General features: G+C 38.0%; 47 protein-coding genes and 2 pseudogenes (1 of these 49 only partly in view). 2 read left to right on the top strand and 47 right to left on the bottom strand.

Going from position 1 to position 57,671, the window contains the following annotated elements; translation table 11 throughout:
* On the bottom strand, nucleotides 1-166 hold the beginning of the coding sequence (gene fsa, locus EHLA_RS06345) for a fructose-6-phosphate aldolase (protein ID WP_021907023.1). 488 nt of this gene lie to the left of the window's left edge; 166 of the gene's 654 nt are visible here — the first part of the coding sequence; its start codon is at nucleotides 164-166; the stop codon falls past the left edge of the window.
* A gap of 334 nt (nucleotides 167-500) precedes the next feature.
* Between fsa and EHLA_RS06340 the strand changes: the two genes are divergently transcribed.
* Entirely contained in the window at nucleotides 501-1,292 is a 792-nt protein-coding gene (locus tag EHLA_RS06340) for a DeoR/GlpR family DNA-binding transcription regulator (RefSeq protein WP_021907022.1), read from the top strand.
* A gap of 187 nt (nucleotides 1,293-1,479) precedes the next feature.
* On the opposite strand, the gene EHLA_RS06335 is transcribed toward EHLA_RS06340, so the two are convergent.
* The 18 genes and pseudogenes from EHLA_RS06335 to EHLA_RS06255 all read right to left on the bottom strand — a co-directional run bounded on the left by EHLA_RS06335 (nucleotide 1,480) and on the right by EHLA_RS06255 (nucleotide 24,350).
* On the bottom strand, nucleotides 1,480-3,660 hold the full coding sequence (locus EHLA_RS06335; RefSeq protein ID WP_096239833.1) for a YhgE/Pip domain-containing protein: 2,181 nt from the start codon (nucleotides 3,658-3,660) through the stop codon (nucleotides 1,480-1,482).
* A complete protein-coding gene (locus EHLA_RS06330) occupies nucleotides 3,660-6,227 on the bottom strand; it encodes a YhgE/Pip domain-containing protein (protein WP_096239831.1) in 2,568 nt (855 codons plus the stop codon). The genes EHLA_RS06335 and EHLA_RS06330 overlap by 1 nt, the downstream gene beginning before the upstream one ends.
* Nucleotides 6,228-6,475: 248 nt before the next feature.
* The gene (locus EHLA_RS06325) at nucleotides 6,476-6,946 is read right to left on the bottom strand and encodes a transcriptional repressor (protein ID WP_021907019.1); all 471 of its coding nucleotides are present in this window, start codon (nucleotides 6,944-6,946) and stop codon (nucleotides 6,476-6,478) included.
* A 77-nt stretch (nucleotides 6,947-7,023) separates the two neighbouring features.
* A complete protein-coding gene (locus tag EHLA_RS06320; protein ID WP_021907018.1) occupies nucleotides 7,024-7,194 on the bottom strand; it encodes a FeoB-associated Cys-rich membrane protein in 171 nt (56 codons plus the stop codon).
* Nucleotides 7,195-7,329: 135 nt separating this feature from the next.
* A complete protein-coding gene (gene feoB, locus EHLA_RS06315) occupies nucleotides 7,330-9,522 on the bottom strand; it encodes a ferrous iron transport protein B (RefSeq protein WP_096239830.1) in 2,193 nt (730 codons plus the stop codon).
* A 156-nt stretch (nucleotides 9,523-9,678) separates the two neighbouring features.
* Nucleotides 9,679-9,900 (bottom strand): FeoA family protein, encoded by a 222-nt coding sequence (locus EHLA_RS06310; RefSeq protein ID WP_096239829.1) that lies wholly within the window; start codon nucleotides 9,898-9,900, stop codon nucleotides 9,679-9,681.
* 53 nt (nucleotides 9,901-9,953) lie between these two features.
* A complete protein-coding gene (locus tag EHLA_RS06305) occupies nucleotides 9,954-10,163 on the bottom strand; it encodes a FeoA family protein (protein WP_096239828.1) in 210 nt (69 codons plus the stop codon).
* A 605-nt stretch (nucleotides 10,164-10,768) separates the two neighbouring features.
* Nucleotides 10,769-12,247 carry a TrkH family potassium uptake protein gene (locus EHLA_RS06300; protein ID WP_096239826.1) on the bottom strand — a complete coding sequence of 493 codons (1,479 nt, stop codon included), beginning with the start codon at nucleotides 12,245-12,247 and terminating at the stop codon, nucleotides 10,769-10,771.
* A gap of 15 nt (nucleotides 12,248-12,262) precedes the next feature.
* Nucleotides 12,263-13,666, bottom strand: a complete 1,404-nt coding sequence (trkA, locus tag EHLA_RS06295; RefSeq protein ID WP_096239824.1) for a Trk system potassium transporter TrkA — start codon at nucleotides 13,664-13,666, stop codon at nucleotides 12,263-12,265.
* 83 nt (nucleotides 13,667-13,749) lie between these two features.
* Nucleotides 13,750-14,547: an SDR family NAD(P)-dependent oxidoreductase gene (locus EHLA_RS06290; RefSeq protein ID WP_154581214.1), complete on the bottom strand. Its 798-nt coding sequence runs from the start codon at nucleotides 14,545-14,547 to the stop codon at nucleotides 13,750-13,752.
* A gap of 15 nt (nucleotides 14,548-14,562) precedes the next feature.
* On the bottom strand, nucleotides 14,563-15,033 hold the full coding sequence (locus tag EHLA_RS06285) for an LURP-one-related/scramblase family protein (RefSeq protein WP_096239820.1): 471 nt from the start codon (nucleotides 15,031-15,033) through the stop codon (nucleotides 14,563-14,565).
* Between the two features lie 207 nt (nucleotides 15,034-15,240).
* Nucleotides 15,241-16,530 (bottom strand): phosphopyruvate hydratase, encoded by a 1,290-nt coding sequence (gene eno / locus EHLA_RS06280; RefSeq protein WP_096239818.1) that lies wholly within the window; start codon nucleotides 16,528-16,530, stop codon nucleotides 15,241-15,243.
* Nucleotides 16,531-16,702: 172 nt separating this feature from the next.
* Nucleotides 16,703-18,070 (bottom strand): MATE family efflux transporter, encoded by a 1,368-nt coding sequence (locus tag EHLA_RS06275; protein WP_096239816.1) that lies wholly within the window; start codon nucleotides 18,068-18,070, stop codon nucleotides 16,703-16,705.
* A 106-nt stretch (nucleotides 18,071-18,176) separates the two neighbouring features.
* Nucleotides 18,177-19,013 carry a Gfo/Idh/MocA family protein gene (locus tag EHLA_RS06270; protein ID WP_096239814.1) on the bottom strand — a complete coding sequence of 279 codons (837 nt, stop codon included), beginning with the start codon at nucleotides 19,011-19,013 and terminating at the stop codon, nucleotides 18,177-18,179.
* Between the two features lie 65 nt (nucleotides 19,014-19,078).
* Nucleotides 19,079-19,225, bottom strand: a pseudogene (locus tag EHLA_RS16070) (ribose-5-phosphate isomerase); the annotation flags it as partial.
* 210 nt (nucleotides 19,226-19,435) lie between these two features.
* Entirely contained in the window at nucleotides 19,436-20,590 is a 1,155-nt protein-coding gene (locus tag EHLA_RS06265; protein WP_096239812.1) for an FprA family A-type flavoprotein, read from the bottom strand.
* Nucleotides 20,591-20,864: 274 nt separating this feature from the next.
* Nucleotides 20,865-22,622 carry an ABC transporter ATP-binding protein gene (locus tag EHLA_RS06260; RefSeq protein ID WP_096239810.1) on the bottom strand — a complete coding sequence of 586 codons (1,758 nt, stop codon included), beginning with the start codon at nucleotides 22,620-22,622 and terminating at the stop codon, nucleotides 20,865-20,867.
* Entirely contained in the window at nucleotides 22,623-24,350 is a 1,728-nt protein-coding gene (locus tag EHLA_RS06255) for an ABC transporter ATP-binding protein (protein ID WP_096241571.1), read from the bottom strand. It abuts the gene before it with no gap.
* 177 nt (nucleotides 24,351-24,527) lie between these two features.
* Here EHLA_RS06255 and EHLA_RS06250 point away from each other — a divergent pair, with 177 nt between their 5' ends.
* The gene (locus EHLA_RS06250; RefSeq protein ID WP_021907574.1) at nucleotides 24,528-24,905 is read left to right on the top strand and encodes a metal-dependent transcriptional regulator; all 378 of its coding nucleotides are present in this window, start codon (nucleotides 24,528-24,530) and stop codon (nucleotides 24,903-24,905) included.
* Nucleotides 24,906-24,989: 84 nt separating this feature from the next.
* On the opposite strand, the gene EHLA_RS06245 is transcribed toward EHLA_RS06250, so the two are convergent.
* From EHLA_RS06245 to EHLA_RS06105, 28 genes and pseudogenes are all read right to left on the bottom strand, one after another.
* Nucleotides 24,990-26,732, bottom strand: a complete 1,743-nt coding sequence (locus tag EHLA_RS06245) for a putative bifunctional diguanylate cyclase/phosphodiesterase (protein WP_096239808.1) — start codon at nucleotides 26,730-26,732, stop codon at nucleotides 24,990-24,992.
* A 16-nt stretch (nucleotides 26,733-26,748) separates the two neighbouring features.
* A complete protein-coding gene (spoIVB, locus tag EHLA_RS06240; protein WP_157908556.1) occupies nucleotides 26,749-27,822 on the bottom strand; it encodes a SpoIVB peptidase in 1,074 nt (357 codons plus the stop codon).
* Between the two features lie 69 nt (nucleotides 27,823-27,891).
* Nucleotides 27,892-29,559, bottom strand: coding sequence for a DNA repair protein RecN (recN, locus tag EHLA_RS06235; protein WP_096239804.1), 1,668 nt, complete (start codon nucleotides 29,557-29,559; stop codon nucleotides 27,892-27,894).
* Between the two features lie 14 nt (nucleotides 29,560-29,573).
* Nucleotides 29,574-30,032: an arginine repressor gene (argR, locus tag EHLA_RS06230; protein ID WP_021907578.1), complete on the bottom strand. Its 459-nt coding sequence runs from the start codon at nucleotides 30,030-30,032 to the stop codon at nucleotides 29,574-29,576.
* An 18-nt stretch (nucleotides 30,033-30,050) separates the two neighbouring features.
* Entirely contained in the window at nucleotides 30,051-30,887 is an 837-nt protein-coding gene (locus EHLA_RS06225; protein ID WP_096239802.1) for an NAD(+)/NADH kinase, read from the bottom strand.
* Between the two features lie 5 nt (nucleotides 30,888-30,892).
* Nucleotides 30,893-31,717, bottom strand: coding sequence for a TlyA family RNA methyltransferase (locus EHLA_RS06220; protein WP_021907580.1), 825 nt, complete (start codon nucleotides 31,715-31,717; stop codon nucleotides 30,893-30,895).
* Between the two features lies 1 nt (nucleotide 31,718).
* Nucleotides 31,719-33,593 (bottom strand): 1-deoxy-D-xylulose-5-phosphate synthase, encoded by a 1,875-nt coding sequence (dxs, locus tag EHLA_RS06215; RefSeq protein WP_096239800.1) that lies wholly within the window; start codon nucleotides 33,591-33,593, stop codon nucleotides 31,719-31,721.
* A gap of 26 nt (nucleotides 33,594-33,619) precedes the next feature.
* Nucleotides 33,620-34,516, bottom strand: a complete 897-nt coding sequence (locus EHLA_RS06210; protein WP_096239798.1) for a polyprenyl synthetase family protein — start codon at nucleotides 34,514-34,516, stop codon at nucleotides 33,620-33,622.
* Complete coding sequence (gene xseB, locus EHLA_RS06205) at nucleotides 34,476-34,709, bottom strand: exodeoxyribonuclease VII small subunit (RefSeq protein WP_096239796.1); 234 nt, start codon at nucleotides 34,707-34,709, stop codon at nucleotides 34,476-34,478. The genes EHLA_RS06210 and xseB overlap by 41 nt, the downstream gene beginning before the upstream one ends.
* Before the next feature lie 12 nt (nucleotides 34,710-34,721).
* Nucleotides 34,722-35,930, bottom strand: a complete 1,209-nt coding sequence (gene xseA / locus EHLA_RS06200; protein WP_096239794.1) for an exodeoxyribonuclease VII large subunit — start codon at nucleotides 35,928-35,930, stop codon at nucleotides 34,722-34,724.
* Nucleotides 35,931-36,088: 158 nt separating this feature from the next.
* Complete coding sequence (gene nusB / locus EHLA_RS06195; RefSeq protein ID WP_096241570.1) at nucleotides 36,089-36,484, bottom strand: transcription antitermination factor NusB; 396 nt, start codon at nucleotides 36,482-36,484, stop codon at nucleotides 36,089-36,091.
* Between the two features lie 48 nt (nucleotides 36,485-36,532).
* Nucleotides 36,533-36,919: an Asp23/Gls24 family envelope stress response protein gene (locus EHLA_RS06190; protein WP_021907586.1), complete on the bottom strand. Its 387-nt coding sequence runs from the start codon at nucleotides 36,917-36,919 to the stop codon at nucleotides 36,533-36,535.
* Nucleotides 36,920-37,068: 149 nt separating this feature from the next.
* A complete protein-coding gene (locus EHLA_RS06185) occupies nucleotides 37,069-37,728 on the bottom strand; it encodes a SpoIIIAH-like family protein (protein WP_096239792.1) in 660 nt (219 codons plus the stop codon).
* The gene (locus tag EHLA_RS06180) at nucleotides 37,725-38,300 is read right to left on the bottom strand and encodes a stage III sporulation protein AG (RefSeq protein WP_096239790.1); all 576 of its coding nucleotides are present in this window, start codon (nucleotides 38,298-38,300) and stop codon (nucleotides 37,725-37,727) included. Before EHLA_RS06180 ends, EHLA_RS06185 begins: the two co-directional genes overlap by 4 nt.
* A 24-nt stretch (nucleotides 38,301-38,324) precedes the next feature.
* A complete protein-coding gene (locus tag EHLA_RS06175) occupies nucleotides 38,325-38,861 on the bottom strand; it encodes a stage III sporulation protein AF (protein WP_096239788.1) in 537 nt (178 codons plus the stop codon).
* 105 nt (nucleotides 38,862-38,966) lie between these two features.
* On the bottom strand, nucleotides 38,967-40,118 hold the full coding sequence (locus tag EHLA_RS06170; RefSeq protein ID WP_096239786.1) for a stage III sporulation protein AE: 1,152 nt from the start codon (nucleotides 40,116-40,118) through the stop codon (nucleotides 38,967-38,969).
* Between the two features lie 46 nt (nucleotides 40,119-40,164).
* Nucleotides 40,165-40,557, bottom strand: coding sequence for a SpoIIIAC/SpoIIIAD family protein (locus EHLA_RS06165; protein ID WP_096239784.1), 393 nt, complete (start codon nucleotides 40,555-40,557; stop codon nucleotides 40,165-40,167).
* 14 nt (nucleotides 40,558-40,571) lie between these two features.
* Nucleotides 40,572-40,766, bottom strand: a complete 195-nt coding sequence (gene spoIIIAC / locus EHLA_RS06160) for a stage III sporulation protein AC (RefSeq protein ID WP_021907592.1) — start codon at nucleotides 40,764-40,766, stop codon at nucleotides 40,572-40,574.
* A gap of 69 nt (nucleotides 40,767-40,835) precedes the next feature.
* Nucleotides 40,836-41,287: pseudogene (locus EHLA_RS16575) on the bottom strand (stage III sporulation protein AB).
* Nucleotides 41,288-41,334: 47 nt separating this feature from the next.
* A complete protein-coding gene (locus tag EHLA_RS06145) occupies nucleotides 41,335-42,285 on the bottom strand; it encodes a stage III sporulation protein AA (protein WP_096239782.1) in 951 nt (316 codons plus the stop codon).
* A gap of 101 nt (nucleotides 42,286-42,386) precedes the next feature.
* Nucleotides 42,387-43,613, bottom strand: coding sequence for a threonine ammonia-lyase (gene ilvA / locus EHLA_RS06140; RefSeq protein ID WP_096241569.1), 1,227 nt, complete (start codon nucleotides 43,611-43,613; stop codon nucleotides 42,387-42,389).
* 81 nt (nucleotides 43,614-43,694) lie between these two features.
* Nucleotides 43,695-44,633: a signal recognition particle-docking protein FtsY gene (gene ftsY, locus EHLA_RS06135; RefSeq protein WP_021907597.1), complete on the bottom strand. Its 939-nt coding sequence runs from the start codon at nucleotides 44,631-44,633 to the stop codon at nucleotides 43,695-43,697.
* A 37-nt stretch (nucleotides 44,634-44,670) separates the two neighbouring features.
* On the bottom strand, nucleotides 44,671-48,234 hold the full coding sequence (gene smc, locus EHLA_RS06130) for a chromosome segregation protein SMC (protein WP_096239779.1): 3,564 nt from the start codon (nucleotides 48,232-48,234) through the stop codon (nucleotides 44,671-44,673).
* Nucleotide 48,235: 1 nt separating this feature from the next.
* A complete protein-coding gene (rnc, locus tag EHLA_RS06125) occupies nucleotides 48,236-48,934 on the bottom strand; it encodes a ribonuclease III (RefSeq protein ID WP_021907599.1) in 699 nt (232 codons plus the stop codon).
* Nucleotides 48,931-49,977 carry a phosphate acyltransferase PlsX gene (plsX, locus tag EHLA_RS06120; RefSeq protein ID WP_096239777.1) on the bottom strand — a complete coding sequence of 349 codons (1,047 nt, stop codon included), beginning with the start codon at nucleotides 49,975-49,977 and terminating at the stop codon, nucleotides 48,931-48,933. Before plsX ends, rnc begins: the two co-directional genes overlap by 4 nt.
* 303 nt (nucleotides 49,978-50,280) lie before the next feature.
* Nucleotides 50,281-53,478 carry an Ig-like domain-containing protein gene (locus EHLA_RS06115; RefSeq protein WP_096239775.1) on the bottom strand — a complete coding sequence of 1,066 codons (3,198 nt, stop codon included), beginning with the start codon at nucleotides 53,476-53,478 and terminating at the stop codon, nucleotides 50,281-50,283.
* Between the two features lie 69 nt (nucleotides 53,479-53,547).
* The gene (locus EHLA_RS06110; protein ID WP_096239773.1) at nucleotides 53,548-55,248 is read right to left on the bottom strand and encodes a transposase; all 1,701 of its coding nucleotides are present in this window, start codon (nucleotides 55,246-55,248) and stop codon (nucleotides 53,548-53,550) included.
* A 158-nt stretch (nucleotides 55,249-55,406) separates the two neighbouring features.
* Nucleotides 55,407-57,020, bottom strand: a complete 1,614-nt coding sequence (locus EHLA_RS06105; RefSeq protein ID WP_096239770.1) for a DUF6273 domain-containing protein — start codon at nucleotides 57,018-57,020, stop codon at nucleotides 55,407-55,409.
* Nucleotides 57,021-57,671: the final 651 nt, after the last annotated feature.

The following is a 57,671-nucleotide window of genomic DNA, read 5'->3' as shown; positions in this document are numbered from 1 at the left end:
CACTGATTGGTCCGTCAACAATGGAAGTAATTTCTTTAATTACTTCTGTAAAATCTCTTCCTTCCTTTGCAATTAAAGAAGGGTTTGTTGTAACACCACAGATTACTCCAAGATCATTAGCTTTCTTAATGTCTTCTACATTAGCAGTATCCACAAAAAATTTCATTTTTTCAACCTCCATTTATTTTTGTTTATTTGATATTACCAATATATCATGTAAAGAAAGAAAATGCAAGCATAAATAAAAGAAAAAATAAATAAAAATAAGTAAATAACGTTTTTTATTTTCTTTTTGTCTCATTTTTTATTTTTTTCTCTTTTTTTACTGGAATAAATTTATATTTCACGCTATAATAATTGTGCTGTTTAGAATATAGCGGCAAACTACTTTTACAAAAATTCTAAACAGAGATACATGATGTATTCTCAGAATCTTTTTGTGCTTGATTTTGTGAGAAAGACTCCGAGAGTACATACATACTATATTGGAGGATCTTGCCATGATGCAGTTAGAACGCCAGAAGAAGATTCTGGATTACTTAAATAAAAACAGAAAGGCTACAACTAAAGAGCTGAGTCAGCTTCTTGATGTGTCTGCTACTACAATCCGTACCGATTTAAATCAGATGGATAAAGAGAAACTCATTACAAAAACGCATGGTGGTGCAGTTTATAATGATAGAAGTCTTGATAATATTGAATTAACCGGAAGAGCTTATATTTTTGATGAAAGAGCTTTGGAAAACCGCAAGGAAAAGGAAGCAATCGCGAGCAAAGCAATAAAATTAATTAAAAATCATATGTGTATTTATCTGGATGCCAGTTCCACCTGCTATACACTTGGTATGAAGTTATCCGGCTTTACAAAGCTTACTGTTATTACAAACGGAATCAATCTGGCACTGGCATTAAAAGATGTTCCCGGAATCACCGTAATCTTAACCGGAGGAATCGTCACTTCTGTTTCTTCTTCCATTGAAGGCTTGCTTGGAGAAGATCTGCTCACAAAGATTCACACAGATATCGCTTTTGTATCTGCACGAGGCTTTTCTGTAGAGAATGGTCTGACTGACTTTAGTATTTATGAAGCAGATTTAAAACGACGCTGTGTAAAATCTTCCGCTAAAACGATTGCCTTAATCGACCATACGAAATTTAACACAACATCGATTTCTAGTTATGCATCATTAGATGACTTAAATATGGTCATTACGGATTTTGGTCTCTCAGAACATACAAAGTCCATCTATGAAAATGCCGGAGTAAATCTTGTATTGGCTAAAGAAGTCTAAGCCGAAGCTTGCTACTGATACTACTTCCTCCTTTTCTTTTGTGATCTTATATGTATTTTAGAAAACATTCAAGTCGAGCTGTCACTCACCACCTGAAAGAGGTGGGAGTCTTCTCGACTGAGATAAAAATATCCTGGCAAGTACAAATTTTTTCAACTTTGTAACATGTCCAGGATATTTTTATATTTTAAATCAGATGCGTGTCTTCTAATTTTTCCATAAATGCATCATTTAATTTTATGATCGGTTTTCTAAGTACCAATCCAAGTATAAGAGAAAGTATCAGGAAAATGCTCATTTTACCAAGAGAAGTCCAATACGTCATACCGTACATTCCCCCTATCGTCTCTCGAATCGCTCTCATGCTATGCACAAAAGGAAGCAATGGATATACTGCCTTGAAAAATGCCGGTGCTACTTCTATCGGAAAGGTACCTCCAGAACCCGCAACCTGTATAACAAGAAGAATAACCGATACCGCTTTTCCAATATCGCCAAAGGATACGGTCAAAGTATATATAATATTTACATACACAATACTGCTAAACCAGCCTGCCAGCATAAAGAGAAATGGATGTTTACACTGAATCCCAAGATAAAACAAATCACCAAGACAAATCAGCGTACTTTGCAATAATCCTACAATGAGAAAAATAATATAACGTCCAAGATATATCTGATAATTCTTTACTTTTTTAAGTCCCTCCACAGCGGCTTCTGAAACACCAACTTTTAACATAGCAACCAGCACGATTCCTCCTACCCATATAGAAAGCGTAGAATAAAATGGTGCCATAGAAGAACCATAATTTTCTATTGGATATAACTTCGTTGTATTTAAAGAAACCGGTGCAGATAAAAATGTAGAAATGTCTTCTGTATTATCTGATAGCAATGACTTTATATCAGATAAATTGCCGACATCTTGAAGCTTTGTAAGTTTATCTGTAAGTTTTTTTATCTGTTTTGCTGATCGATTCAAAAGATCACAAGAAGTAGTTATTGCTGCTTTTATATCTGTAAGATCATCTGCTGCATTTTCAGCGGTCTTACTGACCTTATCTGTTCCTGTATCTAACTTTTTCAGTAATCCGTCAACATCTGTTCCTGTATTATTTAAAGAAGAGGATAAATCTTCAATGCTGTCTTTCAGATTATCTTCATACTTAGACTGTACCTCAGATAAACTCTTTTTACTATCCTTTAATAACGAATCAATGTCTTCTTTCCCACTTTGTATATTTTCTGAAGAGTTACGAAGTTCATCCGCATTTGCTGCTAAACTTTCACTTAATTGTTTCTGAATTGCAACCGACTCATTTATTTTGGCAACAACTTCTCCTGTATAAGAAGATAATTCTGGATGATCTGTTCCCAGCGCAGAAATACTTTTTCCTAAAGAACTATAGGATGCTGCAATATTATCCATTTTTTCGGATAATGTCTCCATTATATCTGCTACTTTATCTGCATCTTTTGCCTGCGATTTAAAAGCATCATCAATAAGCTCTGATGCATCATCATAAAAAGAACTTCCGGCAGACAAAGCTTCATTAATGCCATTTGTTGCCCCGGATATTGTTTTCTTCACACCGGATAAAGAGGATTTTGTATTTTCCAGAGAAGTCAAGCTTTGCTTTGACTGCATTTTAGACTGTTCAAGATACTTTGATGTTGTTTCTAATAATTTCTGCGCAGACTCCACCATACCAGAAAATGTCTGCAGGGTACTTGCCGATGCAGACAAATCAGAAGTAATACGTTTCAGATTTGTAATCAAATTCGAAGTAATTGTTTCTGTTCCTGTTTTATCAGCCGCACTTGAAACCGTCTGCAATGCTGTCAGAGCAACATTAGATATTGTTTTTATAAAAACTTCATTTATCTGCGTCTGTATCGCTGTCGCTCCCTTATCTGTAACCTTTGGTGCAATCGCATTTTCTTTTGCATTAGAATAGTACATAATCTGCGGTTTTTGTACATCCTCTGTAAAAACACTCATCATATTTTTACTAAACTCTTTCGGAATGACAATAGCAGCGTAATACTTACCGGATTTCACGCCGTTCACTGCTTTCTTTTTTGTTGTGAAAATCCAGTCTAACTGTGTATTTTCATGTAATGCAGAAATAACCTGTTCTCCAAGATTTAAATTAACAGAAATCAAGTCTCCTTCGTATCCTTCATCCACTGTAGCAACCGCAACCTTTAATCCCCCTGTATTTTCATAAGGATTCCAGCTCGCCGCAATATTAAACCAGGCATAAAGAGAGGGAACAACAGTAATACCGACAATAACAATCATTGCAATGACATTCTTTCGGATACGTTTTACATCGCCTTTAAAAATGGCCCCTATATTTTTCATTATTCCTCTTCCTCTTTTTCCTGTTTTATCTCTTTCTTTTTCTCTTTCATTCTTTCTAATAATTCTTCCGGTGATAAGCCGGTAAGCGCAAGCTGTTTTATCATTTTATCATGAAAATATTCCAGACAGATCAAATAAAGGCAAAGTATTACTAAAGAAGTGATCCAAAGGATTAAAAATACCAGTTTGGAATTCAAGCTAAACATCAAAATCAGAAAAACAAGAGGAATAATCAACATACATAAAAATCCACTTCGAATCATTACCGGATATCGTTTTTCAAATTTAACGGCACTATTTACAAATTCTTCCTTTAGCTCTTCGTCCCGCATAAGAACTTTTAACATTACAGAAAGATTTCCTTTTTCATTTACACCTGTTTCTGTTTCACATAACATTAAATCTGTCTCTGCAAGTTTTTTATCAAATAAATGGTTGAGATTCATAAGCAGCGGGCGAAGCACAAGTCCAATAAAAAAAGCAATCGGTATAAATATTGCCAGAATCAGCAGATTCTTTATATAGTAGTTACTGTACATTCCAGCAATACATTCTCTCATTGCATTAATTCCATAAGTAAACGGAAGTAACGGATGCAGAACCTGGAAAAATCCTGGAGTCATTTCTATTGGAAATGTTCCGGAAGAACCTGGAATCTGCAGAATAATAAAAAGAACACAAAGTGCTTTTCCTATATGCTTTAACGTAATCGCCATCGCATAAATTAAACTGACATATACAAAAGAACAAAACATACCCGCAATGATAAATAAAAGCGGATGAACGCATTGCACTCCCAATAATATAATGTCCCCAATACATACGATGCATCCCTGAACAAGTCCTACCGCAGCATATAACAGCCATCGTCCCATATACGCACTCGTCGGGCTAAAATGATGCACTTCATCATCTTTATCCACTTCCTGTTTAAAAATAGAAACAAGAATCAAACCACCAACCCATAAGGCAAGATTCGTATAAAACGGTGTCATACCTGAACCATAATTTTTTACAGAATACATTGTCTCTGACTTAATTTCTACCGGAGAAGACATAAAGTCAGAAATAGAATCCGCATCAAGACCTCTTAAAGAAAGTATTTTTTCATAAGCATCCGAACTTTGTAATGCTTTTAAATCTGAACTAATATTTCCAAGTTCTTTATCAAGTGTCACCAAAACCCTACTTGTATCCGTAAGTGCAGAGGATGTGTCCGTTAAACTAGCGCCCAATTGTTTTAAAATTAACTTCATCTGGTCAATTGTTGGTGAAATATTTAATAAGGTAGACGATAATGTTCCACTTAATGCCGAAAGACTATCCAGTGAATTATTGATACCTGGTAAAATTGTCTCATTCAAACGATCTGTATATTGATTTAATGCTTTTTTATTTTTAGAGGATAATGTTTTTAACTCTTTTGTTGTATCTTTTGCCGTTTTTAATGCGCTTTCCAGTCTGGCGCTTCTAGATTTTAAAGAAGTAAGTAATTCCTGCAAAGAAGCATTCTGCTTTTGTAATTTAGAAATTTCTTCATTCACTGTCGTTAAAAGCTGATCATCCCCATTTAAGTTTGTATTTAATTCTGAAAGGTGATTTAAAATCTGCGCATTTTTCTCTGTTAAATCTTCAATCGAATCAATGCCGCTTTTTATCGTTGTATCTGCCTTTCCGGCTTTCGCTTCAAAATCACCTAATTGTTCTGAAACCGATTGATAAATGTCTCCAAAGACTGTTTTTCCATCTGAAAGATTCTCACTAAATGTACTGGAAAAATCTCCTGCATATGATCTGCTTTTTTGCAAAAGAGAGGAGGTATCCGATAATGCTTTATTTCCGGAATTTGCTGCAGTTTTTACTTCATCTAATGTTTTTACTGTATCATTGATTAAAGAAGACGATTGTTCTGTTGTATTCTGGAAATTCTTCAACACTTTCTGATATTGCGCAATATTTTTCTTTACTTCTGCAAGATTACTATCCATCTTAATGTTTAATTGATTCACATCGCCTGTCAGATCTTTTGCCGAACCCTGCACAATTTCTGAAATAGTCTGCGCTGCTACAGAAGAAAATGTATCATTAATCTCCTGCTGTACAGTTGTTGCCCCCGTATCCGTAAACTTTGGGGCTATTGCGTTCTTTTTCTCATTAATATAATAATCCAACTGAGGAGCTTCTATTTTTCCAGATAAAACACTAAGCAGGGAGCTGCTGAAATCTTCCGGAATTATGATCGCTGCATAATATTCCCCTGACTTTACACCCTTTATTGCCTCTTGACGTGCAACAAACGTCCATCCCAGCTTATCATTCTCTTTTAAATTACTTGCAATGGTATTACCCGCATTCAATGACAGCTTTTCATTATCTGCCCCACTGTCTTCATTTACAATTGCTATTTTAATTCCCGCCGTATTCACATACGGATCCATATTCGCTGCAATATTAAACCAGGCATAAAGAGAAGGGAGTATACATACTCCCACTACGATCAAAAGTGCTGCTCTATTATGAAAAAGTCGTTTTATGTCCCGTCTGAAAATCTGAAATGCCTTCTTCATCGACTATCCTCCTGTTATAAATCTTTTAACGTATAAAAGTATATCAAAAAACAATTCAAAAATCTACTTTAAAAAATGACGATTAGTCATTATTTTTTATTCATAATAACCAAAAAACAAGAGACCAGAATTTTCTGTTTTTTGTAATTCATCCTCGCAGAGCGTTTTTTATTTACAGGAACACAAGTTTCTGCAAAACAAAAATATAGCAGGGATTCCATATCACAAAGGAATCTCTGCTATATTTTTTAACAGGAAAATTCACAGGACTTCGCTGTTACACTTTTTATCTTGTGTCCACTGGAGTAACCACAGGCTCTTAGTCCCAATTGTACTACCTGATTCCAGCTCTTTCCTGAAAGTTCAATAATCGTATCATCGTCAAATTCAATCACACAGGCATTCTTTACTTCACATTCAGGACCACATGCAATCTTATACATATTTTTACGGCTTAATGCACCGATTTCTTCTAGAATATTAATCATGCGGTATACTGTAGCTGTTCCGATTCCGGAATCTTTCATGGATGCTTTATAATAAATTTCTTTACAACTAGAACAGTCCTCATTCAAAATCACATCTAAAAGCATCTTTCTCTGTCTGGTAATCCGACAGCCACTCTCTTTTAACTTTTGCAATATCATATCTTTCTGCATCTGTGTTCTGTGAATTCCCACATCGTTAATCGGAAGATTCTGATTGGATTTTTGCAGCATATCCACACTTCTTTCTTTATCTGTTCTTTAACTTTATCTGTTCTTTATCTAAATCTAATAGAAAATAATCTAAATGGTTATTCATTTTTGTTAGAAGGAGTGTTCACAGGGGCAGAGCAATGTCCTGCACAGTGTGAGCAGTTTCCTCCACATTGAAGTGACTTTCCACTTTTTTTATCCTTCACCATACTTCGAATAATCAGCGCAACGATCAAAACGAGTATCAGTCCTACAATTATTGTTCCCATCTGCCACACATCCTTTCTATAACGATTTTACTAAAATAATCTAACTAAGTATCAATATATATTGCTGCATCTATCCGAAACTGATTATACCCTATCATCCCGGATAGATACATCATTTTTAATCATCTTATTTCACTATCTTGCTTTTATAACGTTCTTAACATTTACATTTAATGTATTACTTTCTTTGTACGGTCTAAACAGAAGATAAAGGAATCCGATAATGAGTGCAAAGGCTATTACTGTACCAATTCCAAATGTACCTGCTGTAATTAATGTACCAATCTGGAAAATACAAAGACTTACAACGTAAGCAAGTAAGCACTGGTATCCAATCGCAAAGAGGAACCACTTTGTATTGTTCATTTCTCTCTTAATTGCACCCATCGCTGCAAAACAAGGAGCACAAAGTAAGTTAAACACTAAGAAAGAATATGCTGCTACTGCCGGAAGGCTGTTTGCAAGCTGTCCCCAGAATTCACTACCATCTTCTGCAACTTCTGCAAATCCGAAGAGAATACCGAATGTACCTACTACGTTCTCTTTTGCGATTAATCCAGTAACGGCTGCTACTGCCATCTTCCAGTCTCCCCATCCAAGAGGTGCAAAGATTGGAGCAATTACATTACCGATAGTTGCTAAAATACTGTCATTTAACTGTTCTGCCTCAAGCATTCCAAAGTTTCCGTCAACCCATCCAAAGTTCATAAGGAACCATAAGATGATTGTAGATAAAAGAATGATTGTTCCTGCTTTTTTGATGAAAGACCATGCTCTTTCCCACATACTTCTTAATACGTTAGAAACAGTTGGCATATGATAAGCTGGAAGTTCCATAACAAACGGTGCAGGCTCTCCTGCAAACATTTTTGTTTTCTTTAAAATAATACCAGAGCAAATGATTGCTGCAATACCAACAAAATATGCGCTTGGTGCAACCCACCATGCTCCATTAAAAAGTGCTCCCGCAATTAATGCGATAATTGGAAGTTTTGCTCCACAAGGAATGAATGTAGTTGTCATGATCGTCATTTTTCGATCGCGGTCATTCTCAATCGTTCTTGAAGCCATAACACCAGGAACACCACATCCTGTACCAATTAACATTGGGATGAAGGATTTACCAGAAAGACCAAATTTACGGAAAATTCTGTCCATGATGAATGCAACTCTGGCCATGTAACCACAAGACTCTAAGAATGCAAGGAATATAAATAATACGAGCATCTGAGGTACAAAACCAAGTACCGCACCAACACCGGCAACAATACCATCAAGGATTAATCCTGATAACCAATCTGCACACCCAACAGCATTTAAAGCACCTTCTATAATGCTAGGAACACTAGGGATGAAAAGAGACTTAATACCAAAGAGATGCCATCCGTCACCAAACACTCCATCATTTGCCCAAGTCGTTGCCCAGTCACCTACCGTAGATACCGATACATAATACACAACGAACATAACAACCGCAAAAATCGGAAGTGCAAGCCAACGGTTTGTTACAATACGGTCAATCTTATCAGATGTTGTAAGCTTCTTCGCTCCGTTCTTCTTGCAACTATCTGCTACTACAGAAGAAATATATACATATCTTTCATTTGTAATAATACTTTCTGTATCATCATCAAATGCATCCTCAAGAGCATTGATCTCATTAGACACATCTGGAACTGTACTAAGCTGTTCTACAATCTTATCATCTCTTTCAAGAAGCTTGATTGCAAAAAAACGCTTCTGTTCTTCCGGAACCTGAGAACCTAACATCTCTTTTACAACAGAAATAGCATCTTCTACCTTTTTATCAAAACTATGTACAACCTGTGCAGATTGTTTAGAACGTGCTAATGCAACTGCTTTCTCTGCTGCTTTTTTAATTCCGGTTCCTTTTAATGCGGAAATCTCAACAACTTCACATCCAAGATCCTTACCAAGCTTTGCAATATCAATCTTCTCCCCAGACTTTTCTAAAAGATCCATCATATTGATTGCCATGATTACCGGAATACCAAGCTCCATAATCTGTGTAGATAAGTACAGGTTACGCTCGATATTCGTACCATCTACGATATTGATGATCGCATCTGGTCTTTCTCCAATAAGGTAATTTCTTGCAACTACCTCCTCTAATGTATATGGAGAAAGGGAATAGATACCCGGTAAGTCCATAATGACAACATCTTTATGTCCCTTTAACTTTCCTTCCTTTTTCTCTACAGTAACACCTGGCCAGTTACCAACAAACTGGTTAGAACCTGTCAGGGCATTAAATAATGTCGTTTTACCGCAGTTTGGATTACCTGCTAATGCAATTTTTACTGACATTTTTTTCTCCTTTTCCTCAAATTCTAAGCTTACTAATGTTTTTAAGACAAAACTAAAGTTTATAGTTGCTTATTTTAAAATGTTTAAGCTAACATAATAATGTATTTACTAATACTCATTAGCATTTACTAACTTGCAGGGCAAAAAAAAGAGGAGCTATTCTACCTCGATCATTTCTGCATCTGCTCTTCTTAAAGATAATTCATATCCTCTTACCGTTACTTCTACAGGATCACCTAAAGGAGCAACTTTTCTTACATAAATTTCAACACCTTTTGTAATTCCCATATCCATGATACGACGCTTTACAGGACCGGCACCCGTAAGCTTCTTCACTGTTACTGTCTGACCAACAGCGACTTCTTTTAATGTTTTCATGTCTTTATTCTCCCTTTTTATTCATACTTATTCATCGGAACAAAAAACCTGCCTTAAACAAGAATTTTGTTAGCCATATCTCTTCCGATAGCAACTCTGGAATCTTTGACATTCACAATGAGACTGCCATTGATTTCCGATACTACAGTCACAAGACCGCCAACGACAAAACCGAGATTTTCAAGAAACTTTTTCGTTTCTGATTTACCTCCTACTTTTTTAATAACGTTAGGTTCTCCTGCTCTCACCATCGACAGTGGCATATAATCATCTCCTTTTCTAAAGCAAATTTCCCGACAGCACCGAAATACCCAGTGCGTCTGTATGAATTTCTTTTCTACGCAGGTTAGTATACCCTAATTATAATTAGAAGTCAATATATTTATTGAGAAATATTATCAACAATATTGATTTGTAGATTTGGTGCAGGCGAAAAAAGAAAACATATGTTTTCTTTTTCTGACTACTCTAAATCCATAGTTAGTGAGAATGGGGATTCTCCAGAAGTTTAAGGATTTTCGAGAAACTAAAGTCTAAAAGACTGACACATTTCTTCTGAAGTTTCCGTTTTTTGAGGCAAAATGAAGTGTTTGACGCAACGAAATAAAATCAAACTTATAAAAATTCTCTTTTCTTTAGAAACCTCAATGCAATTCAGTAGAAAGATACTCACTTCTGGGGAAACCCCTTATTTTCCCACACAAAATCCTGATACCATCTGGAGCCAAAGAACAGAAAAGCAGAAACTTTATATAAAATAAAATGTGATGTCGGAGCAAATAAAAATGCCGGTCAGGCATTTTCTATGCCGCGACTATCTTCACATTTTATTTTATATAAAGTTTCTGCTTTTCGTTTCTTTAGTTAATCAGAATTTTAATTTTTTTCTCATTGTGATCTTCTGTGTGAAGAGTTCCTTCCAGATTGCCGGATGGAATAATATAAGCAGTGGGAATAATTCCAAACGTCCTGCAAGCATATCAAATATAATAACAAGCTTGGAAAAATCACTAAAAAATCCAAAGTTACAATCTGGTCCAACCATAGAAAGTCCCGGTCCAATATTGTTAATTGTCGCCGCTACAGCTGTAAAGTTCGTTACAAGATCATGTCCTTCAAAGGATATGGCAAAAACGGAGACAACAAAAATAATCATAAATGTAATCAAATATACGTTAATAGAACGTACTACTTCGTGTTCGATCGGTTTACCATCCATCTTAATCTTTTTAACACTTTTTGGATGAATATAAGAGTTTAACTCTTTCGTCATTGTTTTTACCATAACAATAAAACGGGACACTTTCATACCACCGCCGGTACTTCCGGCGCAGGCTCCAACAAACATCAACAGTACTAATATCGTACGGCAGGTCTGTGACCAGGCATCAAAATTTATTGTAGCATATCCTGTTGTGGTAATAATGGATCCCACCTGAAATGCAGCATGGCGAAGAGCATCTGCAAATTGCATATTTCCCATAACAAGACTTCCCGTTATAATAGCTGTAGAGACAAAAATAATACCAAAATAAGCTTTTACCTCTTCCATTTGAAGTGCTTTTTTAAACTTTCTAAATAAAATCAGATAATATGCATTAAAGTTTACACCAAAAAGAATCATAAATATCGTGATGATCCACTGCTGCAATGCGGTATAACTGGCAATACTATCTCCTTTTATACCAAAGCCTCCGGTTCCGGCTGTTCCAAAAGATAACGTGATCGCATCGAAAACCGGCATTCTACTAATCAGCAGAAGGATAATCTCTACCACTGTCATACCTAAATAAATGACATAAAGAATCTGTGCTGTATACTTTATCTTTGGTACAAGCTTTCCTACAGAAGGTCCCGGACTCTCCGCACGCATTAAATTAATATGAGATCCTCCACTAAGTGGTATTACCGCTAACAAAAATACAAGAACTCCCATACCTCCAATCCAGTGTGTAAAACTCCGCCAAAACAGAGCACAATGTGACAATGCTTCAACATCCGATAATATACTGGAACCTGTCGTAGTAAAACCGGAAACTGTCTCAAATAATGCATCGACCAAAGAAGGAATTTCTCCAGAAATCCAAAAAGGTAATGCACCAAAAAAACTTAAGAAAATCCAGCTAAGTGCCGTTGCCACACAGCCTTCTTTTAAATAAAATACATGATTTTTCGGTCTTCTTATTGTCATTAATGTTCCTAATGTCATAGCGATTGCCGCAACAAGCAGATAGGCAAATCCTGTACGTTCCTGATAAAGCACAGCGACAATACAAGGAAGAAGCATCAATACTGCCTCCACCTTTAATACATAGCCTAATACAAAACGAATAATCGAACTGTTCATATCTTCCTCCGTACCTTACGCTAAAATATCTTTCAAATCATTAAATCCCGTATGTGTCGTTACAACCATTACCGTATCACCTACCTGTATGGAATCCTGACCATTTGGAAGAATAATCTTTCCGTTTCGATTAATAAAGCAAAGAAGCAAATCTTTCTTCAATGCCAGATCCTTTAAAGGAATATTGGTAATTTCAGATTCTTCATACACTCTAAATTCAATTGCCTCGACACGATGGTCAAACATATGATATAAAGTCTCAATATTACTGTCAAGGGAAGCACGTCTTGCACGAACGTAAGCAATAATTGCCTCCGATGTAATGTATCTTGGATAAATAACACTTCCAAGATCTAACTTAGCAATGACATCCTTAAAATTGATACGATTAATCTTTGTAATCACCTTTGCCTTAGAAACCTGTCTTGTGTGGAGAGTTAAAAGAATATTCTCCTCATCAATTCCTGTTAATGGAACAAAAGATTCAACATAGGAAAGCCCCTCTTCTTTTAATAATTCCTGGTCTGTTCCATCTCCATTAATAATGATTGCTTTCGGAAGAAGAACCGATAATTCCTCACAGCGTTCTTTATTGTTCTCTATAATTTTTACGTCAATTCCCACATCTAAAAGATTCTTAGCCAGATAATAGGCTGCCTTTCCTCCACCGATGATCATCGTATTCTTTACCTGTTTTGTCTCAAATCCAATGTGAGAAAGGAATTCTCTCGCAAGCTTTCTGGATGCAACAACTGAAATCACATCCCCTCTTTGTAAAATAAAATCACCACCAGGAATGTATACTTCGCCGTCTCTCTCTACTCCACATACAAGAATATTCGTATGTATCTTTGCACGAAGTTCTGCAATTTCAATACCATCTAATATATTGCCCTCTGGAATAGCAAACTTAATTAGTTCTGCCTGTCCATGTGCAAAGGAGTTTACCTCAAGAGCAGATGGAAGGAATAAAATTCTTGCTGCTTCCCTGGCTGCTTCAAGTTCTGGATTAATAATCATCGCGAGACCCAGTTTTTCACGAAGATATCCCGCTTCTTTACTGTAATCCGGTGTACGTACTCTGGCAATTGCCGCACAATCACCAACCTGCTTTGCAACAGTACAGCAAAGCAGATTCAATTCATCAGATTCTGTAACGGAAATGATCAGATCCGTTTCTTCGATTCCTGCATCCATCTGTACACTATAACTGGCACCATTGCCTACAATACCCATGATATCATACATATTCGCAATTTCCTGAACCTTTTTCGCATTCTTGTCAATAATGATAATATCATGTCCCTCTTTGCTAAGCTGCTCCACTAATGTTGTTCCAACCTTACCACAACCTACTATGATAATCTTCAATCCTTTTTTCACTGGCTTACTCTTTCCAGAGTTCATAAAACCAAACATATTTCTTCCTCCTGTGTTTTCAACATAGCCTTCTCATTATAGCAGATATTGGTGATTTGTAAATAGCATCATTTACAATATGACTATTCATCATCCAGATTCTGCTGTTTCAGCCAAATTTTCATCATCATACGCTGTGGGAGAAGCTTTGCAGCTATATGTGAGATTTTTGTAAAAAGACTGTAGATGGAAATATCTTTACATTTTTTCGCATCTTTTAAAGCTTTTTTTGCTACCTTATCCGGCGTGACCATACCTACATACTTCGTTGTTGCTTTCCTTGCTCCAATTTCCGCTCTCTTATATAAATCTGTTTTTATCCAGCCGGGACATACTGCTGTAACACAGATCCCTTTCTCTTTTAATTCCACATTTAACGCTCTTGAATAATTTCTTACAAAGGACTTTGTAGAGCTATATATGTTCTGATACGGAAGTGGCTGAAAGGATGCCTGAGACGCAATATTAATCATATGACTTCCTTTTTTCATATAAGGGATACAGACAAGTCCCATCGCCACAACAGCATCCATATTCACATGCATCATGTTCAAAGATTCTTCAACACTTAAATCCCCATAAGAACAAAACTTTGCAAAACCAGCATTATTAACAAGATAGGAAATCTCCAGATTCTTCCGCCCGGCTTCCTCATGCAGCTCCTCTCCAAAACATTTTATCTGGCGGACACTGGAGAGATCAATAGAATATATTTTAATCCTTTTACCAAACTTTTCTTTCAAACGACTAAGTTTCTTTTCATTTCGAGCTAAAGCCCATATTTCGTCAACATTTTTTTCTTTTAAGAGAAGACGGACAAATTCCCGTCCCAATCCACCTGTTGCCCCTGTAACTATTGCAATCTTTTTTCCCTTTATCATTCTAATCCCTCTCTTTTAATTATTCGTACAATTAGCCGCATCAATTGCAAGAACAAGCATTAACCCCATTAATTCGTCCTTTGGTTCAAGAAAATCAATTACATAAGTGTCTCCCCAATGCCATGGCTCCTTTGTAATATGTATAACCGCACTGCATGCCTCATATACATCATAATTCCAGGAAAGAAAATCTCCCTCTACATGCCAGCCATTATAATCTAGTTCATACTGTGGATGAAAAAAAGTAAACTTCTTCTTTATAATACCGCAGGAATGCCTGCCTATCATTACTTCAAACTCTGGCAAAAAAGTAAGAACTTTCTCCTTGATCAGTCCTACCTCTTTCCCATTCATATCATATACATGCAGACGATGCCCTAATGATAAAAATTCTGCCTGGACAAAGTACTTCTTGTTTTCATACTCATCATAAATATCAAAGGTATCTGACCAGGAAAATACTCTTTGCTTTATTAAAAATTTCATAAGCAATCACCTCTGTTTTTACTTAGCTTATTATACTATTATTTTATTATATCACGTTGTTTTTTTGTTGCCTACTCTTATATAAGCATCGTATATCTGATATAAAAAAGCCATCTTGCCGGATAACATTTTTGCTATCGGCAAAATGGCTTTTTTACTTCTTATTATTATCTATTTTGGCATATGTAATTGAATAATAAGCTTAAATTATAAATGAAATGCTTCTTTTCCAGGATAAACAGCGGCGCTGCCTAACTGTTCTTCGATTCTTAATAACTGGTTGTATTTTGCGACACGTTCACTACGGCTTGGCGCACCTGTTTTAATCTGGCAGGTGTTTAAAGCTACCGCTAAGTCTGCGATTGTGGTGTCTTCTGTCTCGCCGGAACGATGAGAAGTTACTGCAGTATATCCTGCATTGTGAGCCATCTTGATTGCTTCAAGTGTCTCAGATACAGAACCAATCTGATTTAATTTAATGAGAATAGAGTTACCACATCCAAGCTTAATTCCTTTAGAAAGTCTTTCTGTATTTGTAACAAATAAATCGTCACCAACTAACTGCACTTTACCTCCAAGTTCTTTTGTAAGCTGCTGCCATCCTTCCCAGTCTTCTTCATCTAATCCATCTTCAATAGAATAAATTGGGTATTTCTCGCAAAGATGTTTCCAATGTTCAATTAATTCTTTTGACGTGAACTTTCTTCCGCTCTTTGGAAGGAGATATTCTCCCTTTGTACCACTTTTCCATTCACTAGAAGCGGCATCCATTGCTAATACAAAGTCATCTCCTGGCTTATAGCCAGCTCTCTTTACTGCTTCGAGTATGCACTCTATTGCTTCTTCATCGCTTCCAAGATCCGGTGCAAATCCACCTTCATCACCAACAGAAGTCGCCAATCCTCTTTCTTTTAAAAGTGCTGCTAATGCGTGGAACACTTCTGTACACCAGCGGAGTCCTTCTTTGAAGCTTGGTGCTCCGGCTGGCATAATCATGAATTCCTGTACATCTACAGTGTTTGCAGCATGTGCACCTCCATTTAAAATATTCATCATTGGCACCGGAAGTCTGTTTCCATTCACTCCACCAAGCAAACGATATAATGGAATCTGTAATGCAGTTGCTGCTGCACGAACTGCTGCAATAGAAACTGCTAAAATAGCATTTGCTCCAAGATTGGATTTATCTTTTGTACCATCTGCTGCAAGCATTGCACCGTCTACTGCATAAATATCGGATGCATCAATTCCCTTTAATGCCTTATTGATTGTTGTATTAATATTTTCTACAGCTTTAGAAACACCTTTGCCTCCAAATCTGTCTTTATTTCCATCTCTAAGCTCTAATGCCTCAAATTCTCCTGTAGAAGCTCCGCTTGGGGCTGCACCACGACCAACTGTTCCGCCTGCTAAATATACTTCTGCCTCAACTGTCGGATTTCCTCTAGAATCAATAATCTCTCTACCTACTACTTTTTCAATTTCTAAATGTAACATTTTTAACGTCAATCCTTTCCCATGGACCTCTTTCGTCCCGGCTCAATGGGACGAATAGAGTATCACATGAATTATCTCACATTTTAGTTAGGGATTACTAACTTCTATAAGAATATCATAACTCATTGGAAGAAGTCAACATTTTTACATGAGAATAATTCTCACAGAACATTTATATCACTTCGTGATTTAACCATTTCCGGCTTCGGAATCGTATGGTAAAGATTATATTTCGAACAGTCCAGTCTACAAACATTCCAATCCACACTGCCATCGGTCCCATATGAAATGCTCTTGCAAGAAAAATAACAAGACTTACTCTGCAAAACCACATAGAAAGTACAGAGACTGCCATAGAGAATTTTACATCTCCTGCCGCACGAAGGCCATAGGCCGGAATAAATGCCATAATCCACACAATCGGTTTTACAATACTGATCCATGTTACCATGTAAATACACAGCTTTGCGCTTTCTGGTTCCATTCCTCCAAAATACGTGATTGAACGTACCAAAAGATAGAAAACAAGACAGGATATCACTAAAGTTATCTCCGCAATAATACAAAGCTTCTTTATATAATAGACTGCTTCCTCTTTTTTTCCTGCTCCTAAAGTTTCACCTACAACGGTCATCAGACCGATTCCGATGCCAATCGCAAGGATTCCATTTAAATTTTCAATTACATTTGTCATTCCCTGGGCTGCGATTGCTGCTGTCCCCATCATAGAAACTGTAGATTGGATTGCCAGTTTTCCAAACTGAAACATACTGTTTTCGATACCGGAAGGAATTCCGATATTTAAAATCTTTTTAATCTCTCTCCAATTTGGCCGAATAGAAAAGTAATCTCTGAATGGTATTTCAAGAGAAGGGTTTCTAAGCTTCCATAATACAATACTCATGCTGAAGAAACGGGAGCCTGCTGTCGCAATTGCTGAACCCGCAACGCCCCAGTGAAATACCCAGACAAATATGACATCCAAAAATGCATTTAAAAAATTAGATGCTATAGAAATCTGCATGGGGAACCTGCTGTTATTCTGTGCTCTTAAAATACAGGAGCCATCATTATACAATGCGATAAACGGATAAGACAGCACCGAATAAAAGAAATACTGCTTTGCTCCCGCCATAACATCTTTTTCTACTTTTCCAAAAATCAAATGCAAAAGCTGCTGATTAAATACAAGACAAACTCCGGCAATGATCACCGATAATAATAACGTAATAAATACAAGCTGCCTTGCTGCTTCTTTTGCACTTTTTTCATTTTTACATCCAAGATAATGAGAACACACTACGGTTCCACCAGAAGCAAGTGCAAAGAATGCCTGCACAATTAAAATATTAATTGCATCAACCAATGATACCGCAGAAATCGCTGCAGAACCAAGATTACTAACAACTAATGTATCAATCGTTCCCATAAAAGAATTCAAAAGCTGATCTAATGCCAGTGGAATTAATAATGCTGCTAACTTTCGGTTACTATATAATCTTTCCGGTATTTGTTTTTTCTGTTTTATTAATTCTGTCATTTATATACTGTTCCTTCATTATTTAAAATTTTTTACGTAATTTTTTATTATACTGCGATACAAAAAGGGATGCAAGATTCCCTGCACCCCTTTTTTGTTCTTTTTTTTATTCAAAAGGATAAATCATTCCCCACTGCTTTCTAATATCTGTTAACACACTCATTACGTCGCGGCTGTAAGTGAGATATTCTTCACTTCCACCGTTTAAAACATAATTCTGCATATCTTCTACTTCATAATCCAATGCGTATGCAGTTTCTCCTGCTTCGATGGTTTCTGTATGTCCATCTGGATTTCGAAGAATGATTCCTGAAGTCTCATCTACTCCTGTTTCAAAATAATTAGCAGTTGTAAGAATTGTATCCGGTTTGCTCTTCATAAAAAATCTTACAAAGCTTGTCGCATACACACCGATATCAAGTAAAGCTCCTCCTGCTAATTCTTTAGAAAAGAAACGATTTGTCACATCATATTCCTTACAACTTCCAAAGTTTACCTGAATCATCTTGACCGGTCCTAGCTTACCACTGTCCACAATCTCTTTCAGCTTCTTAAATATCGGCATATGATATAAAGTCATGCCGTCACAGATAACAAGCTTCTTCTCTGCCGCAAGCTTTACTGCCTCCTCAAGCTGTGTATCATTCACTGTAATTGCCTTCTCACAAAAAACGTGCTTTCCACTTTGTAATGCCTTCATTAAAAATTCATAATGAGAATTATGTGGTGTCGCAATATAGACGATATCAATATTTTCATCGGCAAGCATCTCATCCACACTGCCGTAAACATGCTTTACACCAAATTCTTTAGCATATTTTTCTGCACTTTCTATACTTCTTGCACAGCAGGCATAGATTTCACCATTCACACGCTGTAATGCCTCACCCATTTCATGAGCGATCCAGCCTGTTCCAAGCATTCCCCAGTTTAACTTTTTCATTATATAATCGACTTCCTTTCTATATAAAACACTTTTTCAAACGCTCTCTAATACTTAATATCTTATTATTTTTCGATGACTTTTACTTCATCCTCACATACACAAAGAACAAATGCAGCTACATCAGAAAAATCAGTATCCATTATGTAATTTCCATTATCACTGATAACAAAGCCTGCCTTTGCACCGCTCTTTCGCATTACTGCCTTTCCACCAAGTTTTTCTACCTATGCCTGTACACAAAGAACAATAACCAAATTTAAAAATATAGTACAAACAAAAGATAAAAACTCGAACTTATGGCAGATATAATATCGGAGCAGGTAAAAATATCAAACATACCTTTCCATGTTGCGACTCTCTTTACATCTGTTATAAGTTCGAGTTTTTATTTTCATCCGTTTTTCAGATAAATCAAATTATTATTTCATTTCTTTTGCAAGTGCTGCGATCTGTGCTTCACTTTCTTCATTTACTGCAGAACGAACCGTTACTGTTGTGTCTGCAAAAGTAATATTCTTACTCTTTTCAAAAGCTGCTTTCATAATCTTAGCTGCCATTGGCGCCCAGCTTCCGTTTTCTACAAAACCTATTTTACGATTCTGATAGCTTCTCTCTGTTAAATGATTAATAAATTCCTTCATAAATGGGAAGATGTCTCCATTATATGTTGTTGTTGCAAGAATTAACTTTCCGTAGCGGAAGGCATCTTCTACTGCTTCGGCCATATCATCTCTTGCAAGATCAGTAACAACAACTTTTGGGCAGCCTTCTTCTGTTAATTTCTCTGCTAAGAGTTCTACTGCTTTCTTTGTATTACCGTAAACAGAAGTATATGCGATGACTGTTCCTTCTGTTTCTACCTGATAAGAAGACCAGATAGTGTAAAGATTCAGGTAATGTCCTAAATTCTCTGTTAAAACAGGACCATGTAACGGACAGATTGCCTTGATCTCAAGAGATCCAACTTTAGCAAATAACTTCTGTACCATTGGTCCATACTTTCCAACAATACCAATATAATAACGACGTGCTTCACAGTCCCATTCTTCTTCTACGTCTAATGCTCCAAACTTACCGAAGGCATCTGCAGAGAAGAAAATCTTATCTGTTGTATCATAAGTCATCATAACTTCAGGCCAATGTACCATTGGAGCCATTACAAAAGTAAGGTTATGTTTACCTGTACTTAATGTCTCTCCTTCTTTTACGACAATCTGGCGGTCAGCAAAGTCTGTACCAAAAAACTGTTTCATCATAGGGAATGTCTTTGCATTTCCAACAATTTTTGCTTCTGGATATTTTTCTGCAAAATTTGCAATATTGGCTGCATGGTCTGGTTCCATATGCTGTACGATCAGATAATCCGGTGTTCTTCCGGAAAAAGCCTCTTCAAGATTTGCAAGCCATTCATCCTTAAAATGAGCATCTACTGTATCAAATACAGCTACTTTTTCATCAAGAACAACACAGGAATTATAAGACATACCATTTGGTACATCGTACTGTCCTTCAAATAAATCTACTTCATGGTCATTCACACCAACATAAATGATATCTTCTGTAACTTTAAACATATAATCACCTCATATTTTTTGATTATTTTCAAGTCGAGCTGCCGCCTGAAAGAGGTGGGAGTCTTCTCGACTGAGATAAACCTGTTTCCTTTGCAACTGCCACATTTTACCCTTGCGGCACAGTTCCTATTATATAAAATTTAGTTCAAGTATACAAGATAGTAAACTACGATTCTTTCTCAAATTACCTCTATATTACTCATTTTCTTGTATTTTATAAAAAACAATACATGTTTTTGCGCAAACAGCCTTTTCTATTTTTCTTTCTTTTTCTCTAATTCGCAAACTGGCTATTGTAAAGATTTGCATAAAAACCATTTTTCTTTAACAGATTCTCATGATTTCCCTGCTCAATAATATGTCCATCCTGCATAACGAGAATCACGTCGGCATTCTGAATGGTAGAGAGACGATGGGCTACAATAAAGCTGGTACGTCCTTCCATCATTTTTGCAAAAGCATTTTGAATCTTTTGTTCTGTACGGGTATCAATCGAAGAAGTTGCCTCATCAAGAATCAACATAGCTGGCAGATCAAGCATGACTCTTGTAATACAAAGAAGCTGTTTTTGTCCCTGACTCATTCCGGCTCCATCTTCCGTAATATACGTATCAAGACCCTTTGGCATCTTTTTAATGAAACTATAGGAATGTGCTTCTTTTGCAGCAGTAATAATCTGCTCATCCGTAAAGCCTTCTCTTCCCATTGTGATATTGTCACGAATTGTTCCACTTCGAAGCCAGGTATCCTGTAAAACCATTCCATAGGAAGTTCGAAGACTTTCTCTTGTGATATCACGAATATCTGTTCCTTCTACCATGATCTTTCCCTGATTCACATCATAAAAACGCATTAGAAGATTGATAATTGTTGTTTTTCCGCAGCCGGTAGGTCCAACGATTGCAATGCGCTGTCCTTCTTTTACCTTGAGATTAAAATCTTCTATCAGTTGTTTTTCTTTTGTATAAGAAAATGCGACATGAGAAAGTGTAACATTACCTTCTGGATTCCTTAAGATCATCGCATCTTTTTTATCATCACTCTCCGGTTTTTCCTCAATAAGTTCAAAAATACGTGCAGCACAGGCTAAAGCATTCTGTAGTTCTGTCACTACGCCGGATATTTCATTAAATGGTTTCGTATACTGATTTGCATAACTTAATAAACAGGTAAGCTGTCCTACACTCAGTCCTCCGCTAATTGCTGTAAGTGCACCGCTTAATGCAACACTTGCGTATACAATACTATTTACAAAACGAGTGGAAGGATTTGTAATAGAAGAAAAGAAGATTGCTTTTAAAGAATATCCCTGTAATTTTTCATTTACTTTAGAAAAACGTTCTGCTGCTCTTTTTTCGTAACCAAAAGCTTTTACAACTTTTTCTCCCTCGATCATTTCTTCGATTAATGCTGTCTGTTCTCCTCTTGTCTCAGACTGCAATTTAAACATGGAGTAAGTATGTGTAGCAATAAAACGAGCGACTAGTAATGAAATCGGTGTAAGACAGACAACTAACAGAGCGATTCCCAAATGGATAGAAAAGATAAATCCAAGCGTTCCTAAAATTGTAACTACTCCAGTAAAAAACTGCGTAAATCCCATGAGAAGTCCGTCTGCAAACTGATCGACATCTGCAATAACACGGCTTACTACATCTCCGTAAGAATGTCCATCTATATATTTTAATGGAAGCTTCTCAATCTTTTTCATTGCTTCGTTTCGAATGTCTCTTGTCACATGAAAAGTAATATGATTATTGCAGACATTCATAATCCACTGTGCAGCTCCGGTAAAAACAATTACAACCGCGCCTTTTTCAAGTATGCCTGCGATCGCCATAAAATCTACCTGTCCCTTTTTAATGATATAGTCAATCGCATCTCCAACAAGAATCGGAACATACAAGGTTCCTGCAACAGTGACTGCTGCCATCACAACAGACACAATAAGGAGAAAACGATAATTCTTTAAATAATACCACACTTTTTTCATCGTGCTTTTTCTTTTGCCAGCTGCTTTCTGCTCTGCCATCTACGCTTCCTCCTTCTTAAACTGTGTTTCATAAATCTCGCGGTAAATATCACAGGAAGCAATCAGCTCTTCATGTGTTCCCTTTCCTGCAATCTTTCCATCATCAAGTACAAGAATACTATCGGCATCCTGAATAGAAGACGTTCTTTGCGAAACAATAAACACCGTTGGTTTACGCTTCATATTTTGAATTGCTTTTCGAAGTTTTGCATCTGTTGCATAGTCAAGTGCTGAGGCACTGTCATCCATAATAAGGATATCGGACTGTGGTACTAATGCTCTTGCCAACGTAAGACGTTGTCTTTGTCCACCGGAAAGATTCTTTCCTCCCTGTTCTACAACAGCATCCAATCTGCCTTCTTTTGTATCCACAAACTCTTTTGCCTGAGAAATAACAAGTGCTTCCTCTATCTGTTCTTCCGTAGCATCAGGACAGCCAAACATCAGATTATCTCGTATTGTTCCTGCAAAGAGCTGCGCTTTCTGCGGAACAACAGAAATCATTTTTCGAAGTGACTCATACGTGTATTCCCGTACATTTTCTCCTGCGATATCTATTTCTCCTTCTGTAGCATCATAAAATCTTGGAATCAAGTTTACAAGCGTTGACTTTCCGGAACCTGTACCACCAATAATTCCAATTGTCTGCCCCGCCATTGCTTTAAAAGAAATATTCTCTATTGCATGATCTCCGCCTCCGGCATAAGTAAACGATACATTTTTAAATTCTACTGCCGGAACATCATTTCTAATATTGGTAGATTTTTCATTTCCTTCCTTCATGGATGGTTCGATAGAAAAAACATCCTGAATACGATTAAAACAAGCCATTGCCCTTGTAACGGATATAATTAAATTTGCTAATTTGATCAGTTCCACAAGAATCTGTGACATATAGTTATAAAGAGCTACTACCTGACCCTGTGATAATGTTCCAAGGCTGACACGAACTGCTCCCGTATGAATAAGGACAAGAATTGCAAAGTTTATGATCACAAATGTAAGTGGATTCGTTAATCCGGATATTTTACCTGCTAGTTTTTGTAATAAAGTCAACTGTTCATTCTGACTGAAAAACTTCTCATATTCTGCCTGTTCCTGATGAAATGCCCGGATTACTCTTACTCCTGTAAGGTTTTCTCTCGTTGTTCCAAGAATCGTATCTAATCCTGCCTGTACTTTCTTATAAAGTGGCTTTGTAATAAACATAACGCCAAAAACCACAATAGATAACAGGATAATTGCAACAACAAAAATCATCGCTGCCTTTACATCAATTGTAAAGGCCATGATCATTGCTCCAAATACGATAAACGGAGAACGCAGAAAAAGCCGGAGTACAAGATTGATACCATTTTGCACTTGGTTAATATCACTTGTCATACGGGTAATCAGTGTAGAAGTACCTATCGTGTCCATTTCTTCATATCCAAGTGTCTGAATATGCGTAAAAAGCTCATATCGAATTCCGGTCGCGGCCCCTACTGCCGACTTAGCTGCAAAATACTGTGCCGTAATTGAACAGGTAAGACCAACTGCCGCCAGCAGAAGAAGTAACAGACACATTTTTATAATATGGCTCTGATTCTTTAAAATAATACCATCATCAATGATTGAAGCAACAACTAAAGGTACAAATAATTCAAAAAAGGCTTCTAGCATTTTAAATAAAGGAGCCAGAACACTTTCCTTTTTATAGTCTTTCATAAAGTATAATAATTTCTTCATAAAAATTCTTCTTTCCGTCCTTTCTGTTAAATTCAAGAATGCCCCGTTACAGTTTAACATCTTCTTTCGTCTTTTTAAAGAGATAGATAAATTTTTTCATCAGCTTTATTTGAAAAATTGCTTTCAATATGTTATGATATTATCAATTGAATTTATATATTTATTGAGGTGATTATATTGAAGGAAAAATACAACGAATCCGCTGAAAACTATTTAGAAACGATTTTAGTTCTCAGCAAAAAACTTCCTGTTGTTCGTTCCGTTGATATTGCCAATGAGCTTGACTTTAAAAAATCGAGTGTAAGTATTGCTATGAAGAATCTTCGTGAGAAGAATCACATCACAGTAACAGATGCCGGATATATCTATCTTACAGAATCCGGAAAGGCAATTGCTGATATGATCTATGAACGACATCGGATACTTACATCCTGTTTGGAGAAATTAGGTGTTTCCGCAGAAATTGCAGAAAAGGATGCCTGCAAGATAGAACATATTATCAGTAAAGAAAGCTTTGAAGCAATCAAAAAACATGTAAAGACGAACATAGAATAATTGAATATCAACATTAAAAAAGGAATGGTATCTACGATCTGCTATCGATTGATACTATTCCTTTTTACTTTCTATTTTGTATTTTTAGATTACTCTGCTTATATCCATCAAAGAGCAGTAGTACTGCCGGTATCCTTCTCGTTCTCTCAGATAAAATACTTTGGTATATACAGACATCTTTTGCTCTCCTTCACGTAAAAGATGAATCATTCCATCCGCACCAAGCACCGGATTTTCAAATGCTTTTTCTATCATTCGGTGGAACACACATCGTTCCTCTTCCGGTATTCTCTTTAAAAATTCTCTTTGAATATCTTCTTCAAAATGCTGTTCTCCGATCATTCGAAAATATTGTTCGTTTACGCGAGTAACTTTAATATCTCCACCGAATACTTCAAAAAAAACTACCGGTCCTAACACATTATTTAACATACTGTCACTGACAAAATTCGTGTCTATAAATTCACGAATATGCATCGGTTCAACTTGTTTGTAAACAAGCCCCTGGGTATCAATCTGTCTTTTATCTCTTAATAATTCTTCAAACTTCTTAATCGGCAATGGTTTATAATAATAAAAACCCTGTATATAACGACACCCTAATTTCTGTACGAACTTCTCCTGACTTTCATTCTCTACCCCTTCAACAACAATAGGGAGATGCAAAAGTCCAGCCATGTTTACGATTGCTTCCAGAATATTAGCACTTTTTTGTCTCTCCTCTTCCTTAAATTGCAAAAAGCGCATATCAAGCTTCAACACATCAACTGGTATATTCTTTAACATATTTAAAGAAGAGTAGCCACAGCCAAAATCATCCATCATAACAACCAAACCTCTGTTTCGAAGAGTATTTACTGCATGTGATATCCTGTTATTATTCTCTGTATAGGCACTCTCTGTAATCTCAATCTTAATGAGATATTCTGGAATCTGATACTTCTCAAGCAAGGAAAAAATATACTTTGGAACATCCATTTCAAATATATCGATACGAGATACATTAATAGAAATCGGAACAGGAGAATATCCCTGATCAATCCAACCTCTAAGCCACTGACAAACCTTCTCCCAGACATAACGATCTAATCGATCTATCATCTTATTCTTTTCTAACACTGGGATAAATCCCCCTGGTAAAAGAACTTCACCATCAGGTTTCTGCCATCGTACTAAGGCCTCCGCTCCTACAATCTGTCCGGTTGCAATATTACATTGTGGCTGTGCAAAAAAGGTAAACTCTTCTTTTTGTAACCCTTCTTCTATTGCTGCCAAAAGATAAACTTCTTCTTCCAAACAAGATTCCATTTCCATCGTATATCGACAAATATGCCACTTATAATCTTCTTCTGCATGAGACAAAGCAAGCATTGCATGATCATACATCAATTCTGGTAAAACAGAAGTATCTTCTATTGTATATACACCAAACAGAGGGAAAAAGGCGGATGTGTTATTCCACTTACTAAACTTCTTTATAATCTTCTGACGGATATTATTAAGTACTTCATCATCATCCGGCAAAAAAGCGACAAAATTATCTCCACCTAAATACGCATCAATTCCGTCATATTCTAACGCACTTTGTTTCAGACAGGTATAAATATAACGAATGACTTCATCCCCTGAACTTCTCCCATACAATTTATTAAAAAGGCGGAAATGTTCAATATCAATTGCTACTATGCAATATGTGTTCGGAAGAATTTCCGGAAGTCGCTTCCGAAGCCTTTCCATAAAAGAATGGTTATAATAATAATCACTTAAATTGTTACTGTTCATCGTTCCTTTTACCTTACCTGTCCTTATTTTTGCAATATCTGTCATCGCCAAATCCTGTTTTTTATTCTAGCATACTTTCTGCAAATATACCATAACCCATTTTAGGATTATCAATTAAAACATGGGTCACTGCTCCAACTAACTTTCCATTTTGTAAAATAGGACTGCCACTGAGTCCCTGTATGATTCCACCGGTGAGTGCGATCAGTTCCGGATCGGTCACTTTTATCTTTAGAGTTTTTAAAGAATCTTTTTCATGAAGAAAGATTTTTTCTATTTCTATGGAATACTCTTTACTTTTTCCACTGATACTGCTTCTTAAATATGCTCTTCCTGTCTGTATTTCTGATTTTTTTGCGACAGGAAGTTTTTCACCCACACAAAATTCTTTTTTATTTTTTATCATTTTTCCAAATATACCGCCTGTTGTATTCGCATATATTTCTCCCAGATAATTTTGCGGCACATAATTGATCGTTCCAATTACTTCACCCGGCTTACCTGCCTTTCCTTTTAGGATAGAGGCGATATCGGCCCGGTAAGCACTTCCTCCTTCTATCAGAAACTGCACTCCGATATCTCCATCACTAATTCCATGCCCAAGCGCCGCAAAAGTTCCATCTTCTCTGATAAAAGTAATCGTTCCTATCCCCTGTGTATCATTCCTTATCCATACCCCAATCTGATAACAATTATTTTTACCTGAATACACTGGTTTTATTTTTATTTTTATTATTTTATTTTTTCTTTTAACGGTTAAAACAATTTCTTTTTCCCTATTTTTTTGTAATAAATGTATAAATTGCTGTTTTGTCGTGATCCTCTGTCCATTTAAAGTGAGAATATAGTCTCCTGCTTTTATTTTACAGGCGGCCGGACAAACAGCTTTTCCATTCTGACATTCTACCTGCTGTAATCCGAGAACAAGAATTCCTTCTGTTTTTACATAAATACCAATCGGAACACCTGATGCATAAACCTTTGTATTCTTCTCCTTCTGGGATAACTTTCTGTTCTGCCTCTGTATCTGCGCAGAAAATACATCTTCTGATTGCAGACAAGACCCGTATCTTCCTATGACTGACAAGATGAAAACCAACAAGATAATATAGAACCCTTTTAAATTTTTCCTCATAAAAAATGCCCCCATATCTAAGTTTTCACTTAGTATGGCAGGCATACTGCTGTTTCAAACAGACATATTTTACTGTTTTGCCAGGGTACGCATTTCCCTTGCATTCTGCAAAACGGCATCTGTAATACGAACACCGCCAAGCATTCTGGCAAGTTCTTTTACAGATTCTTCTTCGGTAAGTAAATAAATATTACTGATCGTAGAATTGGAATCACTTGTTTTTTCGATAAGATAATGTGCATCTGCCATTGCCGCAATCTGAGGCAGATGTGTAATAGCGATTACCTGTCGCTTTTTCGCGATGCAGGCAAGCCTTTCCGAAACTTTCTGCGCTGTTCGTCCGCTGATTCCGGTATCAATTTCATCAAAAATCAATGTTTCTATTCCCTCTTCATCTGCAAGAATCGACTTAATTGCCAGCATGATTCGGGAAAGTTCACCGCCAGATGCGATTTCATGCAACGGTCTGACTGTCTGGCCAGGATTCGTAGAAATCATAAAACAAACCGTATCTCTTCCATGAGGAGAGTACTGTGCTGACTGCTCAAAGGCAATTTCAAATTCTACATCTAAAAAATTAAGATCGCGCAGCGCTTCTTTAATCAACTGCGTTAAAGGAATTGCCGCATCTTTTCGCAAAGAAGTCAGTTTATCGCACTGTATATCTAGCTTTTCTCTCACTTTAGATAATTCCCTTTTTATCTTGGAAATATACTCTTCATAATTGGAAAGTTTTTCATATTTTTCAACGCTGTCATCATGATATTTTTGTATTTTTTCTATGGAATCTCCATACTTTGCTTTTAAATGATTAATAAGATTTAACCGATCTTCCAGTTCAGCAAACTGCTCTCCATCAAACTCCATAGAATCTATATATCCGGACAGCTCTCTGTTAAAATCATTAAGCAACGAATCTATCGTTTGCAGCTGTTCCGTTAGTCCCTTCGCCCCGGCATCCATGCTTTCTACCGTATATAACTTTTGTACTGCTGAACCAATTAAATCTCCTGCGCAGCCACTTTGTCCTGCCGTCATTTCATGTACTGCTGAACAATCAGAAAGAATTTCTCTCGCATGAGACACTTTCTGATATTGCGCTTCTAATGTCTCATCCTCTCCTGACTGTAAATTGGCCTCTTCAATCTCCTGAATCTCATATTTTAAAAACTCCATCTCCCGGATTCTCTGCTCTTCTCCCATATTCTGTTCAGAAAGCGTTTGCCTAAGTTCCTGGTATTCATGATAAAGAGATGCTGTTTTTTCCTTTATTGGCGTAATCAGATTCCTATGGTAACTATCAATGATCTTTAAATGATTCTGCGGTTTTAAAAGAAGCTGATTTTCATGCTGCCCGCTAAGATCAAGAAGAAGGGGTGAAAGCTCTTTTAATCTTCCGATTGTTACACTGATATCATTTACTTTATTAATCACACGATGATTGGTAATTCTTCTTGATATGATAATCTCACCATCTTCAAACGGAATTTCAAATTCTTCCATCTTTTTTCGTACAGCCTCGCTCTTCGTATGAAAGATCAGTTCAATTAATGCACTATCACAGCCATTTCTTATCATATCCTTTGGAATCTTTGCACCAAGTGCAGATTGAATCGACCCGATCAGGATTGATTTACCTGCACCGGTTTCTCCGGTAAGTATATTCAGATGATCTGTAAAATCTACTTCTGTTTCCTCGATAAGTGCCAGATTTTTAACGTGTAAATTTATGAGCATAGCAACCTCCGATGTTAACGATGTCCTTTCATAATTGTGTCAATTTCCTTCATGACTTCTTCCACCATAGAAGTTTCTTTCACCACACACATGATCGTGTCGTCTCCGGCAATACACCCCAGCACTCCATGAAGAGAAATAGAATCTATTGCCGCCGCACATGCCATCGCCATGCCTGGAACAGTTTTCAGTACTAAAATATTTTCCGCATTGTCCATGTGAAGGATTCCTTCTGACAATACTCTTTTATACTTACTGGAAACATGAATATCCTCTGCTTGAATCGGTGCATATTTCTGTCTTCCATTTGCACCGGTAACCTTGGTAAGTTTTAATTCGCGGATATCTCTCGAAACGGTTCCCTGCGTAGAAGAAAATCCTGCTTCTGACAATTTTTTCGTCAGTTCTTCCTGTGTTTCTATATCATTTGTCCGGATAATCTCCAGTATTTTTTCCTGTCGTTTTCCCTTCATTTATTATCTCCACTTCTGTTATAAAAGCTTCTCCTTCAAAATCTGTACAAAGCTGACTTCCGTTGCCTTAATAAACGGAGTTACCTCCTGCGATTTATATATTTTCACCTGGTCCCCAGGAAACAGAGAAAGGCCTTCTCTTCCATCAAAAGAAATGATTGCCTCTTCCTTTATGTTGCTTCTGATCTGTTCTACTTCCACTGTTACAACATCTTCCTTTGCAAGGACGATGCTTCGTGCGGTCAGGGAATGCGGACAGATTGGGGTGATCACAAAGTTTTTACAGGTCGGATTGATGATCGGACCACCGGCGGATAAATTATATCCGGTAGAGCCGGTTGGAGTACAGACGATCACTCCATCTGCACGATAACGGTCAATGACTGAACCATTGATATCTACCTTTAATCCAATAACTCTGGATGCTCCAAAGCGATTAATGTTAAAGTCATTTAATGCAATATATGTCGCTGCCTTTTCTCCCTGTTTATATACCTCCGCAGTGAGCATAATGCGATTTTCTACCTGGTACTGATCCTGGAGCAGTAAATCCAGAGTCTTTGACAAATCTGCAAGGTTCACATCTGCAAGAAATCCAAGTGTTCCAAGATTAATTCCCAGTAACGGAATATTACTTCCAACAAGCATCCTTGCTGCCGCAAGAATGGTTCCATCCCCTCCGATTACTAAAATACACTGTGTTCCTTCCGGTATATCAATCGAAGAGACATCTCTGTCATATTGGTCATAGATATTACATACTGCACCCAATCTTGAAATATGATGTCTAATCTGTTCTGTAATTTCAAGATTAATATCTTTTTGTTTATTTGCAATAATAAAAAAATTGTTCATGGTGTCTATTTTGCCGCATCACGATGAGAAAGAGACTGGTGGGATGCGGTAACGACATCCGGTATCATCTTCTCATCAATCTGGCTTTCCTCCGGTCTGTTTAATAAATGCAATAAATACTCTATGTTGCCCTCCGGTCCTTTGATCGGAGAATAGTCAAGATGCAGTAAAGAAAAACCAAGTGCCGCAGCAAAATCCATAATCTGTTTTATTACATCTTCATGAACGGCCCGGTCTCTTACAACACCTTTTTTACCAACCTTCTCCCTGCCTGCTTCAAACTGTGGTTTGATGAGGCAGACAACCTGTCCTCCTTCTTTCAGACATGCTTTTACCGGTGGTAAAATCTTTGTAAGTGAGATAAAGGAAACGTCAATCGAAATAAAATCGACCAGCTCTCCAATATCCTCCGGCTTCACATAACGCATATTCGTCTTTTCCATACAGACAACACGTTCATCATTCCGTAACTTCCAGTCAAGCTGTCCTCTTCCTACATCTACAGAAAATACTTTTACTGCTCCGTTTTGCAGCATGCAATCCGTAAATCCTCCGGTAGAAGCGCCAACATCCATGCACACTTTATCTTTTAAAGAAAATCCAAACTGTTCTACGGCTTTCTCCAGTTTTAATCCTCCACGACTCACGTATCTTAATGTGGAGCCATGGATTTCGATCGTTGCTGCTGCCTTTTCATCAAAAGTACTTCCTGCTTTATCTTCTCTTTGACCATTTACAAAAACAACTCCCGACATGATCATTGCTTTTGCTTTTTCTCTGGATGCAGCTAATCCCTGTTCTACTAATAATATATCCAAACGCTGTTTCATCTTAATTCATCCTATCTATTATTGACTTTACGATGGAATCGGCATCGATTCCGGCCTGTTCTCTTTGCTGTGCCACAGTGGCATGACGCACAAAATAATCTGATATTCCCAGTGACAGCAGATCATTATGATATTTATTTTTATGAAGGAAGGCAGAAACCATCTGACCATATCCTCCAATTAATTCATTCTCCTCTACGGTAACAATAAGCGGATACTTTGCCGCAAGCTCTCGTAATAAGTCTTCGTCCATTGGCCGAATAAAACGAACATTGACAAGACCCGGATTATATCCTTTTTCCTGAAGATGCTGTACTGCCTTTTCACACTCTTCCATGATACTTCCAACAGATAAGATCACGACATCCTGTCCTTCATGAATAACTTCACTTTTTCCAAGTTCTACAGGAGCGTTGTATTCAGAAAGTCCCTCATACACACTTCCCCTTGGATACTTCATAGCAATTGGTCCGTTATATTCTAAAGCAAACTTCATCATCTCCGGCATTTCCCTGCCATTTTTAGGAGCCATAAGTACCATGTTCGGAATATGGCCAAGATAGGAAATATCAAAAATACCCTGATGTGTTTCTCCATCTGCCCCTACAAGACCGGAACGGTCAATACAGAAAAATACCGGTAACTTCTGTATGCACACATCATGGAGAACCTGGTCATATCCTCTTTGTAAAAAAGAAGAATATACAGCAAATACCGGATGCATTCCCTGTGCCGCAAGACCTGCTGCAAAGGTAACGGCATGTTCTTCTGCGATACCTACATCAAAAAACCGTTTCGGATAATATTTTTTAAAACTTTTCAATCCGGTTCCGGATGGCATGGCAGCAGTAATTGCTACAATCTTTTTATTATTTTTTGCTAAGGCAACCAGACTATCCGCAAACACATCTGTATATGTCTTCTTCGTTTTCTTTGCTAAAAGCTCTCCGCTTTCTCTGTCAAATGGTCCGATTCCATGAAACTTTTCCGGATTCTTTTCGGCATTCTTATAGCCCATTCCCTTTCTGGTAATCGCATGGATCAATACCGGTCCCTCATGCTGCTTCGCCCGGTTAATCGCATGAATCAGTTCATAAATATCGTGCCCGTTTACAAGTCCGTAGTAAGTAATTCCCATATTTTCAAACAACATTCCTGGAATAAATAACTGCTTAATGGAATCTTTGGACTTCTTTAACGTTCTGGCAACGCTCTTTCCTACTCCCGGAATATTGTTCAGTGCACTTTCTACATTCTCTTTAAATTCACTGTAACTCTTTCTGGAACGCAGATCATTTAAATAACGGCTCATCCCGCCGACATTTTCTGAAATAGACATCTTATTATCATTTAAGATAATAATCATATTCTTTTTTTCTTTTCGGAGAATAGATAAATTATTTAACGCTTCATACGCCATTCCACCAGATAACGCGCCATCCCCGATCACTGCTACAACGGTATTATCTTTTTGTTCGAGGTCCCTTGCCACTGCCAGACCAAGTGCTGCAGAAATCGATGTGGAACTGTGACCTGTTCCAAACACATCACATTCACTTTCACTTCTTTTAGGAAAGCCACAAAGTCCATCCTTTTGCCGCAATGTTGAAAATTCGTCTTTTCTCCCTGTTAATATTTTATGAACGTAAGACTGATGTCCCACATCATATACAACTTTATCCTCCGGAAAACGAAGGCAGATATGCAGCGCCATCGTAATCTCTACTGCTCCCAGATTCGAAGCAAGATGTCCGCCTGTCTGACTTACATTATTCAAAAGAAAATCTCTGATTTCCTCTGCCAAAACCGGGTAGAGCTTAGGAGAAATCCTTTTAATATCATTTGGTTCTTTTATCTGATTTAATAAACGTACCATTACGCATCCTCCGAGAGTACATATTTTTAATTCTTTCTTCCAACTAAGTATAATAGCAGTTCTCGTAAAAAGTCATTCTTATATTCTAAAGCATCAAAAAGCTGTAATGCTTCCTCTGTATACTGCTTCGCATCTTCTCCGGACTGTTCTAAGCCACGAAAAAGTACATATGTATTCTTTCCGTTCTTTTCATCGCTCCCTGCTGGTTTTCCTAATGTCTCACTTGTACTCACTACATCAAGAATATCATCTTCTATCTGAAAAGCAATCCCAACTTTATTTGCAATCTTTTCTATGGTTGCTACTTCAACCTCTGATGCTCCGGCTAATACCGCTCCGATCATCATTGCACACTCGATCAGGGCTGCTGTTTTATTGTTGTGGATATACATCAACGTATCAAAACTTATTTCCTTATTCTCTTCTTCCACATCCACTGTCTGACCACCGATCATACCGTAGATTCCTGGCTTTTTCGCCAGAATCTGCACTGCTTTTGCTGTCGTTATATCCTGTGCGTCCCCACAAAATGCCTTTGATGCCGTTTCAAATGCATAATTTAATAAGGCATCTCCGGCAAGAATCGCCATCGCTTCTCCAAACTTTACGTGAGCTGTCGGGAGACCTCTTCGAAGATCATCATTATCAAGCGCCGGAAGATCATCATGAATCAGGGAATACGTATGAATCATCTCGATCGCAGCCATAAAAGGTTTTATTACGCTAAGGTCTTCCCCTCCAAACATCCTGTAAGTTTCCAGCATAAGCATCGGACGGAGACGCTTTCCTCCTGCCTTTACACTATAATTCATTGCAGTTAATACTGTCTTTTGCAATCCTTTTTCTTCCGGAAGAAACGGATAGATCATATTTTCAATCTGTTCAATCTTCATCGGAAGCTGTTCCTTTATGGATGGCTTCATTTTGTCCCTCCTGTAAGATAATTATCTCTTTTTGTGTTTTATCTAATGTCTGCGAACACTTATCTAAAAGCTTTACTCCTTTTTTATAAAGGTCCATCGAATCTGCTAAGCTGACTTCCTCTTCGGAAAGCTGCTCAATAATGTGTTCTAACTGTTCAAAGGCTTCTTCTATTGAAAACTTCGCTTTTGCCATATTTCAACCTCTTTACTTTTTATTCTTCTTCAGATGAACCGGTATTACTTCTGCCTCTCCATCTGAAAAGGTAAGGAAAAAAGGAACTTCTTTCTCCAGCTGTTCTATGGAAGCAACCGGTCGGCCATCTTTTGTCTGTGCAAATGCATAGCCTCCCTTTAATCGATTCGTTGGAGCAAGCCCGGAAAGCTGATCTACGTATCTTGAAAACATCTGCTGACGACTCCTGTACTTTTCTTTTATGGCCTGTGATAAACGATTCTCTAAGCGCTCATAGAGCAATTTATGTTTTAAAAGCTTTCTGTCCGGTCTTCCTGCTTCAAGCTGTCTTTGTAACAGAATCATCTGCTGCCGTAACTGCGCACACCTTTGTTCTGCCTGCATATCCAATGCTTCACGATAATTTGAAAGCTTTGTAAAAATGGACTGCATATCTGGAATCGCAAGCTCACAGGCTGCAGAAGGGGTTGCCGCACGAACATCCGCACAATAGTCAGCAATCGTCATATCAACTTCATGACCAGTTCCTGATATGATCGGCGTATCTGCCTCATAAATCGCATCCGCCACCGGCATCTCATTAAATGCCCACAAATCTTCTATCGAACCACCGCCGCGGCCGATAATAATAATATCCACACCAGCTTTATCAAAATATCGTATTCCTCTCGCAATCTCTGCCGATGCTCCTTCTCCCTGCACTTTTGCCGGATAAAGGTAAAGCTGTACCGTCTGATTCCTTCTTCTTGCAATACTCCTGATATCTTCGATTGCCGCTCCGGTAAGCGCCGTAACGATTCCAATCTTCTCCGGATAAGCAGGTAAAGGTTTCTTTCTTTCAAAATCAAAATAACCTTTTTCGGCAAGCTCCTGCTTGAGTCTTTCATAGCGGACATACAGTTCCCCCGCTCCCGCCAGTTCGATCTTTCGGACATATAACTGATAGGTGCCTGCCTGTTCATACACCGAAATATTTCCGCAAGCCTCAATCAGCTGTCCATCCTCCAGATGAAAAGCAAGTCCTTTAAACCGGTCAGAGGAAAACATAACACAGCGCAGTGTACTCTTTTCATCTTTTAAAGTAAAATAAATATGCCCGGAAGAATGATACTTACAGTTTGAAACTTCTCCCTTTAAATAAATCTTCTTCAGTGCATAGTCACTTTCAAAAATACGATGAATATAAGAATTGATCTGTGTTACAGAAAAAATATGCTTCATTAATATAAACCACCTCAATGTACTCCGCAGTTCCCATTCTCGCAGAGCGTTTTTGAATACCGGAACACCGTTCTTCGTAAAAGTAAAAAAGCGGCAGAGAATTCTTCCTGCCGCCTCATTCTTTTTCAGTTATCCAGGTACAGGTCACGAATTATTCGCTATGCCAGCTTCGCAAGAACTCCATTTATAAAACGGGGAGCTTCCTCACTGCAATAAATCTTCGCAAGCTCTACGGCCTCATTGATGGCAACTCCCGTAGGAATATTCGCATCATTTGTAATCTCATATACTGCAAGACGCAGGATAGCCAGTTCCGGCTTTCCAAGTCGTTCGAGTCTCCAGCCTTCACAAATAGAATGAATCTTGTCATCAATCTCCGGCAGACGCTTTAAAATGCTTCCGATCTTTGTCTCGATATAGAGCTGATCTTTCGCTTCCACATCCGGTCTTTCTTCAAAATACCACTTCATCTGCTCCTGCAACTCTTCCTGTGTATTAAATTCTATACGAAACAGTAAAAGAAAAATAGTTTCTCTTACCTTTCTTCTGGACATCTTCATGTGTCAAACCTCCGTTATCTTCAGTGTATTCTTGTAGTCAGTCTATTCATAATCCATCTGGATTCCGGCTATACGGATATTCACTTCAGAAACCGTAAGTCCTGTCATCGTTTCGATGGCACTCTTTACTTTATCCTGTACTTCCTGAGAAGTCTTCGGAATGCTCACACCATAATTCAGTACAAGATTCAGAGTAACATCTACCTGTGTTCCTGTGATCGTAACTTTCACGCCTTTAGACAGCTTCTTCATTCCAAGCTTACTTACGATCTCATTCGTAATATTCCCGGACATCTTGGCAACTCCATCTGTTTCTGTTGCCGCCAGACCGGCAATCACTGCAACAACTTCATCTGCGATCTGAACCTGTCCAACATCTTCTATGTTATAAACCGTATGATTTATCTTTGTATCTTTTTCTTTTCCCATGGAAACCTCCTTTTGTCTACAGCTCATAGAAAAGCACCTTCCATGTGCATAAAAAACACATGGAAAGTCTCTTAATAAAATGTAAACAATTTTATATCGATTTATTCTATAATTATAACAGACATCCCTGTTTTTGCAACAGAAATCTTTTAACTTTCTGTAGTCTGCATTTTGCTTATGATCAGCTGACTGACACTGTACCCTGTTTTTCTTGTCACAATATCTTCAATCTGCGCGCGATCTGCAGAAGAAAGTTCTTCATAATTAAGAACAACATCCACACTGTCATCTCCAATAGATACTACCGCATTCTCAAATCCTTTTGAGGCCAAAAGCTGTTCTGTTGCTGCTTCTTTTTCCATGATATCTGCAAGTTCTGTTAATTTATCTACTGCTTCTTTTTTGGCGCTCTCACCTACAGAATCACTGTTGATAATCTCATTAAGTGATTCTTTTGTTTTTGAATGGGTCTGCTCTCTTTCCATTCTTGCTCCTGCCACATACTCACTGACCTGTGCCTGTGTAAGAACTGCTCCTCCTATTGTTTCTGTACTGCCGGCAGTCTGTGGTTCTTCTGATACTTCATCTGAATTTTTCTCCGCTGCGTTTTTGGAACTTTCTGCTTTTTCTTTTATAAGAGAATCCCCATCTGAAATATCCATAGTATCAATCGTTTCTACCGAACTTTCAGACTTTTTATCCCCGTCTTTTGATGCATTTTGCTCTGTAAAATTCAGATAGCCTGCTACCGCAATCATAATCGCTAACGCCGTAATGGCAATTTGATTTTTTTGAAATACTTTTTTCATTTTGCACCCTCCATTTTTAACACTTTGATATGATTTGCAGAAACCCCAAACAGCACCTGTGCCGCCTCAAGAACCGATGCTGCTACTACTTTATTTTCCGCCCCTTCACAGGAAATGATAATTCCCGCGATTTCCGGTTCCAGTTCCTTTACAACATAGGGAGCAGAATTTCCCACACTGTCCGAAAGAATCGTCTCTTCCTGTCTTTTCTCATTTTTATTTGTTTTTTGCGTATCGCTGTTTTTTTCCTGTTCTGTCTGCCTCTCCTCTGACAGATCTTTATTTAAAACAGACTCTTTTGAAGATTTTAAAGTAATCATTACTTCCACTCTTCCTACACCATCCACATTTTCAAGGATATGTACTAATTTATTTTCAAGGGCACTCACATATGCATCATTTTGATCTGTCTGTACCGTCTTTTCTTCTTTTTTTTCTGTTTTTTCAGAAATTGCATTTTTCCATTCAGAAAAATTTGCCAGCAATAAGATAATTCCGGCAATCGCTATTAAAATGATTTTTTCTATTCCTATTTCTTTTAAATTCATTTTTTTCGGTACTTTCTCTCCCATATTTATTCCACCCCTATTCCATCTCTATTCCACCTCTATCTGAATATCAGACTTTTTAATATTATATAACTGCATCATTATTTTTTTAATTTTTTCTACGGTTTCTGCCTGTACAGACCCAATCTGTTTTTTAGATTTTTTATTTTGTAAATTTTTCAAACTACCTTCTATCTCTAATTTTTTGATATGTTCTTTCGCACTATCCCATCGAAATGTTACTTTTTTTACTGAAATCCCATACTGCCCTGCCACCTCTTCAATCTGCTTTTTGTAAGCCGCCTCACATTCCTTTTGTACAACTTCTTCTACTTCGCTCAATTCTTTAGAATATTTCATCCGGTTCCGTTCACTTTGCCATTCTTTTTGTAAAAAGGAAGCATAAAAATACGGTTCTGTGCCAGCGAAATCTATGACAGGTTTTAATAAGCACAACACTAATAAAAAGCCTGAGAAAAAACGGTAATATTTTTCATAAGCAGTCTTTTGCATCAGGTTATCACAGAGCAGCAACAGGATATTCATATATAAAATTATTTTTAACCAGCTCTTTATATACTCCATGTTTCCACTTTCTCCTATTTTTTCTCCTATTTTTTTCTTTTTTCACTTCATTTTTACTTCTTTTTTCTCTCTTTTTTGCTTTTTATTTTGTTACCCGCCTCAGCATTATCCTGTATAATTCGTTGTCAGGGAAGTAAGTGCGATCACAACAATAAACAACACAGAAGACATGCATAAGACTTTTATCATTAATGTTCCGCACTTCACTGCCGCATTAATGCATAATATAAATCGCTCATCTGCTATCGGTTCAAGTACAACAGATAACAGGAAGTATAAGAAAATATAGATAACTAATTTTATGAGCGGCAGCAATAAAAAAATAAGCAAAAACAAGATTCCCGCTGCTCCCACTGCATTTTTTATAACAAGAGAAGAACCGATTGCTGTGCCTGCTACACTTTGAACGATAGAGCCTGCTCCCGGAATCAATCCGATCATTTTATTAAGTATACTGTTTTTTGCGCTATCAAAAGATGGTGCTATCATTGTTTCTAGCAAGTGAAATCCAAAAAGAAGAAAAAATATGATTTGTATTCCTTTTGCTAGAAGAAAATATAATCCTTCACACAATTTTGAAATATTCTGTTTTTGAGAGAAATGGCTGATTAATTCTAATAGAAAATAGTATTGAAGCAACGGAAGAAATACATTTAAAAATATCCAGTTTAAAAAAAGCACTACGATCATAAAGTATTCATAAAATACAATGCCTGTAGAAAGATTCCCTGAAAGGGAAACTGCCAGGGTATATACCGGCAGCAATACTTTTAAAAAAGAGGAAAGCAAGATAACGGTGTCTTTAAACATTGCTATCATAACTGTAAAATTTGTAAAAATTATTGAAAAGACAAGAAAATAAGAAATTAAAAATCCACTGTCGGATACACCATAAGACTGAAACGCAGATGAAATATTCGAAAATACAGAAGCAAACAAAAGAATTCCTGCCAGTTCCCCGATGAATATCTTTGATGAGAAAATCTCCTGCAATACTGCTCCCGTCATCCACTGTCCTATTTCCTGTGCCGCTTCTGTAAACCGCATGGAAACAAGCTTTTGAAAAATTGAAGCAAAGTCCGGATAGTCCTTCTCGTCAAGCTGATCGATTTTTCTTGAAAGGGCAGTAATATCAATTCCCTCTTCTTTCTGGGTTGTCTGTGCCTGAAGAGTAAGGACCGAAATGCTGGTGGAAAACAGGATAAAAAAAAGAATTCCGACAATTTGAAAACTTTTATAGACACTTCTTCTTTCCAAATGCTCACCTGCCTTTCTTCTTTTGCTTTCCTTATTTTTTAATTACTTAAGAAGATACCAGGAGATACTCTACGGTCTCTAGTAATGATTGGATAATTGGAATACTTAACAGTAAGATAGATACTTTCCCTATCGTTTCTATCTGAAAGGAAATAGAACGGTACCCCAGATCTTCACATATATTTGAAGCAATCTGACAGATATATGCAATCGCCAGCAATTTAAATAATATTTTTATGTACATATTATTTATCGGTATTTCTTTTTGTAAACTCTGCACAAATTTTAAAACTTCCTCTAATCCAGTCGTTAGATACCCTATTAGGAAAAGACAGATTCCTAATAGTACAGGAATACTGTATTCTGGCTTGAATTGCTTTGTAATCATCACAAGAATCGCCCCTGCGATACCGATTAACACGATTTTAAAAACAAGCATGTCATCTCACTCCTTTACAACTCAAACAAACTGTATATTTCAGAAAAAAGTTCGCTGATGCATGGTATAATCCATGAGATTACTATAAAAAGTCCTGCCAATGATACAAGAAATGCCTGTTCTTCTCTGCCGGAATGTTTCAAAACCTGTCCCAGTATCGTTACAAGAATTCCGACCGCAGCTATTTTAAAAATCAATTCAATCGTCATAGTTTTCTCCTTTTCTTTCTGTGTACTCACAAAATCAAAGGAAGAAATGACTCCCGGAGTACATCGCTTTTAAAAAAGTAAGATTACTGCCAATGTTCCCATACAAAGACAAAAAACAAGGACAACTTTCTTTTTTCCGATATATTCTTTTTTCATCTGACAAATCCTTTCATTTAAAAATACAGACAGCTGTCTCATTTCTTCCTGCTGATAGTACATATCATCCGAAAGGAGATTCCTTCCTGCATTCAAAAACATTCTTTGCTCTTCCTTGGATAATTTTTCTTTCCATACTTTTTCTAATATTTTTTCATAAATATTAAAAAAGCTTTCCTCTATATTTTTAGATAACGCAAGAGAAAGTTCAAAAAAAAATTATGCCAGAGACTGTCGGTACGTTCACTCAATTCTCCAAATAAAAGGGGTAATGGTGTTCTTGTATTTCTGATTTCCGATTCAAGAATTCTGTATAATAATTCCCCCTCTTCTAAAAGCCGGATATGTTCTGCATCACGCTCCATAATCTTTACTCCAAAAAGATAGGAAGCCATAAGGATAAAACATGCACCTAATAATTTTGCCATAACAACTCCTCTCCTTGTTTCGCATATATACGAATCCTTCTCTCTGCTTTTTTTCTTTTTTCTAAATATATGTACCGTTCAAAAGGAAATTGTTTCAAATATTTTCCAACTACCGGCCGAAGAAATAAATCCTGTAGAGAGCTGCCATGAATCGTCATCAAAAGTTTACATCCGCAATTTCTCACATAAGCTAATGCTTTCATATCCTCTTTTCCCCCAATTTCATCTGCTACAAGAATTTCCGGGGTCATCGTTCGAAGCAGCATCAACATTCCTTCCGCTTTTGGACAATGATCCAGTAAATCCGTTCGTTTTCCCAGATAAAATCCTTCTCCCATCCTTGTGCGGTTTCCGATTTCGCTCCGTTCATCGACGACGGATACATTTTTCCCTGAAATACTTCCTGTGCCATCAGATAATAAACGAATCAGATCTCGTAAATACGTTGTTTTTCCACATCCCGGAGCAGAAACTACTAATGTATGACAAAATTCTTCTCCTTCAAATAACCATGGAACGATTGGCAGCGCACAATTTTTCACTTCTCTTGCCACACGAAGATTTATAGAAGAGATGTTTTTTATCTGTGGTTTTTCTATACCATCATAGTAATATTTTCCACACAGACCTGCCCGATGTCCTCCTTTTAACGTAATATATCCTTCTCCGATTTCTTCTTTATAAGCAAATACAGAATACTGGCTTAACTTTTCAAAAATAATTTTTAGTTCTTCCGGTGACAAAATCCAGTATTCTTGTTTTTCTTCTTGTTTTTGTAAAAAATAAGATTCTTCTGCCGTCACGATGGAAATCGGAAGTCCTGTCCGAAGACGAATTTCTGTTACATCTTCAAAGGAAACCTTTTCTTCTATTCTTTTTCTTAATTTTCCGGGGAAAATCCGAAGCAATTCTTCCTGATCAACTTTTTCTTTCACAACTGCGCTCCTCTCAAAAATAGCTGTATAAAGAAAAAAAACAGCCTGTTTCTATAATATATGAAACAGGCTGTAAGATATGTTATTTTTTCATCTATCGTTTATTGGTATACCCCTCTGGTTGTTCTTTCTTTTGGCTGAAAACCAGCAGAACGTAACGCTTCGATAATCTTTTGTTTATGTTCATGACCAAACGCTTCCATTGTAATCGTAAGTTCTACAGAACTGTTACGGTTTACGCTGACAAACTGATTATGCTCAAGTTTGATAACGTTACCCTGCACATCTGCAATTACTTTCGATACTTTGTTAAGCTGTCCCGGCACATCTGGCAGTAAAACAGAAACGGTAAAGATTCTGGAACGCTGGATCAGACCGTTTTGAACAACGGAAGCCAAAGTGATAATATCCATATTTCCACCACTTAAAATCGAAACCACTTTCTTTCCTTCTGGTTTTAAATGCTTTAATGCAGCAATTGTAAGCAGTCCGGAATTCTCCACAAGCATCTTATGGTTTTCTAAGATATCAAGGAAAGCAACGATCAGTTCATCATCTTCAATCGTGATCACGTCATCAAGATTCTCCTGAAGATATGGGAAAATCGTCTCACCCGGTGTCTTTACTGCAGTACCGTCTGCGATTGTATTTATATTTTCAAGTGTTACCGGATGACCTGCCTTTAAAGATTCCTGAAGACAGTTCGCCCCTGCCGGCTCTACTCCAATTACTTTAATCTTTGGATTCAACATTTTTGCAAGGGTAGAAACACCTGTAGAAAGTCCGCCACCACCGACTGGTACTAAAATCGTATCTACGGTAGGAAGTTCCTTTACGATTTCCATGGCGATCGAACCCTGTCCGGTTGCCACTTCTAAATCATCAAACGGATGTACAAAAGTATAGCCATGCTCTGCTGCCAATTCTTTTGCTTTCTCACATGCTTCGTCATAAACATTTCCATGGAGAACGACTTCTGCCCCAAGTTCCTTTGTACGGTTCACCTTTAATAAAGGTGTTGTTGTCGGCATAACAACGATGGCCGGCGCTCCAAACTTTCTTGCTGCATAAGCAACACCCTGTGCATGATTACCTGCGGAAGCAGTAATAAGTCCCTTTGCCTTTTCTTCATCACTTAATGTACTGATCTTATAGTAAGCTCCGCGAATCTTATACGCTCCGGTAAGCTGAAGATTCTCCGGTTTAAAATAAACTTTATTTCCTGTCATCTGTGAGAAAAAATCACTCTGCACCAGATTGGTAGGCAAAACAACTTCCTGCACTCTCTCATAAGCTTCTTCAAATTTATCTAATGATAATTTTTCCATCATAATTATGTATCCCTCCATGATGTTATAGTAGTATCGGTCATATCTCTTAAACAATAATCTATATAAAAATAATTGCTTTTATTCATCTTCCTCTGGTTTTTCAAAAAGTGCGTTTACAAAAGAATCTGCATCAAACTTCTGTAAATCTTCAATCTTTTCTCCTATTCCAATATATTTTACCGGAATACCAAGTTCGGACTGAATTGCAATAGCAATACCACCCTTTGCGGTTCCATCAAGCTTTGTAAGAACAATACCGGAAATATCCGATACTTCTTTAAACTGTTTTGCCTGTACTAAAGCATTCTGACCGGTTGTTCCGTCAAGAACAATTAATGTCTCAAGATAGGCTTCTGGAAATTCTCTTTCAATGACTCTCCGAATCTTAGAAAGCTCGTTCATAAGGTTCTTCTTATTATGCAGTCTTCCCGCTGTATCACATAAGAGAATATCGGCATGTCTTGACTTTGCTGCCTGACAGGCATCGTAAATAACCGCTGCCGGGTCAGAACCTTCCTGCTGTGCGATAATATCTACTCCAGCTCTGTTAGACCATTCCGTAAGCTGCTCAATCGCTGCAGCACGAAAAGTATCTGCTGCCGCCATAATTACTTTCTTATTCTGTGACTTTAACTGTGCAGCAAGCTTACCGATCGTTGTTGTCTTTCCTACACCATTTACTCCGATCACGAGAACAACGGAAGTACGGTTTTCATATTCATAAGCGGTCTCATCTACTGCCATCTGTTTTTTAATAATATCAATTAAAAGCTGACGACACTCTGCCGGTTCTTTAATGTGTTCCTCCTTCACCCTTGCCTGTAAATCTTCAATAATGTTCATTGTCGTATCTACTCCAAGGTCTCCCATAATCAGAATTTCTTCTAATTCTTCATAGAAATCATCATCTATTTTAGAAAATCCATGAAAAATAGAATCAAGACCTGATGCAATATTCTTTCTTGTTTTTGTCAGTCCACTGACTAACCGGCTAAAAAAGCCTTTCTTTTCTCCCATAATTACTCCTCTCATAACCTGCAGAAAATACTGGAAATTAATTCAGATCCTTATCAATCAAATCTACAGAGATTAACGTAGAAATACCCTTTTCCTGCATAGTGATTCCATATAAAGCATCTGCCGCGTTCATTGTTCCTCTTCGATGCGTGATCACAATAAACTGCGTATCTTTCGATAACTTCTTTAAATATTTGGAAAAACGAACGATATTCGCATCATCCAAAGCCGCCTCAATCTCATCAAGAAGACAGAACGGCGACGGTTTTAAATTCTGAATCGCAAAAAGTAAGGCAATCGCTGTCAATGCCCTCTCTCCACCGGAAAGAAGCATAATGTTTTGCAGTTTCTTTCCCGGTGGCTGTGCAATAATGCGGATACCACACTCTAAAATGTTTTCCGTATCCATCAATTCAAGAGAAGCCGTTCCTCCCTCGAACAGATCCTGAAATACGGTAGTAAACATCTGCTGAATACTTCCAAATTCCTTTGTGAACTGTTCCTTCATTGCCAGATTCAGTTCATCGATCATCGTAAGCAGCTTTGCTTCCGCTTCTTTGATGTCATCATACTGTCCCTTTAAAAATTCATATCGCTCGCCAACTTCTTTATACTCTTCAATCGCATTGATATTGATATTTCCAAGGCCTTTGATCTGTTTTTGCAGTTCTTTTTTCTGTCTGCGGTACTCCGCTGCATCCTCTGCTTTTAATTCATAATGCTTTAATGTAAGCGCCTGATTGTAAGTAAGCTCATAACTTTCCCACATATAGTCTATCTTACTTTCTAAATCTTCTTTCATGCGCTCCTGTCTGGAAGATAACTTTGAAGCTTCTTTCTCAAGAATCAACAGCTTATCATTCTCGCTTTCTAGTTCCTGGAAAATCTGATTCTGCTTTTTCATAGCAGTAGAACGCTGCTGTTTTAACCCTTCAAGCTTACCGGAAATATCCTCCATCTGTATAGTAATCTCCTGCAACACTGTTTGCAACAACTTTTGTTCTTTTTCATAAGAAATATTTTCTTCTGTAAGACGGCTCGTTTCTTTTTTATTTTCTTCTAAAGAACTCTGGAGACTTTCTGTTTCTTTTTCAATACGTTCCTGATCGTTTTGCAGATACGCAAGCTCCTGACGTTTTTTTGAAAGAGAAAGACGAAGTTCATTCTTTTCTGTTTCTACATCAGAAACTTCTTTTTTTATCTCTGCAAGCTTTTCTTTCAGTGAATCAAGAACCGAATGATTCTTTTCATGAATCTGCTCGTTATCTTCCTGCTCTTTTAAGAGTGTTTCCTTTTGAGAACGAATATCATCAATCTGTTCTTTTAAAACCCGATGTTCTTCCTTTAACGAAGCAATTCGTTCTTTCAGCTCTTCCTTTTTCCTCTCCATATCCGGAATCTGATTATTCAGGTCATGGAGAACAAGAGATGCCTCATCAAGCATTGCCTTTTTCCGTTGCTTCTCTTCTTCTAGTTTCTGCTGTCGTTCTTTTAGATCTGCAAGAGAACTCTTTCTTTCTTCCCAGGCAGCCTTTGCCTTTCTTAACGTCTCTTTACATTCTTCGATCTCACGCTTTCGCCCAAGCAGATTACCGGAGTGCCGGAAAGCTCCACCTGTGATCGCACCACCTGGATTAAGTAACTCCCCGTCAAGTGTTACCAGACGAAGACTGAAATTATTCTTTCTCGATAATGCCAGTGCGTGATCTATGGTATCTACAACAACCGTTCTTCCAAGTAAAGATTCTACTAATGCCTGGAATCGTTCTTCTACCTGTACTAACGTGCTGGCAATTCCAATTACACCTTCATCCTCTAAAACAGCCGGAGAAATCGTACTGTTTCTTCGGCGGATATTCGTAAGCGGTAAAAAAGTCGCTCGGCCAAACCGATTCTTCTTTAAAAACTGAATCATTTTTTTTGCTGTTTCGTTATCTTCCGTAACGATATTTTGTAAAGCGCCTCCAAGAGCGATCTCAATCGCTGTCTCATACTTTTCCGGAAGAGCAAGAATATCAGCAACAACACCGATTATGCCTGGATTTACACCTTTTTGTTCCATAATACGGCGAATCGACTGATTATATCCATCGTATCTTTCTGAAATATTGACAAGTGTCTCATAACGAGACTTTGTTCGAAGGTACTCCTGATTTAAGTTTCCCATCTCATCCTGATAATTCTGCTCCTTCTTCTGAAGAGACGTTCCTTTCTCTTCAAGCTCTTGGTACCGTTCTTCCTGCTCTTTAAACACTCGTTCTGCCTCAGACTGCTGTTTTTGCAGTTTTTCTGCTGTTTCATTATATTCTTTTAACTCTGAATTAAAAGAAATGTAACGGCTGTTATACTCTGCGTTACGAATCTCAAGCTGTTCCTCCATTGCCGCATACCGACTGAGTTTCTCTTTTGTATCAGAGCTACTGTTCATAATGGAAAAGAGCCGATCATTCTCCCCGGAAATTCTTTTCTCACAAGACTCCTGTTCTTTTCTTTTTACAACGATAGATTCCTCAAGAGCATCTAAGGCTTTCTGCCCCTGTTCTATCTCTTGTCCTTTTTCTGTGATCGTTTTCTTTAACTGTCCGACTTCTTCGATCTTTTTCTCTTTTTCTTCCAGACTTTGTTTCTCTAAGTCCTCATAATGCGTAATCAGAAGCGTATTGGATTCTGCTTTATGAGAAAGAATAAGAATCTCATTATCTTTTTCTTCTTTCTTTCGACGAAGTTCCTCTTTCTCAGATTCTTTTGTCTCAAGACTATCTGTTACTGCCTGTGTCTGTTCCTGAAGCTTTCCATTCTTTTCTTTAATCTTTTCATAAGTCTTCTTTGTCTCTTCTAAATCGCCAGAAACAATCGTATACTGCCTCTCATTTTCTTCCTGTTCCTTTTTCAGACGCTCATAATCATATAAAAAGAGGTGTGTATCAATATCTTTTTCTTCATCACGAAGCTTTAAATATTCTTTTGCTTTTGCACTTTGCTGTTCTAACGGACCAACCTGCTTTTCAAGCTCTGCTAAAATATCTGTGACACGCTCTAAGTTCTGACGTTCCTGCTCTAGCGACTTTTCCGTAACTGTACGATTCTTCTTATACTTTGCGATACCTGCTGCTTCATCAAACAACTCACGACTATCTTCGATCTTACCACTTAAGATTTTCTCAACCTGACCCTGTCCGATGATTGAATAACCTTCTTTACCGATACCGGTATCATAAAATAACTCTACGATATCTTTTCTTCGACAGGAACTTCCATTAATCAGGTATTCACTCTCCCCGGAACGATATACCCTTCTTGCTACCGTAACCTCTTCATAATCAAGAGGGATGATTCGATTCGCATTCTCAAAGGTAATCGCTACATAAGCAAACCCCATCGGTCTACGGCTCTGCGTTCCTGAGAAAATGACATCTTCCATCTTCGCTCCACGAAGCTGTCTTGCACTCTGTTCTCCTAAAACCCAGCGCACAGCATCTCCAATATTACTCTTACCGCTTCCGTTTGGTCCTACAATACCTGTAATTCCCTGTGGAAATTCAAAAACGATCTTATTGGCAAAGGATTTAAATCCATTAATTTCAATACTCTTTAAATACATGCTACACCCGCTGCTTTTTTAACAGTAGTATGGTCTGATAAGCGGCAATCTGTTCCGCTCCTTTTTTCGTTTTTCCTTTTCCGATTGCATACGTCTTGCCACCAATTCTAGTCTCAACAGTAAACTCCTTGGCATGATCTGGCCCTGCTTCTCTTGTAAGCACATACTGTAAGCGAGAATCCGGTCCCGCCTGTACCATTTCCTGCAAAATCGTTTTCGCATCGTAAAATAACGATTTATCTTCTACATCCTTTAACAGGTGATTATGAATAAAAAATCTCGCCTTATCCATACCGCCATCTATATAAATCGCACCGATCAATGCTTCAAATGCATCTGAAAGAATCGAATCCCTTTCTCTTCCTCCCGTAGCATCTTCTCCCCTGCTTAAAAGGATATACTTTCCAAGTTCTACGTCTCTTGCACAGATCGCTAATGTATACTCACAAACGAGACTGGAACGAAGCTTCGTAAGACGGCCTTCATTATAAGATGGATATTCCCTGAATACATAATCGGAAATCGTAACTTCTAAAACAGCATCCCCTAAAAACTCCAAACGCTCATTATTCGCCTTTCTGCGTCCTCTCTGCTCATTCGCATAAGAGCTGTGTGTCATCGCCAATGCCAAAAGCCGTTTATTCGTAAAAGAATACCCTATCTTCTCTTCTAATCCTTTAAATCGTTCTGCCTTAATCATTCCTGTTCGCCTGCCTTTTCTTTTTTTGCCTGTTCGATTTCTTCTGCAAGATGCGCTACGATCTTCTCGTTAATCCGCTGTTCCTTGAATGTAACACACTGGAAGATTGCCTTCTTTGTCTCCTTTGCCTTCGCACTTCCATGAATCTTTACAACAAGTCCCTTTAAACCAAGAAGCGGCGCTCCGCCGTACTCTGTCGCATCAAATGTTTTCAATGTCTCTTTTAATGCAGGCTTTACTAAAAGACCTCCAAGCTTGCTCCTCGTTGTAGACATCATTCCCTCTTTAATTATCTGGATCAATGTACTTGCAAGACCTTCCTCAAGTTTTAAGATTACATTACCGACAAAAGCTTCTGTTACGATAACATCTGCTTCACCCTTTGGAATATCCCTGGCCTCAATACTTCCGATAAAATTAATATTCTTACAAGCCTTTAACAGTGGGTATGTCTCCTTTACAAGCGCATTCCCCTTCGCTTCTTCCGCACCGATATTTACAATGGCAACACGAGGATTCTTCACACCAACAACATCTTCCATATAAATAGAACCCATCTGGGCAAACTGTAAAAGATGTTCCGGGCGGGCATCTACATTCGCACCACAGTCAATCAACAGAGAAACTCCCTTCTCTGTTGGTGTAAGCGGTGCAAGCGGTGCTCTCTTCACACCTTTTCCCTTACCGATCAGTACCTGTCCTCCGACAAGAATCGCCCCTGAACTGCCTGCAGAAACAATCGCATCACACTCACCGTTCTTCACAGACTTAATCGCTACAACTAAAGAAGAATCCTTCTTCTTCTTAATTGCGATAGCCGGTGCTTCATTACAGCTAATCTCCTCCGTCGTATGCGTAATCTCAATCTGTTCCTTATTATAAGTATACTTATGAAGCTCTGCTTCAATCTTATCCCTATCTCCAAAAAGGCGAAGCTTGATATCCGCTCTCTCATTAATCGCATCAATCGCACCTTTAATAATCTCACCCGGTGCATTGTCTCCACCCATCGCATCAATCGCTATTACATTCTTAAAGTCCATAAAAGCTCCTTTCTTTTTTAAGAAAGTACTCTCGGAAAATCATTTTACAAAAACCTTCCGAGAATACTTTGTTGCAAATAAAGTCAAAGATTAGAGTAACACAATTAAGGGAAGATTTCAAGAATATTGATGGTTCTTTAAACAGACAGACCCCGGATAAGGGAGCACTATCCTATCTGCCTTGCAGCTGCATTTAGGATAATCCCCTCCTGTCCAGGGTTCTGCTTTTTTGACCGAATAAATAATCAATATCTTGATACTACCGATCCTTTTGTAATTTTTCTTTTTTTATAATACAAATTACTATTTTTTTATTTTAATTTTTACGGTATGTTTCTTTCCGCTGCCATCCGTTGCCATCGCTGTGATTTTAACTGTTTTTCCTCTGGCGGCCTTTTTAGTTGTCACGATTCCCTTCGCATTTACGGTAGCGTATTTTTTGTTGCTCGATGTCCAGAGAAGTTTTTTATTGGCTTTCTTTGTGGCAGTTACTTTGGCTTTCAGTTTAAGTTTCTTTCCTGCTTTTACTGGCTTACTTCCTGTAATCTTAACTTTCTTTACAATACCTCTCATGGATGTAATCTTCCAGGAAGCATATTTCTTACTTCCATCGGTTGCTGTTGCAGTAATCGTTACTTTCTTACCGCCAGTTTTCTTTTTCACTGTAACGACTCCACGCTGGTTTACCGTTGCAACCTTTGGATTGCTGGACTTCCAGATCAGCTTTTTATTGGATGCGTTATCTGGTAAAACAGTCGCTTTTAAAGTAATTTTTCTGCCTGCGGCAATTTTTTTGGAGATTGCAAAGAGGCGGATTGATGACACTGATTTCATATTATCATTTGTATCCGTATTTGCTTTCGTATTGTCCGTTTTTACATTTTCTACCGTAATTGGCATAACTACTTTTCGTCCAATACCGACTTCTTCATAAAGAATTTCCAGTTGCTTTTTGCCTGTTTTAGACATATCGATATTTTTCACATTTGTTGTATAACCTGTTACTTTTGCCTTGCTTCCATCAGTGTATACTGCGGTCACTTCCAAATCATCCATATTTAGCTTCTCGCCTTTAGTATAAGTAACCTTTGTTTTTGTTGCGGTGAGATAATCCAATGTTTTTAATTCTTCTGTTCCTACATAAACAAATGCTGTATTATCAGACTTTATGCTTTCTTCTGCATCTCCGCTAACTTCCATGTAAACCGTATCGCTTCCAAGTTTTTTCAATTCTTCTTTTGTAAATGTTTTTTCTACCGAATTATAGAATTCCACATTTCCAAGATTTATTGTTTTTAATACTTTACCAGAAGCATCCCCAGCTTTTAAAGTAAGTGCTGCTGTCGTATCAAAGGCACTGTTATTATCTATCACAGCTGTAATATTATCTTCTTCTTGTTTAACAGAAAGTGCAAGTTCACTGCCAGCTGACTGAATACTTTTTGTAGAATCTGCTGTTGTATTTTCACCAGACATTGCTTCCACTTTTAATGTTTCTTTCGCTGCCATAGTCTTAGGTACCGTAAAGTTCACCGTAACGTTTTTTGTCTCTCCCGGTGTCATTCCGCCATCCAGATTTGTCTGTCCAATGACTTCGCCATTATAGACAATCTGAATACTTCCCTCATTATTGTTCATTAATCCATTGTTTTTTACTGGCACTGTAATAGAGGCATCCTTGTCCGGCATCAATTCCTCTTGTGTGTAATCAATATCCCCGATAACAAGTCTGCTTTGTGGAACAACAGAAGTGATGCATAAATCTGTATTTTCTGTCACATTATTTTCTGTAATCGTCACATCGGTTCTTGTAAATAAATATTCATACGCCGTCCCATTCCAGATACCACTCGGCACTGCTGCATAACCTTCTAAATCTGTTAAAGTAACTGGTTCGTAAACTTCTCCATCTCGTATTACGTAGGCATACAGATTCCTTCCTGTTTCTTCTGCATTTTCTTTCTCCGATGAACAGATAAGTAGCTGGCTATCCTCACCATCTACTACCGTATAATCTGCGGAAATAACCGCATCGTCTTCTATATAGCTTTCTACCGCTCCATCTATAGCATCAATATAGTTTAAGGAACTGCCTTCCGCATCCTGTGCATACCATAAAAGGACGGAACTTCCATCTATTTTTGCAAAAGAAGGAGAAAGATTCTGTCCATTTGCTGCAATGGTTGTTCGTCCTTTTGCATTAACCGCCGTCAGTTGTACCTGCGGATTTTCCTCGGTACCAGAATTCAACGTATAAGCTGTCACTACATCATTATCCAAATTGCCAATAGCAACAGACTGTACCGGTTTATTCTCTTCTGATAACTTCTTTGTTGTAAATGCATTTCCATTTAAAGATGCAAGATAAACTGTATTTGTTCCGGTTCCCTTTAAAATATCGTTCGCACTATTGCTGTTCCATGCAATATATGGCACATGATTTTTCACTGTAATAGACGGATGTAAATCCGCAATGGCATTATCCGTAATAGCCGGATACTTTGTCACTGTTCCTGTATTTCCATTTAATGCGATTTTTGCTGCCTGAACTTCGGTCTCGGCTGCAAGCTTTGTCATAAAATCTTCAGCTTCCGCTTCTTCTGGTGTAAAAATCCGCTTTGCATTAATCCATGTAACGTATATATTCTCCCCATCTACTGCTGCTACCGCATCAAAATCTGCCGTTCCGTCATCGTCAATCATCTTAGGTATACTCCACCCATTTTGTTCATTGTAAATAGAATATACTACCGCTGTATGATTCCCTGTTGTTCTGTCACCCATGTCCGTTGTAAAAATAAGGAGTTTCTTTCCACTTGCCGTCTGCAAAAGCTGCGGCTTTGCACTGGCATACACATCAGACAGCAATGTTGTCACTCTTCCAGATATATTTTTTGCAGAAGCAGCACGCTTTATCGAACGTGGCTTCGCTGTTTGTTCTGCAACGGCAGAACCATCCCACGAAGAAGAATCTACTCTTTGTATTTCATAATCTTTCGCCTCCGGTTCTAACTTTGGCAATACTCTGGCATACATTCTGGCTTTTGACTTCTTCTTTGAAGAATAATAATCCAACGAACCATTTAGAATCTCCTTTTCATAAGACAAGCATAACGCCTTTGCACTGACTCCCATCGCCCCCTCTAAAGAGGCTGTCAGGTCACTGCTTTTTCCGTCAGATTCTACCGTAACAAGATTCTTCGCTTCTCCATAAACAGAAATATCTGCAATATAGGCAACACCAATACCTCCAGTAAGACGGACTCCCGGTATTGTCATCTTTACCTTTCCTTTGGTATATACTGTACTTTTATTAAAATCAAGCCCTACTGAAAAGTCAGCATTTACACCAGCTTCCCCTTTGACTTTTATGACAACAGGAACTACAACAACTAGCATCTGCCATTCTTTTTTTGCAGAACCTTTAATTTCAATAAAAAGCTTTCCACCAGTCGTTGTTACCCCCCCCACAGCCTGTCCGAAAACCTTATTTTTAGGCATAAATTTAGCCCCTTTCCTTCATCTGTGACATTGAAAACTGAATAAAATACACAGGATGAAGAAAGAGGCTTATGCCTGTTCCATCAATTCCATCATTTTTTGAAATCCAAGGAGATTCTTCGCCCGTTCCAGGTTATAACCCAGACAAAAGAGCGCAAACTCTCCAGCCACTTTCCGTATTCCCCTTAAAAGAAAATAAGTGGCTCCCATTGCTCGTTTTATTGTTCCAAACGGATGCTCCGACAGGCACATCCTCCGGCTCATCTTTTCTTTATCCGGTTTCAGGAAAAACTTCACAACCTTTCTTTTTTCATAATGCCATTTTTCACCCGTTTTCGTTTCCTCCGGCTTCTTTCCTTCGGCTTCCAGCCAGCCCTTACATGGTTTTACCAGCTGATCTTTGGTAAAGTCGATCTCTTTCCATTCGCCTTTTCCCTTGTAACACTTATTGCGGTTCGGGCAATGTTTACACGCATTTTTATTGGCATAGCGGATATTCCCGTTTTTCTTTATGCTCTTCTGTCTCAGGATTTCCCCAGCCGGACAGTATACCAGGTTTCTCTCAGGATCTCTGACAAAATAACCTTCTTTTGCTTTTTCCTGCATTTCCTCAGGACTTCCATAAACACTGCTGTTTTCCCGTTTTTCATCCACCACTTTACGACGGACTGTTTCTACCTTCATATCCTGTATCACTTCTGCATAAACTTCCGGTATCTTACCTGCATGCAGTGCTTTCTTCAGTTCTTCTGGCTCTGTGCTGGCAGTATCCGTTTCTGCCTCTTCATAAGGGATTTCTATGTCATAACCGTCTTTTCCATCATCTGTTATGACATGTGGGATAATACCGTTCTCCAGACACTCCACCATATCTTCCACAGCTTCATAACCTTTATCTGCTACTACTTCTATGATCTTTTCCGGTTCAGAGCTCTTTATCCCCTGCATCGTACTTTCCAGCAATCCATGGTCGGTTACCTGATTGGTCATCTGAAAATCTCGGATCAGATGTGTTTCAGAATCTACCGCCGTCTGTGGGTTATATGCTACTGTAAACCCATTTTTATTTTTCATGAGTTTTGCATCCGCATCTGTGATCGAAAGCTGGGATACCCCGGTTTCTTCCATCAGCTTCTGATAACCTTCGTATCTGGCAAGTCTCTCCTGTGCTTCTTTTAACTTGGCTTCAAGACTTTCTCTTGTCAGTTCTCCTGAAATCACGTCTGTTTCTTCCTGCTTGTCCATTTCATTCAGGATCCTTAGATACTCATCTGTATGGCCATTCAGCCATTTGATCCTGTCATCCAGTTTGTTTTTGGTGAAGTTGTTATCTTTTGCGTTATCCGCCTGGATCTTTGTTCCATCCACGGAAGAAAATCCCCATTCCACTGCACCGGAGATCCGGCGGTTGAATTCATAAAAAATCTCTTTCAGGCTGTCTATGTTGTTTTTCCTGAAATCTGCAATGGTGCGAAAATCCGGTTCTACACCTCCGATCATCCATTTCACTTCAAGATTTACTTTACAGCTTTCAGCCAGTTTCCGTGAAGAACGGATACCTTTCCTGCTTCCGTAAATATATATCTTATAAAGGCTCTTAGGATCGTAAGATGGACGGCCTTCTGCTGCCACAGGTTTTACACCGTATTTCCCTATATCAAGATGGTTCACAAACGCATCAATTATCCTTGCAATACTTTCTTTATCTACAAATGCGTCCCATGAACAGCACATCAGCTGGTCACGGTCAAAACCTGAAACATATGGCATCTCAATTCACCTCAGAACAATTTTTCTCTGGTTTCATTATACTATATCTGAAACATAGATGCACGATTTCTGTGTACTTTATTCAGTTTTCAATGTGCAATTTTAATTTATATTGAACGCTCACAAGAGCATATCAATCTTTTTCTCATCAGATTAGATTATCCGAGTTTTCGGACAGTCTCCCCTGATGACGTAATCGTTCCTTCCGCATACCCATAAGCACTCAGATTCGCACTTTTTTCCATTGCCATACTTGCTACCCCGAATTTCGAAGCAAGCAAAGAGTGAATTCCCTTTTGATACGATCTCTTTTGGGTATTGACAAATTGTTTAAAATCTGTCCAGCCTTTCTGCTCTATCATTTTATCAAGATCACTGACACCAATTCCAATCCGCCACTGATTATCTTCCCTCCAGAAACTTGCCGGAAAGTTTCCGTAATCAAAGCTGACATCTCCACCACCTATAATTGGAATATCGTCCGGAACCGTAAAATCGACTCCACCCTGCACCTTTATTTCTTTATTACTCTCTTCCGTCTTATCTCCCGTAACAGTTGTTCCCGGTTTATCTGGCTGGGTGGGCTGTTCTGGAGTATCTGGTTTGTCAGGCTCACCCGGATTTACAGGATTATTACTTCCGCTCTCTCCATTCTTCATCGCATCGGAGCATACCGTTCCGGCGTAGGAATAGAGATTAGAGGATGAGAGATTCAAATGCAAAGCGGGTCGCACACCGTCATTCTTCCTGTCGACATAATAGCCATCCCTGCTGACCCAGCCATCATAAACCACTACAGCCGCATCATAGCTATTGTAGCCCGGCGAGCGGAGCCACCACCAAATATTTCCATTATATTTAGGATTATCATCCTCATCCTCATACTCATACACATATCTCCAGATACCCATTGCATACGCATAAGTACTGCAGCGGCTTCTTCTGGCTTCATCATATGTACTGTAGTCTTTTACAAAACCATAGCTTGCTGCCGTATCTGTGTTATAGACCTCTGATTCGGAGAGGAGGAAGACTTTATCCGAGGTATTATTTCCACCGGCTATTCCGTAACCAATATTATTGTTATTTACAACATTTGTTGTCTTAATAGCATTTCTTTGCGTGGACGTAAAGGCAGAATTAATAAAGTTCTTTCTGCTGTAATCTGTCTTTGGCTGATTCACAGATGCCCCATAACCGTTCAGCCAGCTTCGCATACTGCTACTTTCCCATGTCACATCTTCAAACTTTGTATTATATTCCTGATCATCCAAAGCAATATCTGCAAGAAGAAGGGCGTCATTTCCGTTCCTGTTTAGCACGCGCCACTTGATTGGTTCATATTTGAAATAATGGTAAGTTTTATAATTGCCGTTCCAGTTATACTGACCAGTTTCATCGCTATTATAGTATGTCGCATCTTCCCCCTTCAGCCTGCGATACTTTGTGTCCCCAATCGTAATATCATTATTGCTGTCCCAGCCGGTCGCATTCTTTAAGGCATTATAAATACTGCCGTCTTTTGATGTTACCTCACTCTGCGGATAGTTTCCGAAGTACACGCAGTCCCAGGTGACTTTCTGTCCGGCATCCATGGAGGAATCTTTTACGATTCTTGGGTTTCTTATATTCTCTGCCGCATTTACTTTTGGCAAGGTTACCGGGATATCCGCAAAACTGACTCCCTGCGGACAGAATCCTGCCAGCATTGCTACCGATAAGATGAATGCTGTTATACGGGATAGGTTGATGTGTTTCCGTTGTTTTTTCATAGACTTTCCTCACTTTCTCCTTGAGCGTATTTGAAAAATGCTTTCTGTAAGATTCCGTTACAATTTGTAGAAGATTTTACCTAAATGGGGGCTGCGTAGCAGACTACGTCAACCGAATGAAGGCAAATTCAAGAATACAAATTGAGGCGTGCAGATTGCAGGGATGCTTTTTCAAACATGCTCTAAAATATAGATTTTGCTATTTTAAAAATAGCGTATCATTTTCTTCACTAAAATTCAATAGGATATGTCTAAGTGGTTGATTTTACGACACTTTTGGTAAAAGAATTCTAATCTGTAGATTTGATGTAGACGAAAAAAGAAAAAATACGATATCCCATCTGCTCTGTAATCGCTATGCTTAAAATGCTCATCCGCATTTTAAACATGCTCCGAAGCCGCATCTGGGATATCGTATTTTTTCTTTTTTCTGTCTAATTTAAATCCACAGTTGGTAAAAATGGGAATTCTCCAGAAAGGCATGGTTTTTCTGGAAATTAAATTTTAAAAGGTTGACATTCAAATTGTTGTATATACTTGAAATTTAATTATTTCACTAATTTGCGGGATTAAATCAGACTGCCACTGCATTCAAGTCGAGCAGACTCACCACCTGAAAGAGGTGGGAGTCTTCTCGACTGAGATAAACCT

The organism is Anaerobutyricum hallii (assembly GCF_900209925.1).
Lineage (GTDB): Bacteria > Bacillota > Clostridia > Lachnospirales > Lachnospiraceae > Anaerobutyricum > Anaerobutyricum soehngenii.
Note: the sequence above shows the minus strand (reverse complement) of the source record. Positions and strands in the feature narration are given on the sequence as shown.

Coding starts and splice junctions, on each gene's coding strand:
- EHLA_RS06340 (WP_021907022.1), top strand. CDS start 501: ATGATGCAGTTAGAACGCCAGAAGAAGATTCTGGATTACTTAAATAAA.
- EHLA_RS06335 (WP_096239833.1), bottom strand. CDS start 3,660: ATGAAAAATATAGGGGCCATTTTTAAAGGCGATGTAAAACGTATCCGA.
- EHLA_RS06330 (WP_096239831.1), bottom strand. CDS start 6,227: ATGAAGAAGGCATTTCAGATTTTCAGACGGGACATAAAACGACTTTTT.
- EHLA_RS06325 (WP_021907019.1), bottom strand. CDS start 6,946: ATGCTGCAAAAATCCAATCAGAATCTTCCGATTAACGATGTGGGAATT.
- EHLA_RS06320 (WP_021907018.1), bottom strand. CDS start 7,194: ATGGGAACAATAATTGTAGGACTGATACTCGTTTTGATCGTTGCGCTG.
- feoB (WP_096239830.1), bottom strand. CDS start 9,522: ATGTCAGTAAAAATTGCATTAGCAGGTAATCCAAACTGCGGTAAAACG.
- EHLA_RS06310 (WP_096239829.1), bottom strand. CDS start 9,900: ATGAAAACATTAAAAGAAGTCGCTGTTGGTCAGACAGTAACAGTGAAG.
- EHLA_RS06305 (WP_096239828.1), bottom strand. CDS start 10,163: ATGCCACTGTCGATGGTGAGAGCAGGAGAACCTAACGTTATTAAAAAA.
- EHLA_RS06300 (WP_096239826.1), bottom strand. CDS start 12,247: ATGAACAGTTCGATTATTCGTTTTGTATTAGGCTATGTATTAAAGGTG.
- trkA (WP_096239824.1), bottom strand. CDS start 13,666: ATGTTTGGTTTTATGAACTCTGGAAAGAGTAAGCCAGTGAAAAAAGGA.
- EHLA_RS06290 (WP_154581214.1), bottom strand. CDS start 14,547: ATGATAAAGGGAAAAAAGATTGCAATAGTTACAGGGGCAACAGGTGGA.
- EHLA_RS06285 (WP_096239820.1), bottom strand. CDS start 15,033: ATGAAATTTTTAATAAAGCAAAGAGTATTTTCCTGGTCAGATACCTTT.
- eno (WP_096239818.1), bottom strand. CDS start 16,530: ATGTTACATTTAGAAATTGAAAAAGTAGTAGGTAGAGAGATTATTGAT.
- EHLA_RS06275 (WP_096239816.1), bottom strand. CDS start 18,070: ATGACAGAATTAATAAAACAGAAAAAACAAATACCGGAAAGATTATAT.
- EHLA_RS06270 (WP_096239814.1), bottom strand. CDS start 19,013: ATGAAAAAGTTAAACTGGGGAATGCTTGGAACAGGCTGGATCGCTCAT.
- EHLA_RS06265 (WP_096239812.1), bottom strand. CDS start 20,590: ATGTTTAAAGTTACAGAAGATATCATTTATGTTGGTGTGAATGACCAT.
- EHLA_RS06260 (WP_096239810.1), bottom strand. CDS start 22,622: ATGGCAGAGCAGAAAGCAGCTGGCAAAAGAAAAAGCACGATGAAAAAA.
- EHLA_RS06255 (WP_096241571.1), bottom strand. CDS start 24,350: ATGAAGAAATTATTATACTTTATGAAAGACTATAAAAAGGAAAGTGTT.
- EHLA_RS06245 (WP_096239808.1), bottom strand. CDS start 26,732: ATGACAGATATTGCAAAAATAAGGACAGGTAAGGTAAAAGGAACGATG.
- spoIVB (WP_157908556.1), bottom strand. CDS start 27,822: ATGAGGAAAAATTTAAAAGGGTTCTATATTATCTTGTTGGTTTTCATC.
- recN (WP_096239804.1), bottom strand. CDS start 29,559: ATGCTCATAAATTTACACGTTAAAAATCTGGCACTTATCGAGGAAACA.
- argR (WP_021907578.1), bottom strand. CDS start 30,032: ATGAAGGGAAAACGACAGGAAAAAATACTGGAGATTATCCGGACAAAT.
- EHLA_RS06225 (WP_096239802.1), bottom strand. CDS start 30,887: ATGAACAATTTTTTTATTATTGCAAATAAACAAAAAGATATTAATCTT.
- EHLA_RS06220 (WP_021907580.1), bottom strand. CDS start 31,717: ATGAAACAGCGTTTGGATATATTATTAGTAGAACAGGGATTAGCTGCA.
- dxs (WP_096239800.1), bottom strand. CDS start 33,593: ATGGTACGTTTATTAAATCAGATAAAAGAACCAAATGATATTAAAAGG.
- EHLA_RS06210 (WP_096239798.1), bottom strand. CDS start 34,516: ATGAAGCCATCCATAAAGGAACAGCTTCCGATGAAGATTGAACAGATT.
- xseB (WP_096239796.1), bottom strand. CDS start 34,709: ATGGCAAAAGCGAAGTTTTCAATAGAAGAAGCCTTTGAACAGTTAGAA.
- xseA (WP_096239794.1), bottom strand. CDS start 35,930: ATGAAGCATATTTTTTCTGTAACACAGATCAATTCTTATATTCATCGT.
- nusB (WP_096241570.1), bottom strand. CDS start 36,484: ATGTCCAGAAGAAAGGTAAGAGAAACTATTTTTCTTTTACTGTTTCGT.
- EHLA_RS06190 (WP_021907586.1), bottom strand. CDS start 36,919: ATGGGAAAAGAAAAAGATACAAAGATAAATCATACGGTTTATAACATA.
- EHLA_RS06185 (WP_096239792.1), bottom strand. CDS start 37,728: ATGAAAAAAGTATTTCAAAAAAATCAAATTGCCATTACGGCGTTAGCG.
- EHLA_RS06180 (WP_096239790.1), bottom strand. CDS start 38,300: ATGGGAGAGAAAGTACCGAAAAAAATGAATTTAAAAGAAATAGGAATA.
- EHLA_RS06175 (WP_096239788.1), bottom strand. CDS start 38,861: ATGGAGTATATAAAGAGCTGGTTAAAAATAATTTTATATATGAATATC.
- EHLA_RS06165 (WP_096239784.1), bottom strand. CDS start 40,557: ATGCTTGTTTTTAAAATCGTGTTAATCGGTATCGCAGGGGCGATTCTT.
- spoIIIAC (WP_021907592.1), bottom strand. CDS start 40,766: ATGACGATTGAATTGATTTTTAAAATAGCTGCGGTCGGAATTCTTGTA.
- ilvA (WP_096241569.1), bottom strand. CDS start 43,613: ATGGAAAAATTATCATTAGATAAATTTGAAGAAGCTTATGAGAGAGTG.
- ftsY (WP_021907597.1), bottom strand. CDS start 44,633: ATGGGAGAAAAGAAAGGCTTTTTTAGCCGGTTAGTCAGTGGACTGACA.
- smc (WP_096239779.1), bottom strand. CDS start 48,234: ATGTATTTAAAGAGTATTGAAATTAATGGATTTAAATCCTTTGCCAAT.
- rnc (WP_021907599.1), bottom strand. CDS start 48,934: ATGATTAAGGCAGAACGATTTAAAGGATTAGAAGAGAAGATAGGGTAT.
- plsX (WP_096239777.1), bottom strand. CDS start 49,977: ATGGACTTTAAGAATGTAATAGCGATTGATGCGATGGGTGGAGACAAT.
- EHLA_RS06115 (WP_096239775.1), bottom strand. CDS start 53,478: ATGCCTAAAAATAAGGTTTTCGGACAGGCTGTGGGGGGGGTAACAACG.
- EHLA_RS06110 (WP_096239773.1), bottom strand. CDS start 55,248: ATGCCATATGTTTCAGGTTTTGACCGTGACCAGCTGATGTGCTGTTCA.
- EHLA_RS06105 (WP_096239770.1), bottom strand. CDS start 57,020: ATGAAAAAACAACGGAAACACATCAACCTATCCCGTATAACAGCATTC.